Source organism: Legionella tucsonensis (assembly GCF_001468035.1).
Lineage (GTDB): Bacteria > Pseudomonadota > Gammaproteobacteria > Legionellales > Legionellaceae > Legionella > Legionella tucsonensis.
In genome coordinates this window covers 765,020-822,690 of the sequence record NZ_LNZA01000001.1, presented here as the reverse complement: position 1 = coordinate 822,690, position 57,671 = coordinate 765,020, and the positions used below count along the sequence as shown (strand labels likewise).

Below are 57,671 nucleotides of genomic sequence, written 5' to 3'. Positions count from 1 at the left end.
GTAATTATAAACAAACCTGAGATGTTACCTCTTGAATCGCTTAAGGGTAGTAATGCTGAATATCAAATTGGCTTTGCAAGAAAGCCTGGGCTTCCTATGCCTCATTTCCCTATTAGCCACTCTGCTATTTGTTTTTATGAACCACAACAAAAAAAATTCATTGTGCTAGGAAGACAAAGTCCTTTTGCGCTAAATGTTAGGAATTGGAATCTGACTACTCGAATTGACGATGAAGCAAATTATTTAACATGTGGCTATAATTTTGATGCAATTATGACCCATGCGAAATTTAGTGGGCAAGAAATTTCGCAAATGATAAAAGAAGCGAATCAAAACATTAATAGTGCACAACTTTGCGATATGAAACATTCAAATTGTTATTCAAATTCAGTTTATATGATGGCGTCTGCTTTAGAGCGAATGGCTGAGCGTAAAGCACCGCCTTCAGAGAAGGAGTTACAGAGTATGATGAAAACTATTTCAATAGCCGCTCAGGATCATTTATCTGTTGGTGTTTTAAATAATGAAATAGTAATTGATAAAGTGATTAGTGCTTTTGAAAAAGCCAAAAAATTATGCGACACAGATCAATCATTTATCGATGAATGTATTGCAAGTTTGCATTACATTAAGCCATCTATAGAGTAACAGCTCGATAAAACAATCTAGGTCATTTTACCAATCTATAGCAGGCCTAGAAAAAACTAGGCTATTATAACTGAGGATATCTCAGGCTTAACATCCCGGTCTACCCAAATAATCTATAACATCATTAGGACAATAACCGAGAGATTACGCAAGGTCAACTTGTCTATCATAAATGGATAAAAAGGCACCGTCAAGTCAATAAAATCAGAGTGAAAAATAGTAATTTCTCGAATTTTAGACACAAAGAAACCCAAGATCGGCTTATTTTTTTACTTGCTGATGATAATATTTTCTTAATGTTTGTTTGATACACTATAAAATAAGAACATTTTACTTTTGGAAAAAATTGGAAACATCACGAAACTAATGCTTGATTAATGCATAGGAGATTCTAATGAAGAATACAGCTGGGGTTTTAATTGATGAAAATATTATGAAAGCGCTGGGAGCCCATACTGCAAAAGCAATTAGAGTAAAGAGCGCACAAATGGAGGCTGCAATTGCGGCAAAATTGGAGGAGCTCGAGTTCTTAGTAGCAGAAGGATTTTCAACTGACAAGCTTGTTAAAGCGAAGGTTGGCGGCAATCATCAAGTATTAGAGCTTAGCTTTGATCCTTCCTATACAGATTGGAATGATCAGACAAGAACTTCTGCATTGATAGTAGAAGCTATTAATAATGGACTTTTTCAAATCGATGATGCTATAGAAACTGAAATTTCCACCATTAAGTACGAATACGTTGGTGAAGTCATTCGTTCCATGCAAGAGAAAAAAGATTAATTCATTAATCCACGCCCCTAGTTGTTTCCACTCAGGACTCAGAATTGACTTAAATAATAATTTTATTTTCTGGGTTTGCATACTAGGATTGTGTGGCGTGAGCATCGATAAATTATGCGAAGAAACGACAATGCCCTTGGCTCAGGATGACGGCTCAACGATAAACCAAACTTTTCAACAAAGTATCTTCACCAAGCAAGCGGATCCATGGCCAGATAAACATACCTACCAAGGCGCTGGCTGCAGGTGCAAATAAGCTGTAATTGAACCCAAGCAGAGCAGCAATTAAAGAAATAATCGATTGATATAAAAAACAGAAGAATCCGATTAAAAAAATTTGCTGCATCATGGAAAAAAATTGAAATCGTCTTGATTTGCTGGAGGCAATCCAAGTAACTAAAAGGAAGGCAAATGAATGTTCTCCAATTATCGTTGCGAGTAATACATCCAATAATAATCCCACAAACAGCAATGTAGTCAGTCTGAAGTTTCCTGGTAAAAAATATTCTATATAAAGCACAAGCAATAATACCCAGGGAGGACGAAACGCAGAGATAAACTCAGGCATAGGTAATATAGATAAAAGAAGAGCCACAATAAAACCAAGGTACAAACGTACACGAAGATTTATTATCATATCGTCTCCTTGGCATTTAAACGCTCATTAATTTGCGCATTCAATTGCTCTTGCTCGGCATCGGGCCATATGAGTAATACCAACCGGTTACGATTGAGCAATGCAACTGGTTTCACTTTCACTTTAACAAAGTCTTCACCAGGAATACTATTTACTTCTTCCACAAATCCTACGGGATAACCTTCAGGATAGTGTCTGTCCAAACCTGAAGTGACTAATACATCGCCAGGATGAATGGATGAAGTTTTTGGCAAATTAATTAAAGATAATTGTTCTATATCGTTGGTTCCAATAAGAATTGCCCGCTCTCCTGTACGATTATTACGTACAGGCACAGCACTCTTGGAGTCCGAAATAAGTAAAACTGTGCTGGTTATAGGACCTATATCGACAATTTGTCCCATAACTCCTTTTGCATCCAAAACAGGTTGTCCTACATAAGCACCATCACGTTTTCCCTTATTTAAAACAACCACCTGACGAGAGTTGCTGGTATCCACAGCAAGAATTTGTGCGGCCATTGCACTCATATTTGCTTGTGATGAGGTGAGGAGCAACTCTTTTAATTGTAAGTTTTCTTTTTGAATAATGATTAATTTTTGTAATTCCGCTTCCAGCATGGTTTGCTGATAACGTAATTGCATGTTTTCTGCAATTAAAGCTTTTTTTGCACTAACGAGCGACTGTACCCAGCCAATAACGCGGACAGGATAATCTACTGCATATTGCAAAGGAGCCACAACTAAGGAAAAGCCACTACGAACATTATCCAAATAACGATAATGATAATCAGAAAACATTAGAAAAACAGAAAAAGCAAGGGCGAGCACAAATCCTATAGAACTGTACCCGCTCCTGCTAAATAATCTGTTATGTTTATTATTCTGTTGAGAGGAAATCACCGCCGCGTAAATCCATGGTTTCTAAAGCCTTACCACCACCACGTGCTACACAGGTCAGCGGATCTTCAGCAATTAATACAGGTAAGCCAGTTTCTTCCATGAGTAAAGTATCAATATTTTTCAATAAAGCACCGCCTCCAGTAAGAACCATGCCACGTTCAGCAATATCAGCTGCCAATTCAGGAGGAGCTAATTCCAAAGCAGCTCGCACAGCGCCAACAATACCTGATAAAGGTTCTTGAAGTGCTTCTAAAATTTCTGCACTCGTCAGAATGAAACTACGAGGAACACCTTCAGCAAGGTTTCTTCCGCGAACCTCTATTTCAAATAAATCACGGCTCGGGAAAGCAGAACCAATTTCATGTTTAATACGTTCTGCAGTAGTTTCACCAATTAGTGTACCGTAATTACGACGCACATAAGATACAATAGCATCATCAAACTTATCGCCGCCTATACGAACAGATTGATGATAAACAATACCGCTTAATGAAATAATCGCAACTTCAGTGGTACCACCACCTATATCTACGACCATAGAGCCACTAGCTTCTTCTACTGGCATTCCAGATCCTAAAGCAGCTGCCATAGGTTCTTCAATAAGAAATACTTCACGAGCCCCTGCACCCATTGCGGATTCGCGAATCGCGCGGCGCTCTACTTGCGTAGAGCCACAAGGAACACAAACCAAAACACGTGGACTTGGTCGTAAAAATTTATTTTCATGAACTTTATGTATGAAATGCTGCAGCATTTTCTCTGTAACAAAAAAGTCAGCAATCACGCCATCTTTCATTGGTCTAATGGCATTGATGTTACCCGGAGTTCTTCCCAGCATTCGCTTCGCTTCAAGGCCCACAGCTGCAACCCGTTTTTGTCCTGATTCATTACGTAGAGCAACTACGGAAGGTTCATTTAGAACAATCCCTTTATCTCTTACATAAATCAATGTATTAGCTGTTCCCAAATCAATCGACAAATCGTTGGAAAACACGCCCCTTAATTTTCTGAACATAAGCAGCACTATCCCGTTCTTTTTTTTGTGCGCTACTTTATCCTAAATTTGGATAAAAATCGACAGTTCTTGCATAACAATTTAAAATTAAAAGTTGAATTGTAACATCAAAGAGAGTTTTCAATTCCCCAGACTTACCTTATCGCACCGCAATTAATTAAAAAATATAATTTGTACTCAATCTGAGTATATTATATACTGCTCATCTTCTTGTCCTTGATTTTACTTTTAAGGTTATAAATATTATGCCCAGTAGTTTAAAAGCAACCGAATTATCGCAATGGACCCATGGCAATCCGGATTTAATAGCTAAACTTCTTTTCAATCTTTTTTCTTTTTTAGAATTAGAGACAAATAAGGGAAAAAATTCTGACTCTACCTATCGAAAAGTCGCGGAAAATATTGGAAATTTTATAAGCTTATTAGGAGAACATCGCCTACATATTCCTCAACCAGGAAAAGCATCAATTGATGGCTCTGCCTTATTAGGTGCTTATTTACGCTTAGGAGTAACACTTAACGACAAACCGATTGTTGGACTAAGTGACGAGCAAATCGAAGCAGTGCATACTTTTGTTAAACCTTTAATCCCTGAAGGTTTTACACCAAAACAATTTTTTGATGGTCTCGAAGGATCTCCATCTAAAAAACATGCGGCAATATTAAAACTTCTAATATTTAAAGACATTTCTCCTGAACATAAAGAGAAGATGTTCAAAAGTAAGTATACAGCAAAAGTAAATAACCTCCTTGATTCAATCCTTAACTTGGTTGACTTCATGCGTACTCCTTTTAACGTCTTAGTCTTAGAGGAAAAAGCGGCTGTAGCTGCAGCAAAGAAAGCGAAGAAAGAGAATGCCCCGACCTCTGGAATAGACTTACAATGGACTTCAATGTACAAAGCCATTGAGCAAAGCCTGCAAGACATTATTCATTTAAAAAAAGGAAGTGCGGAAAAAGCAGATAAGTTTCTTCAAGAAATAAGGCCATCTTTGACTCAATGTCAACAATGCTTTGGAATCGCCAATACTCGTTATGAAGTACAAAAAGAATTTACCGCAGCAACCCAAAAACGTGATGAAGAATTCAATGAGATCTTTAGAGCACTCGGTTTTCCTGAAGGAAATCTTGAGAAAATCGCTCACTATATTAGTGAATTTAGAGAAAATCTTATTCAAAATGAACTTGAAAAAGCTGAAGCAATAAAAATCATGACGCTTACTCAACTTATCAATACTTATGCTGCTCAATGGCAAACAGCTTTAGATAAGATAAAAAAAGAATTAGCTTCCTCTAAAGAAGAATTACAAAAGACTAAGGATACCTTAGAACAAAAAGAGTCTGTTTTAGTTGAATCCGATATACAGCTACAAAGTGTCCGGAAACAATATGAAATGCTTCAACGTGTATCAGATGAAACGGGTAGAAAACTTGAGCAACAACGTTTAGAGCTTGATCGATTACAGCAAATTGAATCCACTTCTAAAGATACAATCGACCAACTACAGAGAGACATTGAAAAAACTCGTGAAGATGTTCAACAAAAAAGTACCGATTTAGAAAGGTTGGGTGAGCAACTACAGGAAGTCAAAAGGGAAAATGAACAGTTAAGAAGTGAACTAAGTTCTGCACAAAAATACGAACAAACTATTCTTGAACTTCAACAGCAATTAGACGTCTTACGACAAGAAAAAAGCTTTTTACAACAACAATTACTTGAAGTAGAAAAACAAACTCCAAAATCTTCAAGTGGAGCCACATCTGAAGTGTCTCAGCTTGGATTACACTTAGAGGCTTTGCAACAAGAAAATGAATTATTGCGCCAACCTCGCGTAGTTGAAAAGCAAGCAATGAGATCATCAAGTGAAATTACACCCGAAGTAGCTCAACTTAGATCTCAGTTGGAATCATTACAACAAGAGAATATTCAACTTAAAGAAGCATTGAATAAACCACAACATATAAAGCCTGAGAAACAAGCCGTATTAGCTGATTTCAGTGATGAAAAAGCTGATTTATTAATTGCTCTCGGATCGTTGCGTTTAAATCGTACCGATATGGTTAAAATAAGAAAAAAAATAATTGTTGGCTCCGATAAACAATTATCAGAAATAAACACTGAAATTAAACGATTGCAGAAGATTAACGAATTTATCGAAACAATTAATAAAGGAATTTTGGAGCGAGCTGGATTTTTCTCTTCTGATCCCCATAAGAAAACGAAAGCAATTGAAACAGCTTTCCAAGAGTTGTCTGTTGAGGATAAATATAAACTAGCTACATTATCTGAAGAAAACATCAATGAGGAATTAAGCAAGGAAAATGGAGAGGAAACTGATATTGGAAAATTCCTTAAAGCCATTCATCATAAAAGAGGGTTTATCGCGATTCATCAAGCAACAAGTTTTACCTTTTTTAAGAGTAAAATTAGCGATCTAGATCAGGAGTTAAAGCAAATTAATTCGCCAATACAGGTACTATAAATAATCTGATTTACCACTGCTGTAATAATTAATACTTACAGCAGTGACATAAAAAATAAGCCGCTAATTGGTTATTCTATCTTATTAATAACAAACACTTGATTCAATTTATCTCGATTCGCGGTCACAAAATGTTGCCCAAGCCCTTTCACTTCAGCAAGTTCTTCCAAAGATTTAAAACCGTGATGGCTTTTTCGATATGCAATAATTGCTTCAGCACGTTTTTTTCCTATGCCTTTTACTGAACCAGTAAGCATTGATAAATCAGCGGTGTTAAGATCAATTTTATGAATTACTACAGGAGGCTTTGTTTTAATTGAATTTTCTTTAGAGTTGACCGCATGAGCAGATAAGGTAATTACAGATAATGACAATACAACAGCAATAAATTTTGCTTTCATAATTTTCTCCTAATTGTTGGACTATATGGCTCGTTCCAGAGCCGAGCAAAAGTATCCCAAGATTTGAGTTCACTGTCGAGAGGTTTTCAATTTTTTTATCATATTTTTTAAAGCATGAGGCTTGTTTTTTATGGAGTGATTAAGAAAGACATACTGACCTTTAAAGCCAGGCTGGAAAGCCCAGCTTAATTTTATGAGCGAGAGCGGATCAAATATTCTGATGTCTTATATATTGAAACATTAAGATGCATGATAAAGTACATAGGCAACACTTGCAGTTAATTTTTTTACCATATCTAAATGCAAGAACTCATTAGGACCATGCGCATTAGACTGAGGTCCCAAAACACCGGTAATCATAAATTGTGCATTAGGAAATTTCTTTCCTAACATTCCCATAAAAGGAATAGTTCCACCTTCTCCCCAATAGGCAGCGGGCTTACCATAGTAGGTCATTGATGCCGCATCAGCAGCTCTTTCCAGCCAGGAAGCAAGCTTAGGCGCATTCCATCCTTGCGAGCCATCACCTATCTTAAAACTCACCTTGGCATGATAAGGAGTATCTTCAGTTAATGCATGATACATCGCTGTTGCAGCAATCTCAGGATCTACCAAAGGCGGCAACCGCATGGATAATTTTAATGCAGTTTGCGGCCGCAAAACATTTCCTGCATCCTCTATGGCAGGGAACCCATTGGCTCCAGTAACTGTCAATGCGGGTATCCAGGTTCGATTCAGAATCAATTGTTTCCTATCTATTACTACGGGTTTAACTCCTTTATGAAACGGAAACTCTGTGTAAACAGAATCTCCTAACACCTGGGCACACTGTTCTGCCTGACTCGTTCTTTCTTCAGGAATATCACAATGCAACTCAGGTAATTTCACCTCCCCTGAAACTTCATCTTCAATACGACTAATTAATTGTCGAGCAACTCGGAAACTATCGGCAACGATACCACTCGCCGCACCCGAATGAACACCCTCGCGAATCAGCTCAACGGTTAACTCGCCCACTAAATTGCCGCGCAAGGAAGTAGTCATCCATAGTTGCTCATAATTGCCTGCACCAGAATCAAGACAAATAACTAACTTGGGTTTTCCAATCCTGTCATTTAGTAGTTCAATGTAATAAGGCAGATCATAACTGCCACTTTCTTCACATGCTTCAATAATCAAAACACAACGAGGAAAAGGTAGCCCTTGCTTCTGTAATGCGCTAATCGCAGTTAATGAAGCATAGGCGGCATAACCGTCATCTGCAGCACCGCGTCCATACAAACGTCCGTTTTTTAACACAGGTTTCCATGGATGCAAATCTTCATTCCATCCGGACATTTCGGGCTGTTTATCAAGATGCCCATACAACAAGACAGTTTCATCAATTTCGCCAGGAACTTCAATGAAAATTAATGGGGTACGATCTTTTAGTCTCATAATTTCCAGCATCATACCTTTAGGCGCATTTACCTTGCACCAATTAGCAATATGGGAAACAGCCTGCTCCATTAATCCATGCTCCTGCCATTTAGCATCAAAATGAGGTGATTTATTAGGAATTTTTATATAGTCACATAAACTGGGAATAATTTTCTCTTCCCACTGACGACAAACAAAGTCATACAGTACTTGCGGATTGAACATGAACTTGCTCCTCAATAATAGATACAATGTGATCCGTAGCGGACTTAATATTCAGTGCATCGATTTTATTTCTAATATCCTCTTTATTATTGTCCAGTTCATATAATGTTTTCAGTAAAGTATTGGCATTCAAAGATCGATCTTCAATTACGAGACTAATGCCTAATTTTTGAAAATATCTGGCATTTTGGATTTGATCCCCTCGACTTACCTCTGCCGATAAAGGAATTAAAATATGAGGTTTACCTAAGGCTAAGATTTCATATAGAGAATTAGCTCCAGCTCGTGAAACAACTACAGATGCCGCGGCAAACAAATGAGTTAATTCTTCGTTAACATATTCAAACTGTTTGTACCCTTTTTGATCACCCAAGGAAGGCTCTAATTTTCCTTTTCCACATATGTGAATGACTTGATATTCTTTTGTTAATTGAGGTAAAGCCTCGCGAATGCTGCGATTGATAGAGCCAGCCCCTAAGCTACCGCCTATAGCTAAAAGGCAGGGTTTATCTGCATTAAATCCACACAATTCAAGTCCATGGTCACTGCTACCAGTAAATAATTGTTCACGAATAGGCGTACCGGTTATTTCTATTTTATCTTGTTTTTTAAAATGTTTTTTCCCCACTTCAAAAGTCAAACATATTTTATTGACAAAAGGAAAACAGAGGCGATTGGCAAGCCCCGGACTCATGTCAGATTCATGAGCAACAACCGGAATCCGATTTAACCAAGCACCCACTACCACTGGAAATGCAACAAATCCGCCTTTAGAAAAAATCACGTCAGGTTTTAATTTATTAAGAAAGAAAAAAGATTGCGCGATACCCAGAAGGATTTTAAATGGATCCAATAAGTTTTTAAAACTTAGATATCGACGTAATTTACCGCTGCTTATCCCGTAAAATGGGATTTTAAGCGGCTCTATCATCTGTTTTTCAATACCATGTGCAGATCCGATATAGGCAATTTCCCAACCTTTATGTCTAAATTCTTTTATCAACTCCATGTTAGGCGCCACATGCCCTGCTGTACCTCCTCCTGTAAAAACAATCATTGGCATCATAAAATCTTCCTAATTAGTAAACTTAAGTCTATAGCTTGAATTGATTTAGTAATCGCACCAACAGAAATGAAATCAACACCTAATTTGGCTATTGCAGCAATATTTTCCAGCGTAACGCCTCCAGAAACTTCTAAGGTACAATGTTTTGGTTGATTCATTCTAACCGCTTTTTCAAGCATGTCTTGAGTAAAATTATCCAGCATGACTCTATCAGGGTGAGCACAAATTGCTTCACGTAACTCATCCAGAGTTTCGACTTCTACTTCAACCAAAATATTTTTTTGGTTCTTTCTTGCCAAAACAACTGCCTTTGCTACTGAACCACAAGCTTTAATATGATTTTCTTTAATTAAAACAGCATCATAAAGCCCCATGCGATGATTAAAACCTCCTCCACACGTAACTGCATATTTTTGTGCAACTCTTAATCCAGGAAGCGTTTTACGCGTATCCAGTAATCGAGTGGACGTACCGCGAAGTTTTTCTACATAATGATGAGTTTGTGTTGCTGTAGCTGAAAGGGTTTGTAAAAAATTTAAGGCCGTGCGCTCGCCTGTTAAAATAGTTTTTGCTGAGCCATATAAGATACACAGAGTGGATGGGGCTGGTAACCATTCACCTTCAGCAACTAGCCATTCCACTTTGATTTGCTCATCAAGTTGTTTGAATACCTCATTAACCCAAGGTTGGCCACATACTACCATGGGCTCTCGAGAAATAATTGTTGCTTCAGCCTGAAGATGGGCGGATAACAAAGTTGCAGTCACATCACCATCACCTATATCCTCTTGTAATGCACGTGTTATGTCAGCTTCTATTTGCAAAAGAGTTTTATGCATATGTTATTTCCTATCCTTCCTCGCATAGCGTGCTTTTAATAAAAGAGGCGCAATAAAAGTGGTAACCATAACCATTAAAACTATTGCAGCAAATAAATCATCTGACATAACCCCCAGAGTTCGACCAATAGAAGCGAAAACCAATCCCACTTCACCACGTGGTAACATCCCGATACCAATCAGCAATCGATCATTTGAAGTACGTGCCCCATAACCACTGAGCAATTTGCCAATCACTGCTGCGATGATTAAACCACTCGCTAAAAGGATTACATTCCAATGATAAAAGCTTTCTAATTTAACTTGAATACCAATCACAACAAAAAACATAGGTGCCAAGATTGATTCTAATGGCGATAATAAATGATAAATACTGCGATTTTCGTGTTGACTCAGAGGTAAACCATCAAAATAATCATCATGAAGAATTATCCCTGCAGTAAATGCACCAATAATTGTTGCAAGTTGAAGCACTGAAGCTAACCAAGAAAGAGTCATGATGAATAGAAAAGAAATAAACAATTTTGCTTCCCAAGGCTCTAGAAAACGAAAAAAGTGAATTGCTTTACGTAAAACGATTGGGCCTAAAAATAAAGTACCGGCAAAAAATAATATTGCACTCACAATAATACGCAGCACAACCATTATATCTACTGCACCGCTAATCACCAGTGAACTGACTACGGCTAATATGATCAAGCCCAAAACATCATCTAACATCGCTGCACCCAAAATAGTTCTTGCTTCTTTAGTGCGTAATTTTTTCATTTCGGAAAGCACTCGGGCAGTAATTCCTATGCTGGTTGCGCTCAAGGTCGCTGCAATAAATAAATCAGCTTGATAAGATCCATTAGGAATCAATACATACGCTACACCATACCCTAGCAACATGGGCGCAACCACACCGATCAAAGCGACAAAAAATGAGTCGCGACCTGTATGTTTCATTTCCTCTACTGAACTTTCCAACCCGACCATAAAGAGAAGAAAAATAACCCCATACCGCGAGAAAGTATCAACGATATAAGTGATTTTTAGAAAATCGGCACCGTGAGGACCGCTTAAAGCACCAATAACTTGCTGTGCATAATTTGCATTAGGAATAACAGAAGTAACCGCTTGATTTAAAGGTACTCCTTCAAGTATTTGCCTCACTGCATCAAAAATCGAAGAGCCTTCCCGTAACAAAATAGCCAAGGGGAATCCGTAATAATAGAATAAATTGCCAATAAGAATCCCTATTACCAATTCCCCAAGAACGCTGGGTTGATGTATGCGTCTTGCTGTATAACGACCAATAATTGCAAAGAAAAAAATAGTAGTCACGCCAAGTAATACAAACGCAACCGGATCAGTATGATCCGGTTGCGTTGATGCAAAAGCTAGCGCAGGACAGATTCCCGCAATAAAAAGCCACCATTTTAAACGCTGCATTACTCTTTTATATCCTCGCAAAAATACCTACTTAGCATTTGGTTCTTGAGCAAAACCGTAAACAGACCCTATTGTTTTGCCAAAAATAAACACGTTTCCAAAACAGAGTCCGGATTAAGTGAAACGCTTTCTATCCCCTCTTTCATTAACCATTGGGCAAAGTCTTGATGATCCGAAGGCCCTTGACCGCAGATACCTATATATTTATTGGCTTTTTTACAAGCAGAAATTGCCATATGCAATAAAATTTTCACTGCATCATCGCGTTCATCAAATTGATCTGCTATCAAACCAGAATCTCTATCTAAACCTAATGTCAATTGAGTTAAGTCATTAGAACCAATAGAAAAACCATCAAAATACTCTAGAAATTCTTTGGCTAACAATGCATTAGAAGGTAATTCACACATCATAATCACACGCAACCCATGTTTACCTCGCTCAAGTCCCTGTTGCTTTAAAACCTGAATTACATTACTTGCTTCAGTAAGCGTTCTAACGAAGGGGATCATTATTTCTACATTCGTCAGACCCATTTCTTCACGAACTCGTCGCACTGCTTTACACTCCAAAGCAAAGCACTCTGCAAATGACTCAGAAACATAACGTGACGCTCCCCTAAAACCCAACATTGGGTTTTCTTCATGTGGCTCATACAAATTACCGCCAATAAGATTTGCATATTCATTTGATTTAAAATCGGACAATCGTACAATTACGGGTTTAGGGTAAAATGCGGCAGCTATTGTTGCAATTCCTTCTTTTAATCGCTCAATATAATACTCAACAGGAGAAGTATAGGCCGCTGTTTTTTCAGTAATAAATTGTTTTAATTCCTTATCTTTTAAGCGATCAAAATCAAGCAATGCGCGCGGATGAATACCAATTGTATTGGAAATTAAAAATTCAAGGCGAGCCAAACCCACTCCTGAGTTGGGGATGGATTGAAATGTAAAGGCGCGTTCCGGATTACCCACATTTAACATAACTTTCATCGGCAACTCAGGCATGGTTTCTACATCAAGATGTACTTGCTCGTAAGGCAGCAAGCCTGCGTAAACATAGCCGTTATCCCCTTCAGCGCAACTAACGGTTACCTCATCACCATCACGTATGGTTTTTGTGGCATCACCACATCCTACTACAGCGGGAATACCTAATTCACGAGCAATAATAGCCGCATGACATGTTCTGCCGCCACGATTAGTAACAATAGCTGAAGCACGTTTCATTACAGGTTCCCAATCAGGATCAGTCATATCTGAGATCAATACATCACCAGGCTGGACACGATCCATTTCACTTACATCTTTAATAATCCTTGCCTTACCTTGCCCTATACGTTGCCCTATACTGCGTCCTTCGGCCAATATCTGACTTTTTTGTTGCAAGGTATAGCGTTCCAATATTTGCTTATTGTCACGGCTTTTTACTGTTTCAGGACGAGCTTGTAAAATATATAATTGACCGTTTAGACCATCTTTTGCCCATTCTATATCCATTGGTCGACCATAGTGCTTTTCGATAATTATTGCTTGACGAGCCAAGCTTTCCACTTCACTCGGAGTTAAAGAAAAGAGCAACCGATCTTTTGCATCAACCTCAACAGTTTTGACTCGTTGCTGCTTGCTAGGATCATCGCAATAAACCATTTTCAAAGCTTTACTTCCTAGATTTCTGCGAATAACTGCAGGTCTACCTGCTTGAATTCCAGGCTTATGCACATAATACTCATCTGGATTGACTGCTCCCTGCACAATCATCTCGCCCAAACCATAAGATGAAGTGATGAATACTACTTGGTCAAACCCCGACTCAGTATCCATGGTAAACATCACACCGCTCACGGCCAAATCACTACGAACCATCTGTTGGATACCTGCAGATAAGGCTACTTCATGGTGGGCAAACTGATGATGGGTACGATAAGTGATTGCTCTGTCATTGAACAATGAGGCAAAAACATGTTTGATGGAGAGCAAAACTTCATCAATTCCTTTTACATTTAAAAAAGTTTCTTGTTGACCTGCAAATGATGCATCCGGCAAATCCTCTGCTGTTGCTGAGGAACGAACTGCTACACTAAAATTATCATGGCCTATAGAGCGGGACATCTGTTCATATGCAGCTCGCACTGCATGTTCAAATTCAGGAGTAAATGGCGTGTTGACGATCATTTCTCTGATTTCTTTCCCAACCACAGTCAATTGCTGCACATTATCTGAATCTAAGGCAGCTAACTTTTCATAGATTTTCTTATCTAAATCATTTTGAGACAAAAACTCTCTGAATGAATCCGCTGTCGTTGCAAATCCGCCAGGAACAGACACTCCTGCTGAGGATAAATGACCGATCATCTCTCCAAGAGAAGCATTTTTTCCGCCAACCTGTTCCAGATCATGCATGCCAAGATGTGCTAAATCGATAATATGTGTTTTGACCGTCATAACTACCCCAAGTCCATAAAATGATAGTCATTTTACTGAAAATGTGGGGCTATGGGAATTAGAAACTTTATTTGTCAGCCAACATTTGTTTTTATCCCATCAATCAACTCATTTAATCTATAAGGCTGACACCCAATTTAGCAGTCAGATTATGCATTGCATGCAACTAAGGCTTGGGAAAACTCCTTATGGAAATTCTTCTCTCCTAAAAGTTTAACAATTCCGCTCTTACGCAGTTTTTTTTCTAATCGTATGTTGGCTCCACTTAAAATCACTCTCACCTTACGTTCCTGTAAATTCTCAATAATTTCTTCCAAAGTTTGCAAGCCAGTAACATCCATAAATGGTACCCAACGCATTCTAATGATTAATGTTTGAGGATCGGTATGGGTTACTGCTAAAGCATGTTGAAAAGTCTCTGCTGCGCCAAAGAAAAAAGGTCCGTCTACAGCATAGACTAATACTCCCTCAGGTAAGGTTTCTATATTTTGTCGTGCCAATTCATATGTCAATTCTTCTTGAGTCATTTGCTGCGCTTCAACACTGGAAGACATACCTCGTATAAAATTCAGTACAGCAATAATTACACCTATATTTACTGCGACCACCAAGTCAACAAACACAGTAAGGAAAAAAGTTACTAATAAAATCACAACATCAGCTTTTGGGGCACGTTGTATTAATTTAATGAAATGTTTTACTTCACTCATATTCCAAGCGACAACAAACAAAATTGCAGCAAGCACTGTAAGTGGTATATTCACTGCCAAAGGCGCTAAGAAAAGAATAATTAAAACTAAAGTCAGCACATGAATTACACCTGCTAACGGACTATTAGCACCATTACGAATATTTGTCGCCGTACGTGCGATGGCTCCTGTTGCTGCAAACCCTCCAAATAATGGCGTAAAAATGTTAGCTATTCCTTGACCAATCAGTTCCTGATTGGAATTATGTTTCGTTCCTGCCATTCCATCAGCAACAACTGCAGATAAAAGTGATTCTATAGCACCGAGCATCGCAATCGTAAAAGCTGGTCCTATCAATTCAATCACTCTATCTATTGTGAGATCGGGCAATTTAAACTCCGGTAAGCCTTGAGGTATTCCACCAAACAAGGAACCTATAGTCGCGATCCCGGAAAAATGATAGATTGACTGCAATCCTGTTACAACCAATAAAGCCACAAGCGGCCCTGGAATACGCTTTAATCCCGGAGCTCTATTTGAAAAAATAACTAAAAACAGTGAAAAAAAGCCTAAAAGGGTTGTAGGTATATTGAGCTGTGGAAAAGATTGTAGTAAATGCCATAATTTTTCATGAAAATGCCCGCTTCCGCCAGAGGGGAGACCAAAAAAGTAGTGCCATTGCCCTACCCAAATTACCACCCCAATTCCTGCAGTAAAACCAATAATCACCGGGGCAGGTATAAATTTAATAATGCCTCCTAAACGGGCAAGACCAAAAAATAAGAGCATGCCCCCCGCAAGTAGCGTTGAAATTTGTAACCCAGAAACTCCATATTTAGCTGTAATCCCTGAAAGCACTACAATAAAAGCACCAGTAGGACCTGCAATTTGTAACCGACTGCCTCCCATAACTGAAACAATCAAGCCTGCAATAATCGCTGTATAAATACCTTGTTCTGGTCGTACACCTGACGCAATGGCAAAAGCCATTGCCAAGGGCAAGGCAACAACACCCACGATAATTCCTGAGATAACATTTTGTAGCCAATATTTCTTGTGGAACAGACCTGCTTGATATGATTCAATGATGGTTTTCATAAAATCCTATGACTCATTTTCAAAAATGAAATCATTATACACAATCATATTAAAAAAATATCAGTTTTCTGATAAAATTCCTCACTTTATTCACATCTGGACGCGCATCTAATATTATATGTGCTTTATTATTAAGGCTAGCTACTTATGACTCTTACTGCTTTAAATGCGATCTCCCCTATCGACGGGCGTTATGTTAATAAAACAAGGGCTTTAAGTCCTTATTTTAGTGAGTTCGCCTTAATTTACTATCGCCTGACTGTAGAAATTCGCTGGCTTGAATCTTTAGCAGCCAATAATGCAATTTCTGAGGTCCCTCAATTAGATCAGAAGGCTAAGGATTTTCTTGATGATCTTATTGCCAATTTTGATGAAGAAGAGGCCATCAAAATTAAAGAATTTGAGAAACAAACAAATCACGATGTTAAAGCAATAGAATATTATCTAAAAGATAAATTCCAGCAGAATGCCAGTTTGAAAGCAATTACTGCTTTTATTCATTTCGCTTGTACCTCAGAAGATATCAACAATTTAGCTTATGCATTAATGGTCAAACAGGCAATTGCTCAGGTTATTCAACCCACACTTGCTGAAATTATGGGGGGCATTACTCTGCTTGGAAAACAGCATGGCGATGTACCTATGTTATCCAGAACACATGGTCAACCAGCAACACCTACAACCATGGGGAAAGAGTTAGTCAATTTTGTTGCCCGCCTCAAAAGACCACAGCAGCAATTATGTGAAGTCCTGATTCCTGGTAAATTCAATGGTGCCGTTGGTAATTATAACGCTCATACTGTGGCTTATCCCAAAGTTGACTGGCGCAAGCACTGCGCTAATTTTGTTACATCCCTCGGTTTATCTTTTAATGCCTATACCACACAAATCGAGCCACATGATGGATTAGCAGAAGTATCACAAATTATGGTACGTATTAACAATATCCTGCTCGATTACACTCAAGATATTTGGAGCTATATTTCTCTTGGTTACTTTAAACAAAAAACTGTAGCAGAAGAAGTTGGTTCATCCACTATGCCCCATAAGGTGAATCCCATTGATTTTGAAAATGCCGAGGGGAATTTAGGAATGGCGAATGCCCTCTTCATTCATTTTGCAAATAAACTTACTCAATCACGACTGCAGCGAGATTTATCTGATTCTACCGTATTGCGTAATGTAGGTATGGCATTTTCTTACAGTCTTATTGCCTATCTGTCCCTGGCCAAAGGTAATGACAAATTACAGATCAATAAACGTCCTTTACAAGAGGATTTAAAATCAAACTGGGAAGTATTGGCCGAAGCGGTACAAACCATGATGCGTCGTTATAATGTGCCTAATGCCTATGAACAATTAAAAACTATAACCCGCGGACAAGGAATTGATGAACAAAGTCTCAAGCAATTCATCAAGGGGCTCTCAATACCTGAGGAAGCTAAAGAGCAATTAATTAAACTCACACCAGAAAACTATACGGGCCTTGCAACCCAGTTAGTAAAGGCCTTTTTATGAGTGAAACACTCTCGCAACAAGGACAGACCTTTGAGTTTGATGTCCTTGTTTTGGGTACAGGGCTGGCAGGATTACAATATTGCTTACAGCTGATTCAGCTGCAACCCCGGTTAAAAATTGCTTTAATCTGCAAGGCAGAAGCTATTGAATGCAATAGCCGTTATGCCCAAGGTGGAATCGCTGCTGTTTTATCAGCAGAAGACTCTCTGGAATCGCATATTTCCGATACCCTGATTGCCGGAGATGGGCTATGTTATCCACCGGCCGTTGAATTTATTATTCGACAAGGCCCTGAGATGATAAAACAACTGAGTCAATATAATGTTCACTTTAAGCAAGATAGCAAAGGAAATTTTCATCTGGCTCAAGAAGGAGGACATTCCCATCGACGTATTTTTAACTGTGGTGATCAAACCGGCTTATCGATTATCCTAACAATGAACCAACTCGCCCAACAGCAGCACCAAATTCATTTTTTTGAACACCATGTAGCAGTAAATCTAATCACTCATTACCATCCTCATCGTACCGATATTCAAGGAGAGGTGTTAGGGGCTTATATTCTAGATTGTACTGCAAATCGAATTCATACTTTTCTAGCGAACTGTGTGGTATTAGCTACTGGAGGCGCGGGAAAGACATATCGATATACAACAAATCCCATGGTTGCTACCGGAGATGGGGTTGCCATGGCTTATCGTGCTGGCGCAAGAATTGGCAATATGGAGTTCTACCAATTCCATCCTACCCTGCTGCATCATCATTCTTTGAATAATTTCCTCATCTCAGAAGCTGTGCGTGGCGAAGGGGCTTTACTCAGAAACCCTGAAACAGGGGCGCGATTTATGAAACATTACTCCCCTGAGCAAATGGAGTTAGCAACACGTGATGTAGTTGCGCGTGCCATTTTTAGTGAAATTGAACACAGTCAAATGGGATATGTTTATTTAGATATTACCCATCAATCCAAAGAGTTTCTGAAAAAACGTTTCCCGCAAATTTATACGACTTTATTATCCATTGACATTGATATGAGCCAAGATATGATTCCTGTCGTGCCAGCAGCACATTATCAGTGTGGAGGCGTTCTTACGGACATTGATGGCCGCACCGACTTAAAACGACTCTATGCCATAGGAGAAGTCGCTTTTACCGGTTTACATGGTGCCAATCGTCTAGCAAGTAACTCATTGCTTGAAGCTTTAGTCATGGGTTCCAATGCAGCTCGATGTACTTTAAAAGATATTTCTGCTCCGTGGAAATACACCGCACCTATTTCTAACTGGAGTGCACCTAGTGAAGTCAATGCCCGACGCGCCAGCCAAATTAATGCTCAATGGCGTGGCTTAAGAGGAGAAATGACATCTTACGCAGGTATAGTGCGAACTGAAGCAGGACTTGAAGATCTACTACAATTAATAATGAAGCGTAAAAAAATAATTGAAGAATATTATTGGAAGCACAGTATCACCCGAGATTTTATTGAGTTAAGGAACATTATTCTTAATGCCGAACTCATTGTAAGAGCGGCTTTGGCAAGACGAGAATCACGTGGTGGTCATTATCGTGAAGATTACCCTAATAAGAAAGCCGAGGCGCAAGAAAGCATTGCCAAACTTGGATTAATGGATAATTCACCTGAATAATAAGATTATTGCACCCTATAATACCTAAGCGATACATTAAATGATTTTGAGGCAAAATTGATGTTTAAAAACTCCACTCTTTATAAACCTGAAGCCACCTTAATGCATATCAGAAATGATATGAGTATTTGTCAAAGCGACTATCCAATCGACTGGTATCAAGAAGAATTCACTCCCTATGCCCAAGAATACCAGGCATTACCCGATCGCAAACTTACAACAGTTTTAGCCTGGATGACTCCTTATCTTAAAAAAGCTCAAGACCATTTTGGTGAGCGATTATTACTTTTGGCTCATTATTACATGGGTGGCGATATTGTCCGTTTAGTGGAGCAATTTGGAGGACTTATCGGTGACTCCTACCAATTGGCCTTGATGGCAGCGGAACATCCTGAAAAATCTATTATTATTGAATCTGCAGTGCACTTTATGGCGGAATCCATTAGTATTTTAGCGAATTCAAATCAACAGGTTTATATTACTAATCCTAAATCAGGTTGCACCATGGAGATGCTCGCCAAGGACTTCATGGTTGAGCCTGCTTTTCTTGATTTGAATGAACGTTATGGTGCCGAGAATATTTTGCCAGTTTGCTATATGAATACGTCAGGTCGAGTCAAAGCATTAACTGGCGCCCAAGGTGGGGCTGTTTGTACCAGTTCTAATGTGAAAAAAATATTCCAATGGGCGCTAAAACAAAATAAAAAGATCCTTTTTATTCCCGATCAACATATGGGAGAAAACGTAGCTTATTGGTTAGGAATAAAAAATCTTGCCTATTGGCCAGGTGGAACAGCAGGAGCTCAATATTCACTTACAACTCAAGATTCAAAAACTCTAAAACAATTTGATGAGGCCCAATTAATATTATTTGCAAGTCAATGCGCCGTACATACACATTATCAGCCTGAAATGTGTGATTACTGGAATAATCAAGGGTACACTACCATCGTTCATCCAGAGTGCCGAAACTCAGTCATTAAAATAGCACAACACTCAGGTTCTACAGCTTTTATCTGGGACTATGTAGTCCATGATCGTGCTAAAACCAAACGTTATGCGATTGGCACTGAAAATCATATGGTAGAAAATCTAAAACAGCATTGTAAAAGCTTAAATATAGAAGTAATCAATTTGGCTGAAGCACCTAAAAAAGAAAATGAAAAAGGTATAAGCTGCGGTTGTGCTACCATGTCACGAAATGATCCCCCTCATCTAGTCGCACTCGTAGATTTACTAAGGCAAGGAAAAACCATGTCTTATAATGAAGTTAAAGCAGGAGATGTGGTCAATGAATTCACGGGAAGCAGACACAGATTATCGGAGTATGATCAGCAATGGGTTATCGATAATGCAAAAAAATCCTTACAAATGATGATAGATATAACGGAAAACCGCATTTAGACCCTTTCCACATACAAAATAAAAAGTCCGGTTGCTTGTAATCTGGGTTAGCGCAATAAGATTGTTTTGAGATCTCTTGGAAAAAATTCGCAACAGTATTGAAATTTTTGTACTCTTTAATGAACTTTTAATAATAAAAATAATAAGAAGAGTACAATCAAGAATGTTATCTATAATTGTAAGACATTAACAAAGAATTATATAGCGTTACCCACTAAGCTTTAGACAAGGCGCAAGTGAATGAGACGAAGGAGTTTATGTATAATAATATATGACTGAAACCGAGTGAGCTTGCAACGCAGTATAAGGTTTGGCGGGGAAGGCTATAGATAATAAGGATGTTATCTCATGAAAAAAATTATAGTGTGTGGAGCATTATTTAATCTAATCTGTATTCAAGTACATGCTGTACAAACACCTGGTACAATTTCTGAAAAAAAATCTAGCGCCAAATCTTATATTACAACAAAAAAGCCGCAATCAATCGAAATCAATTGTGATTATAGGATTTCTGCTGAAACTCAGAAAATTGATAAAACTTTAGTGGTAAGCTGGGCAAAATATGCTGTACTCCATTCTTTTGATTTTAATTTTCTGTCTTTTGATTCTCAATTGAAGAATTTAAAAGTATGTTATACCCAAAATGGATGGATTAGCTTCATGAATGCATTAAAAGATTCAGGAAATATTAATTCAATTAAAACCCAAAATCTAATGGTGAGCAGTATATTAGATGGAGAAGTTCAATTTATTGAGGATCAGGAAAATCAATGGAAAATGAATGTACCCATTAAAGTTTTTTATAAAAACGATAAAGAAGAGGAGACACATTTTCTCAATGTTTACATAACAATCAGCTGGAGAAACGCATTTAAACTTGGAATAGCTCAAATAATCGCAACACCACGTTTTCCTCCATTATCTCAAAAAACAATAACAATAAGAGAGGCGATAAAAAGTGCTTCTTTGAGCGTGACTCATCAAATAAATAATATGGAGAACCTGAAAAAATTGACCACTTCGTTTCTGACTTCTTTATTCGTTATTACTCCAAGATCATCCTTAGTTCCAAGTCACCCAGAGTTGTGCCTAAAACTAGATCATGAAAATACACACCCGCTCCAACAACTTATTGAAGGACAAAAATATCAAAGTCTAGATACTCCAATCTTAACGTCAGATGATCATAAAAATCCTGTGGAAAGTGTAGGGATAGAAAAATATTTTAACGCGGATGAATTTGAGTGGACTAAAAATCAATTTCTTGCTTTTCAATCGGACATCTTAGTCACTAAATTGCCTAAGTTACTATCCTATTTTAAAGAAAAAGGAACCATTGGATTTAATTCCGCACTACACAATTTAGATACAATAAAAGAGCAGTCTAAAAAACAGTTTCTTGATATTAAATCAGATATCTTAGCCACTAAATTGCCTAAATTACTAACCTATTTTAAAGAAAAAGGAACCATTGGATTTAATTCTGCACTACACAATTTAGATAAAACAAAAGCGATTAAAAATCAAAATCCAAACAGTCAGCACAGAAATATAGAATCACAACTTATCGAAAATAAAAACAATCAGTGGAATGTTACCTTGCCAATGCAAGTAATCTATCAAAATGATAAAAATCAAATTACCCAACTAGTGAATGTTAATTTAACTATAGGCAGGAAAGCAGATGGGGAGCTCGCCATTTTACAAATGAATGCCATTCCGCGTGCAAGTTCTTCATCTTCCAAGAGTGAGATTTCGCAATCTACTCAAGTTCCGAAAATTATTTTTAATACATCTCCTGAACAACCCAAGAGACCAGAGCTAATTAATTGTGATTACAAAACTCCTGACGCAATGACAAAGATTGATGAAAACCTGGTTATAAAATGGGCAGAACAAGCCGCAACTCAATCTTTTAATTTTAATTCTGTATCCGTTGAGACTCAGTTACAGAAATTGGAGTCTTGTTATACTGCAAAAGGTTGGGAGAGCTTTAAGAATGCTTTAGATAAATCGGGAAACATCGCAGCAATTAAATCACAAAAACTTATTATGAGCAGTAAAGTGATCGGTCAAGCAAAACTAACTGCAACTACAAATAATCAATGGAGCATAGCACTGCCTTTACAAGTTGTTTATCAAAACAATCAAGTCAAAATAACTCAATTTCTGAAAGTTCATTTAACTATGGAACGTACACTTACAGGTGAGTTTGGAATTACGCAAATTATTGCTTCACTTAATAATTCAGATAACACAAACACAGCAGCAACTAATTTATTTAATCAGCGCATCGATTCGGTGCAAAAAACACAACAAAGCAATAGTGTGCATAACCAGCTTCCAGTAACACAGTCTACTGAGCAAGCATTACAAAATACGCAACAATCCACGGTAGAGCAACAAAAAGAAAGCAGACCTTACCACAATTTAGATTATAAAATTCCTATTTAGCAGCAAATAGCCTAGGTGCAACGCAGTGGAGCCACAGTTTATTTGAAATAATCTCTCGGTTCTGCACTGCGCCCAGGCACTACCGTTAGTAGTTGGATTGTAAATAAAATAATTTTAATGGCAAGTACAGTCAGGCGATTGCGTACCATCCTTACACATTTGATAGCCAGTAGTTTTATTACAAGAAGCAACCCCACCATGACCTGAACAACATGCCGCATATGCTCCAGCTAATGGACTGCTCAATAAAAAAAGAACTGTAATAAGCTGGTTTCTCCATCTAGAAACCCAATTAGTATTTTTCATTTGAAACTCCATTTCCGTCTATGACATTAATACAGATCAAAAACGCATAATTTATTTTAGTACAAAACCAAACCAATTATGTTTCTCCTTAGATTGAATTGCTGCGGTATAAAACTGACACTGGTCCAGTCCTTGAGTACAAACAAAACCACCCAATGTATCAACCCAATTGTAATCAAGGCGTGATGGAACTTTAGTAAGTGCTTGCCACCAAATAGAATATTCACCTACCGAATTCTTATAGGTACAAACTACTCCTTGCCCATAACCAGCAACTAAAATATTCGCCCGCACAAAACGGGTATTCTCATCTCCTTGTGGAAGATTAGGAGAATAAGGATTCACTATCCACGGAGCTGGTGGAATGCCCCATTTTAAAGAAGTAGTTTGAGGATCAGGACAATTTGTTGTATGCCCCATCTCCGTAAATTGTGCAAGAAAAAAACTAAAAATAAGAATATGACATTTTCTCATAAACCCCTCTTAAGTAATGAGCTATTTTTAAATAATAATATACTAAAACCCATTGTGAGAATTTATTTCTTTGTTATAATGGCCGCTCAAATGCCTGGGTGGCGGAATTGGTAGACGCGCCGGATTCAAAATCCGGTGGTGGTGACACCGTGTGGGTTCGAGTCCCACCCTAGGTACCATAAATAGTTTCAGAATACCGGGTAACTCGAATAGAAGTGCTTTAAACCGCTATTTTATTTCTCAATTTAATAAGGCAGTCAACTGCATTTAATGCAGAAGGATAAGCTGAAAGGCACGGATTTGAACTACGAAGCTTCTCACTTAATTCTTCAATGGTTGATCCGCTAATAATTCCATTGCCAACTACTATATCATTTAGAGCAAATTGAGTGAAACAGTATCGAATATGAGACATAATGTTGTCATAATGATCAAGATTTGTTTTAAGGATTAAACCCAAAGCAATATAACCATCAAAAGGTTTATTTTGATGGTACGTATTAATTACAAACGGAATCTCATAAGCACCCGCTCGTAATAACTCAATTTGATAATCATAACCTGCATTTTTAACAAGCGTTAAACAGAAGTCAAGCTGTTCAGAGGCTAGTTGTTTATGTATTTCAGAAGAAATAATTAAAATTTTAGACATAAGTAATTTTATTTTTTATTATTTTTAAAGCGGATTAAATAATCAACAGCATTAACTGCTTCGTGTACTCTCTCTCCGTTTTCGACACGTTCCTGTAAAATATCCATACTTGGAGCAGAAATAATTCCATTGCCTAAAATCAGGCCATCTAAAGCAAATTTAATAAAACATTCTTTAATATGCTCCCAAATAAATTCATAATGATCAGTTTTACCTTTGAGTAACAAACTCAATGGTAAGTAACCATCAAAGGGATTAGCGCAATGATAATGTTGGATAACAGTTGGGATTTCATATGTACCTGCTTCAACGGTTTCAACCTGATAATTGTACTCATATTGTTTTAACTTGCTTAAACAAGTTTCCAGCTGTTTTTCAGCTAAACCTTTGTAATAATTAGACCAGACTATTAATATATTAGGTTTTGGCATTGCTTACTACTAAGTGAAAAATAATTTTTCATAATACATCATGTAGGGGCCAGTTTCTAGATAATAGAGTATAAACAATATACATAATAGAGAGTACTATGGTAGATATCATTAATCTTAATAAAAAAAGAAAGGCTAAAATTCGCTTGGTAAAAGAAAAAAAGGCTTCTGAAAATCGCATTAAATTCGGAAGAACAAACAAAGAAAAACAGATAGGAAAACAAGATAATGAACGCAATGAACGACATCTAGATGGTCATAAGCTGGAAAAAAAAGAAGAAAAATAAAGACGACAGTCTTTTGATAATAGAATTATTTTTACTTGTGAAGGCATGCAACCTACGCGGAAACAAGTGGAACCCAAAGAGCCTTTGTCAATACAAGAATATTATCGTTATATTTTCTCGCTTCTTTATAAGATGAAAGACCGGCACTGCCCACACCAATAATTGCTATATGACTTTTCTATCCATGAATAGAAGATCTTATTTTGATAATGTATTTTAAAAATTAGCAACGATATGAGTTAGTTGTAAATATTTTTTATTTTCATATCAATTGTAAATGTAAAAAAGCTAACATTGCCAAAGCATAATAGGTAGGCTAGATTTAAAAATTATCGTTAGGAAAATTAAAATGGACTTAGATATACAACATGATAAAAAGAATCAAAGATTCTACGTTGAGATAGATAACAAAGAAAGTAATTTAAAATATAAAAAAATCGATAAACAGACGTTGGATTTTTTCACAACCTTTGTCCCGAAAGAGCAAAGAGGCCAAGGGATTGCCGCCAAGATTACTAATTTTGCTTTGCAATACGCTAAAAAAAATGATTATAAAATTATACCAAGTTGTCCATTTGTTAAAAGCTATATTGATGATAATTCAGAATATAAGGATTTAGTAGTAGGAAAATAAGAATCAGAGGAAAAGGATGATAAATCATTAAAAAAACACTTGCCTCACCATTAAAACGTTGGCCCAAGCGTTTTTTTTCAAGCATTTACGATTGTCTATTTTAAAACCATAAAAAATAAAAATCTGCCTATACTATAAGGATGCACAACATGCGCTTTACGCAACTTAAGGAATTAAGATGTCGACTAAGTGGATAAAAAGTCATTTGACTTTGGTGGCCGGACTGTCATTGCCAATACTGCTCATGCTTGTTTTCGTTATTTCAAACATCCCTTTTTTTAAAACAGATCCTCCACGTTATAGTCTCCTATTTTCTATCTTGGATTCTTCCACTTCCTCCTTTCCTGTGCAAGTCAACTTTACAGTTAAAAATGATAGGTTGACAGCTCAATATTCAAAAGTTCAAAACAATTATTGGGGAATTAAAAAACTCTATTTTTTTGACGCAAAAACACAAAAGGTGCAAGAACTTCCTTTAAATTTTCCACACTTTAACAACAACGCAAATTTCAAGGAAGAGGTGGTGCAAGCAACCAAACAATTTAAAGTGGATACCTCACTGGAATCTCCTGACGGTTATGTCCTGTACACAAATGACAATAATTTAAGTACAGGATTACTTTCAAACCTTTTTCTAGGCAGTCATTATCGAAATAACACGATCTGTCTCAAAAAGAACTCCACCTGCGTCAAATTATATAATTTAGGCACACGCTATTTTACTACGAATAATGTCCAATTTATTGGCTGGGTTAAACCATGAATAAAGAAGAGGCGTTAGAAAAAATCGTTGGACTGGCCAAACGCTACCAAATCGACATTAGGGAAATAGCCTCGGCATTAAAGCCCGTTCAAGCTAACCCTACAGATCAAACAAATTGGTTAAATAAACTATATAGCTATATAGGAGGGATACTTATTTTTGCGGGTATTTGCGCACTGATTGCCATGAAATGGCAAGACTTTAATATCTATGAACGTGTTACCTTAACACTAGGTTTTGGTTTTTGCTCATTTATTTTGGCATTTCTATGTCTAAAATACCCCCCTTACCAAAAAGCGTCGACACCTTTATTTTTAATTGCCCTATTCCTTGAACCCGCAGGACTTGTCATTTTGCTGCAGGAATACGATTTAATGCTGCCAATATGGTGGATATTAATCATAGCTATTATCTATTTCACGCATCAACGTTTTGCCATTTTGTCGGATAAACCACTCATTCTCGCAATCACAACCATTATATTTGGATGGATTCTTTTTGACTACACAGAGGATAATAGCCGTATTATTTTAAACTTAGGTTTTGGCTTTTTAATATTCCTCCTAGGTCTTTATTACCAAGAGAAACAATATAAAATCACAGCTCCTTTGTTTCTTGTTGCCGCGATCCTTGAAGCCAGTGGATTACTTACTTTCTTATCACAATACACTTCCATCTTGATGCCTACCTGGGGGGTACTCATAGTAAGCTTCATCCTCTTTTTGCAACACAGTATTGCATTTATTAGCACCAGACTGACAGTATTGGCCTTTATTACCTTGATTTTCCTTTACTCTTTTTTCCTGGCTGCATTCGAATTACTCGATGTGTCAGAGCGATTAAAATGGTTTATTCTCAGTGCATCCTTATTAGCTGTCAGTTCGTTTATAAATCATTCAAAATATCAAAGTATTTCAGGATTTCTCTTTTTTATATCATCATTGGCACTACTATTAGTAACCTTCGACATCGTTAAAAATAAACCTTATGAAATACTTTATTTGGGATTAGCTTGCGGCTTAATTTATATGGCCATTATAGAAAGCAGCAGAATCTTACTCATAACTGCAAGCGTGTCAACACTGGGCTTCATTTTATATTTTTCAAGCCAGCATTTCCCTCATACTATAGGTTGGCCAATTACCTTGATTTTAATTGGATTACTCTTAGTTGGTGTCAGTGGTATTGTCATGAAGCTAAGTAAAAAATATATGTAGTTAGTAAGGTCCTACTGTACAGGATTCAATTCACCCTCATTCTCCACTTCCTCTAGGTCTTGTTGATTTTCTTTAGTTTGATCTCTTATCAAGATTAAAAAAGGGATAAATGCTAAAGCAAGTAAAATGGAGAGTTGATACAAACCAACCCATCCTATAGCCATTTGTATGCTTGCAGCGACAGGTCCAGAAATAATACGAGGTATTGTCGATAAAGCCACAAGTATAGAAAACTGAGTTCCAGTATATTGTTTATTTACCAAACGCATGAATAAAGCCACCAGTGCTGTAGAACCCATACCTGCTGCAAAGTTGTCAAAAAAAACTGAGATTGCCAATAAGCTAACGTCCTTTCCCACTATTGCCAAAAAAACAAATAAAACATTGGTTAATGCTTGCAGTAAACCAAAAAAAAGCAACGCGCGATACAAAGAAAAACGTATCAATAAAAATCCTGCGCACAAGCCTCCAAGTAAGATGGAGCCAACTCCCAGCATTTTATTGATGTAGCCAATTGTCTCTAAAGAAAAACCAAGTCCTTGGATTAAAAAAGGCATGACAATTCCGCTGGTAGTCGTTGTAAATGCTTCCCCTAGCTTATAACAAAAAATAAAGAGTAAAAGAGGAATAATTCCAGGACGAAATATCAACTCTTTGATGGGATCTATAAAAGATAAAACAAAATTACTTTTTCCTTTATTTACAACACTGGGCTCTTGACTAAAAAAAACAGCAAACATGCCGGCAATCATCATAAGTCCCATAAAGCGATAGGTAAAAGCCCAACCCAATTTTTGCGCCATAACTAAAGCCAAGCCACCCGATAATAATAAAGCAATCCGGTAACCTAAGACGGCTAAAGAAGCGCCTAAAGCATGTTCACTAATTGGCAAATATTCTGCTCTATGAGCATCAATTGCTATATCCTGAGTGGCAGAAAAACAAGCTATAATCAAAGCCAGAAAAGCTATCAATTTAGGATATTGTTCTGGAGTAAACCAAGCCAGTAAATTAAATCCAAGAAGCAATAGGCATTGCATACTTAAAATCCAACTTCGTCGCTTACCCATACTGAATAAGGAGTAACGATCCAAAATAGGCCCCCAAAAAATGCGATAAGCATAGGGCAAACTAATTAAACTTAATGTCCCTGTAGCAAAGACAGACATCCCGCTGTATGCAAACCATGCCTGCAGGGTACTGCTGATTAACGCCATGGGCAAGCCAGAGGAAAAACCTAAAATGAAAACAATAAGTAGACGTTTGTTCATTTTGCGGCTCTCTTTAAGACAGGATAAAGTGTTCTCTAAAAGAAAATCTCACTTTTGTTTTCAAAAGTGAGATCCGATAAGGAAGGAAACCCCTCCTTATTGATTAGGCAGATTTTTTCACAGAGATCAAATGAATTTTGAAAATCAAAGTTTCATTTGGACCTATAGGACCACCTACACTACGTGGGCCATAAGCTAAGTCTGAAGGTACATAAATTTCCCAAGTAGAACCGGCAGGCATTAATTGTAATGCTTCAGTCCAACCAGGAATCACTTGTGATACTTGGAATGTAGCTGGCTTACCTGCTTTTTCAGTGCTATCAAATACAGTACCATCAATTAAAGTACCAGTGTATTCAACAGTTACTGTGTCCGATTTTCCTGGTTTATTTCCAGTACCTGCTTCAATAATTTTATATTGCAAACCACTTGGCAATACAACTACGCCGGATTTTGATTTGTTAGTTGATAAAAAGGTTTCACCTTTAGATTTGTTTTCTTCAGCCTTTTTATTAAACTCAGCGCTGCGCTTCGCCATCAACTCTTTTTGGAATTTATTCAGAACATCTTTCATTTGTTGTTCAGTCAAAATCAATTGGGCACCAGACATCCCATCTTGCATTCCTTTAGCTAATGCGTCCGGATTAATATCAATACCTTGATTTTTGAAGTTTTTTCCTAAATCAGCACCAATACTATAAGATAATTTATCCTTATCCGTAACAAGCGATGTAGCATCAGTAGCAGCAATTACAGTAGACATTGCCAGCCCCATGACGGCCGCAGTGACCAATTTCATCTTCATAAAGAATCCCCTTGTAGTCTTTCTATTGTGAATATCTTTCCAATTTTTGATAGAGAAAGATATTACATTTTAAAATGCAACATAATTCTGCCTAAATTCATATAAAATTACCAGTATTTAAGCTCAATTAATTGTAACTATATTATAAAGCTCATTGCATTAAGGATATACTTAATGCGTATCAATTTATAGACCAATTCAGGAAAAGATGCACGACAAATTATAAAAGTAAATAGTTCACTATAATTAAAATAGACAAATAATTAATAGTTCTCTACACTTTGCACTAATTGTAACAAGAGATTATCCCACATGAACATCAGTGTATTTGATTTATTTTCCATTGGAATTGGGCCATCAAGCTCACATACTGTAGGGCCGATGCTTGCCGCTAATGCCTTCTTAAAATTACTCGAAGATAAACAACTTATGGATCAAGTTCAACGAGTTAGAACTGAACTTTATGGTTCGCTGGCTTTAACCGGAAAAGGGCATGGAACCGATAAAGCCATTTTAAATGGACTGGAAAATAAAGCACCTGAAACTGTTGAACCTGAGTCTATGGTGCCTCGCATGCATGAAATCATTGACTCCCATATGTTAAACTTAGCAGGTAAGAAAAATATTAACTTTAATGAAGCAACTGATTTTCTTTTTTTACAAAAAGAACTGTTACCTAAACATTCTAATGGAATGCGTTTTTCTGCTTTTGATAGCCAAAGCAATTTATTAATTGCGCAAGTTTATTACTCAATTGGAGGTGGTTTTATTACTACTGAAGAAGATTTTTCCAAAGCCACTGAAGATACAAACCCTCCTCCATATCCATTTTCAACAGCAACTCAACTCCTGGAACTGTGTCAGAAAAATAATTTAAGCATTGCAGAATTAATGTTAATTAACGAAAAAACCTGGCGTAGTACAGAAGAAATCCATAAAAGCATTTTGGCAATTGCCAAGGTCATGGATGATTGTATTGCCAATGGGTGCAAACACGATGGCATTTTGCCAGGAGGGCTTAATTTAAAAAGACGCGCTCCAGATTTATATAATAAACTCATGAATGCAAAAGGAGTAAAAAGCATTTTTGAGCAATCCGATATTATGAATTGGTTAAATCTTTATGCCATGGCAGTCAATGAGGAAAATGCAGCTGGTGGACGCATCGTTACCGCGCCGACCAATGGTGCTGCAGGCATTATTCCAGCGGTACTAAAATATTGCCGACATGCACACGATAAAATGAGTAATGAAGACATTTACACCTATTTCCTTACTGCCGCTGCTATAGGCATACTTTATAAAAAAGGAGCCTCCATTTCTGGCGCCGAAGTAGGATGCCAAGGCGAAGTTGGTGTTGCCTCCTCTATGGCTGCAGCAGGTCTTACAGCGGTTCTTGGGGGAACGGTAGCTCAGGTGGAAAATGCTGCAGAAATTGCTATGGAACATCATTTGGGTATGACCTGTGATCCAGTTTTAGGTTTGGTACAAATACCTTGTATTGAACGCAATGCTATGGGCGCAGTAAAAGCAGTGAATGCAACACGAATGGCACTTATTGGCGATGGTCAACACCAAATTTCTCTAGATAAAGTAATCAAGACCATGAAACAAACAGGAATGGACATGCAAAGTATTTATAAAGAAACATCGATGGGGGGATTGGCTGTTAATTTACCTGAATGCTAAGAACGGATAATTGCCCCTCCTATTCACAATTTTTCTTCTAAGTTCATTTTCCAAATCAGATACAAACTGAACATGAATTAAAAGGAACAATTAACAAAAACCCAAGCATCAGGACATTCTTTAGTAAAAAATAAATCACTCATTGCATAACCAACTACGGCTGCGAGTTTATCATTGAAATAAATCAAAGGAACTCGCTCTCTTAACCAAGGAGGAACCCCCCATTCTTGGAACAATTTTTTTAAACGTTTAGTCTGTCCATTCAAAAAAAACTCTTCTCCACCTTGTCTAAATCGGACAAATATTTTTGAATTAGCAGGAATAATTAACCCCTGATTGGCTTTTTGTGTCAATAAATTAACGTTTGCATCAGGAATTACTAAGGGCAAAGGAAATGTAGACCACTCAATAGACCTCGTTCGAAACTCTACTGAAGAAAAGACCTGCTTCGTCGATACAGATCTCGGATACTCATGTGACTTCGTTTGCACCTCGATTCTACGCTCCATGCCTCCACACACCTCTCGCTCTGCAGCAAGTTTGGCTAGAGGTCTAGTGCAAAATGGGAAATTATTTGCATTTTTTTTATCTAAATATAAGTGCTTTTGATAACGACGCACAGTTACCTCGCCCCAACTCACTACCGGAGTTGCATCTGGACTAGCAAAGATCACTTCATCAATCAAACGCCAAAATGTCACAGTTGAGGGCAATTGGATTTGATTGTTTTTCAACCAGACTCTGAGCACATTTGCTATACGATCTCGACTAAGTGCTTTTAATGGTGTAATCAATAAAGAATTGTTTGTTAATTTTTCAAGGTTTTCCAATGTCACATCTTGAACTGCCAACATATCCAGGTTTCTTTTCGCCTGTTGGCAATGAAGTGCTGTTCTTGCGATATTACCCGCAACCCCAGGCCATTTTCTTTTCAGTAAAGGCATAATGTGTTGGCGTAAATAATTTCGCGAATAGTTGATATCCTGATTGCTCTCATCTTCTATCCAGCTCAATTGATGAATGACAGCGTAATGTTCTAATTGCTCTCGGGAATGAGTTAAAAAAGGCCTGGCAATTTTTCCCGGTTCCAATTGGCCAAAATCGGGCATAGCAGCCAAACCATCCACACCAGAACCTCGAAATAGTTGCAATAGAACTGTTTCTGCTTGATCGTTTAAATGATGCCCTAAAATCAAGCAGTCCCGTTCTGTAAGCAAAGAAGAAAAAACTGCATACCGGGCAATACGTGCTCTCTCTTCAATATTGGCTGAACAATCAAATTGCACAGACTGGGTAATTAAAGGAATACCTAAATTCTGACAAAACTGTTGGCAATGTAATTGCCAACGAGAGGCATTCGCGCTAATCCCATGATTTACATGCACTGCGATTAATTTAGCAAGCAAGGTGTGGTGGGAGGCAAGGACATGCAAAAGAACTGTTGAGTCAAGTCCACCACTAAAACCTATAATTAATTTATTAAAATGACTTAGGCGAGAAAACCACTCGGTGCTCAATAAAGGTTTAATCACTTGCTCCCATAGCCATAAATTTTTGATATCTGTCTTCGACCAACTGCCCCAAAGATAATTTCTTTAAGGAACTTAATTCGCTAACTAAAATTTCCTTTAAACGCGCGGCCATTTCATCGACATTACGATGAGCCCCTCCTAACGGTTCAGGAATAACCATATCAATTAACTTATTTTCCAGAATCTTATCTGCGGTAATCCTCATGGCGCGAGCAGCTTCACTTGCTTTGGACGCATCTTTCCAAAGAATCGAAGCACAACCTTCAGGAGAAATTACCGAATAAATACCAAATTGGAGCATTAACACACGGTCACCAACGCCAATTGCCAATGCGCCACCAGATCCTGCTTCTCCTGTTACCACACAAATAATTGGCGTTTTAAGACGTGACATCACGAAAAGATTGCGGGCAATTGCTTCAGATTGATTGCGCTCTTCAGCACCAATTCCGGGATATGCTCCTGCCGTATCAATAAAAGTAAAAATAGGTAATTTGAATTTCTCTGCCATATTCATCAAGCGTAAGGCTTTTCGATACTCCTCCGGACGAGCCATACCAAAATTACGATATACCTTTTCTTTGGTTCGTTTACCTTTCTGATGACCGAGTACCATAACAGGCTCACCATTCAAACGCGCCAAGCCACCAATAATTGCAGGGGCTGAAGAGCAACTTCTGTCACCATGCAGTTCCTGGAAATCAGTAAAAATACGTTCAATATAATCTGTAGTCTGTGGTCTAAGCGGATGTCTTGCCATTTGTGCAATTTGCCAAGGCTCCAAGTTTGAAAAAACTTGAGAGGTTAGCTCAGAACATTTGGTTTGAAGTCGTGCTATTTCGTCACTTAAATTCACTTCGTTATCATGATCTATCATGCGAAGTGCTTCAATTTTCTGATTCAACTCTTCGATGGGTTGCTCAAAATCCAAAAATTGTCTGCTCATTGAATACTCTTTGGTGAATTAAATATCATGGTATATGATAACCTTAACCGACAATTGATGCCAGATTCAAGCAAGCATATGATCATTACCGAATTCAACCCTTTAAATACGGAAAACTGCATCTTAAATGAAGCTCGAATTGATCTTTGGCAATTTTCTTTAGCGCATGAATTAGAAAATGCATATGAACTATTAAATTCTGAAGAGCAAGCGCGTGCAGAACGATTTTATTTCAGTAGACACAAACGCCGTTTCTCTACTGCCCGAGCAATTATGAGGATCATCTTAGCAAGCTATCTTAATATACCAGCAAAACAATTGGAATTTGCTTATAATAACCATGGTAAACCGGAAGTCATTAATGCAGCAAAGTTGCAATTTAATATAAGTCATACTGGTGACTTGGCACTCCTTGCAGTCGGAAGAAGCTTTCCTATAGGTGTAGATATAGAAAAGTATTCTGCTCGACCTTATGAAGGGATTGCAAAAAATTTATTTTCTGACCAAGAATATGAAGAGTTTATTAAAGTCCCTCTTGCTCTAAAACCAGCCATTTTCTTTCATGTTTGGGCCCAAAAAGAAGCCTTTATCAAAGCATGCGGTTTAGGTCTTTCTTACCCAACCAAAAATTTTAGTGTCCCTATATCTATGCCAACCAAACAATTGGTAAATGACCCATTACACAATATGACTTGGCAATTGCGGTCTTTTATGCCAGAAGTAGCCTGCAGCGGTGCTTTATGTCATCATCCTACTGTAAGGGAAATTAGACATGGGTTTATTAATATGCAGCAAAATACTCAATTGATTTTTTAGGTCTATGTCAATGCACTTTACACCTGCACAACTTACATTATTACAATTACTTGGCGATGGTGACTGCCATAGTGGCTCTGAATTGGGGGCAACGTTGGGTATCACTCGATCGGCGATTTGGAAACAAATCAATCATTTAATTGAATCAGGGATCCCTATAAAGCGAATAAGACATCAAGGTTATCAGCTTCCCAATCAATTGATTCTATTAAATAAGCAACAAATTATGAATCATCTTGTTCCACAAAAACAATCGAGTCCCTTCAATCTACACCTATTCACTTCCATTGATTCAACAAATCGTTATCTTAAAGATTTACCTCCCTCAAATACCGTTGATATTTGTTGTGTTGAAATTCAAACTCAGGGCAGAGGTCGATTTGGCAGATACTGGCACTCACCCTTTGGTGAAAATCTTTATTGTTCCAGTCGTTGGAATCTTAACTATGATCTTACCAAGCTTTCGGGATTAAGTTTGGTTACCAGTTTGGCTGTCTTAGCAACTTTAAATGAATTTGACATCTCATCTAATATCAAAATTAAATGGCCCAATGATATTTTATGGACTCACAAAAAACTATGCGGTAGTTTGATTGAAATATTGGCTGAATCTAATGGCAATGTTCAAGTCATCATAGGTATTGGTTTAAACGTAAATACTGATACAAAAAAGAATCCTCTTCCAGATAAGCCTTGGTGCTCCTTATATGAAATAACCAAACAGCGTTTTGATCGTAATTTCCTTATTGCGAGGCTGATTACCAATTTGGAACGCTATCTAATCAAATTTATTCACCATGATCTTAACTTCTTTATGGATGAATGGAATAAATCGGATTATCTGTTTGGAAAACACATCAAAGTGACTCAGTCTTTAAGTACTTTATCTGGGATTGCTTGTGGAATTAATCAGCTCGGACAATTAATACTGCAAGACAAATCAGGTACAAAGCACTTTCTCTCATCAGGAGATACGTCACTTCATGAAAGAGGGTAAAGAATTACAAGATATGGTGAGCACATAGGACAATTAAAATTTGTCCCGAGCATTTTTAAGTACTCGGAACTGGATGAACTGCGAGGAAATCGATTTATACTGCTTCTTCAGATTCGTCTGATTGTTTTTCTTGTTGTATGCGCAAATAAATTTCTTCACGATGGACAGATACATCTTTAGGTGCATTAATACCTAGGCGAACTTGATTACCTTTTACACCTAATACGGTAATATTAACATCATCACCTATAATTAAGGTTTCACCGATACGCCGAGTCAAAATTAACATAAAAATCTCCCTAACAAAGCAGCTACCTATTCCTCCACAGAACGCTATCCATGGTATTCTTGATAGCCAAAAAACGGTCTAAAAACAAACTAATATTTAGTTATACGAGTTTAATTTTACACTCTGATTATTAACAGAGTATTAAGAAAACCAGGAAATATACCCCTTTTTACCTGTTTTGGACAAAAATTTGTGAATTATTTCATTTATAAAATCAATTTGGCCTCTAACAGACAGTTAATGAGACCATATTTCAGACTAGACTTGAAGCAAATAGCACTATTTATTATCCAATACTTCAATTGACTGTTTTTAGGCTAACTTACATAAGAAATACGATTCATAAGCCAGGTATTAATCAAGTATTAAATCAATAAAATGAATTAAATAATTTTTCCTTACTCAGCAGTCGCAAATACCCTTCATTTAGAGATATACTTACCAAACCGTTTTGAACAGGAAATTTTGCATGTCCTTGAAGGCCATGTACAACAACATCGCTGAAGCCAATCGTTTTGGTGCGATTAGTCAGAGTCATCAAATAGCAATTGAACAAATGAAGCACTTTCACTTGGGAATGAAACCACATTATAAAGTTCTTGATTTGGGCGTTGGTGATGGTGCATTTTTAAAAAAACTGCAACAAATTATGCCAAAAGCAGAATTTACTGGAATTGATGTTTCTTCAGAAATGTTAAAACATGCCCGTGAAACGTTACCGCTGATCACTATAGAAGGCAGTGCCACAAAAGCGAGTAAGTTCTTGCCGCCTCACAGCCAGGATTTAATCCTGGCACATTTTATTAATGCCTATATTCCAATTAAGGTTTTATTTCATGAGGCCAAATTACTGACCCGTGCAAATGGTCATTTTTCAATGATTACTACAACTTATGATTCCTTTCCGGTAGCGCAACAATGTTTAGCTGAATTTATTACAGAAGATTCAATTTTAAGTAGTGTAGTTGGCCATTATTATAAATCCATTGTAAAAAATACTACAGTTGTTGCAAATGACAATGAATTGATGCAGGCGTTCGAACAAAATCAATTCGAAGTCATCGCACATCAACGTTTAGAAATACCCATTACCCTAAATACTATTGATGAATTGGCACTTTTTGGTATTGAAGGAACCTGGTTTCTCAATACTTTATCCATTAGGATGTTGCCAAAAATATTTTTGATCCAAAGGATTAAGCGTCTTTTTAGTAAAATCTTTACTTTTCCCTATCATGATACTCATATAATTGATGTCGTTCTTGCCAGGAAATGATAGTCTGCTAATTATCTTTAGGTGGCGAGATACGAAAAATGATTTCTCAAGAAGTGAAAAATTATTTGCCTGAATTAGCTCTTCGACAAAGACAAGCCAATAACATCATATTTATTACTTTTTGGAGCCAATTCTCAGTATACGCACTCAATACCATATTGGTTTTATTTTTAACTCGTCCCGTATGGTCTCAAGGGTTGGGTTACAGTCAAGCCAAAGCATACGCTTTTATTGGAGTAGCTCATGCAATGGGTTATCTCATGCCCATGCTTGGTGGATATATGGCTGATACTGTAGTGGGGATTAGAAGATCTATTCTTCTTGGGAGTATTCTATTGGCCTGCTCTTATTTGCTCCTTATGATCAGTGGGTATACAGTAAGTTCTCTAGGAGATACGTTTTTCATTGCTGCTTATGCATTTATACCTGCCACCAACTCCCTTTTAATGGGAACCTCTTCAAGTATGGTATCACATATTTATTCGGATGATGCCGTCAAAGCAAAATCGGCTATGACCTATTATTACATCGCAATAAATGTCGGTGCATTATTAGCCACCTTAATTGCTCCGCTGCTTTTTGAAAGCCGTTATGGTCCGCTTTCTATCCTTACATTGACCTTTGTAGGTAAATCAATTGCAGCTTTAAATTTTGCAAAACGCTACTCTATTTATGAAAATGTCATTTGGGGTAAAGATCAATCCAAACTCTCTAAATCAGGTATACTTCGTTTAATTACCTATATAATCACTATTTATGTACTGACCTTATTTGCCTACTCTCATGTTTATATTGCCAGCACAATCATCGCATCAGGTTGTTGCACAGGAATTATGTGGTTTTTAAGAAAAACACTAACACTTAAGGGTATTGTACGCGACAAACAAATGATTGCATTGTTGCTCATTGTCGAAGCAGTAGTTTTTTTTGTTATCTATAACCAAATGAATAGCACATTAATTTTATTTGCTGAAAATAATTCAGATCATAATTTATTTGGTTTAACTGTTTCACCAGCTCATTATCAAATATTAAATCCACTACTCATCTTAGCTATTGGCAGCCAGCTGCCTCGTTTTTATAAGGTATTTCCACGCTTCACTATCCCCTATCAATTTGCCGCAGGTACCGCGCTTGCGGGTATTGCTCTTTTGGTAATGGCATTCGCTGCTACAACTACTATTAATGGAATAATTAATGGCAACTACATCGCTTTAACCTATATCCTCATTTCTATTGCAGAATTATGGGTCAGTGCCATTGGCTTAAGTATGGTAGGCCTATATTGTGACAAAAACTCGATTGCCTTTGCTATGGGTGTATGGTATCTCGCAAGCTCTCTGGCACATGCCATATCCGGAAGAGTTGCTGCTTGGGTTGCTATTCCTAGCACGATTAACTCGCCCATAGATAGCCTTCCTTATTATTTAAACTATTATTTAGTATTGGGGGTAAGTGCCATGCTAGTAGGTATAATCATGTATTTTTTCGCCTATTTTTTACAAAAAATAATGAGAAAAAGAGGCGTTATTTTAGGTTAAATTTTAAAAATTGACGCCAATAATAGACCTCTTTCCAAAATCGCTAAGAGAGTGAAGTGCGAGAAGATGCGAAGTACCGAACCGGAGTATACACACGCCAGTACATGAGAATTCAAGCACCACATCGATGAAGCAATTCGCCTCCTCATGAGAGCTTGGAGAGGCCTAGTAAATAAAACTGCAAGAGCTCTAAAAATACCCCTAAAGCTTGGCATTGAGGATTGAGATAAAAAATTTCGTGACCAATTCTTGTTAAGCCCACAAAAAGATCTTTAATTTATCAATTATTTTTATTTTTGATCATGAAGGCATTAGTAGTTACATATGGCATTATTTTTTAATAAGAAATATGCTTGCTTGTTAGGTACCTAATTCGTACTATCTATACTTTTTTGACCAGAGTGTATTTCATATGAAGATTTATTTTCCAAATATTACATTTCAAGGCAGCCCATTTATTTGGGAGTTAGATGAAAAATCTCATCAAGCTACGTGCTTATTGTATTGCATTAAAAAAGAAACTCATGTGCAATTTGAACCCCCAGTATCCCCTGATATGTTTAAAAAATTTCCTGGTGTAATTATTGATAATGAAGCAGTTATCATTAAAGACATCAGAACCTTTAATGCAACATACAAAAATTTAGACCAGCTGAATGAGCCAAAAAGCAAAATTACTCAACCTGGTACTCTTCTAAAACAAAAGTCTTCCTTTTTTGGTTCACAAAAAGATAAAATCCCAGGAGGGGGCACTTCGTCTTCAAAGCTCCAGAAACGCAGTTTAAGCTATAGTTCTCTTCCTCTTTATAGCCGCATCATTTTGGATGAATTAATCAAAAATGATCATGCGAACTCTTCTTTATGGGGTGATACAGTTGCATATGAAACCTATTTTGAAGAAAAAACAAGTAATGACTCAAAAACACGTGGGGCTATATTTTTAAAGTCCTTGATGTCGTTTAATGTTATGGTGCAATATGAAAAAAATCGTCGACTTTACCCTTTAAAATCAAAGTTAATTAAAGAAATTCGCGGATTATTAGACGTACTTGATCCAATCTATATGAGTTGGATTGTTCAAGAAGAAAACACCCGGTTCTCCAGAAAATCGATTTTTCGTTATTTTCAAAACGCCGTATTGGAAGCCATGCTCAATGGTACTCTTAACAACAAACCGACAGAATTTGAAGTAGAATCATCCAAGTTAACTCCAGCACTACAAAAATATGCAATAAATAAAGCACGAGCTCTACGTGCTGAGTTAATGTTAATGAAATTCAATGTATTAATTAATCAGGAACTACCTCTTGAGCTTTCACTTAGCGAAAAGAAAGCAAAAAAATTTTTATCAGAGCTCGCATCTTTGCGTGAGCATATACTCGTACAACCTAAAGATGTCCTTGATGATATAAAAGTACGATTAGAAAGGATTGCTGAATTGATTATTAAATCCGGAATTATTGAAGAATCTAATAAGCAGTTAAGTATGCAATTAAATCATGAGTTCAGTATTAAAGCACCTGTGATCATGGGTTTTCATTCATTCCAAGCACTGTTGCAAACTTTATTAGAGAACCAATTAACGGATAATAAAAAAGGGTTAATCCCTGATATTGTTATTAAAGTAACAAAAGAAACAATAACTCAAATAGATAAAACGTTTGCAATGGAGCATACTCAATATTTTGCCCGATTATCCACCTTAATAGACAGTAATTTTTATTTGCATCAGGAATGGGCAAATCAGTTAGCGATTGAATTAGCGGCAATTAAACTCAAGCATCCCAAAGATGAGAAAAAAGTAACTGCTTACAGTCAACTAATTGCTGAGAAAGTAGTCGATTTCTTGCATCATCAATTGCATGAATATGCCCCTACTCAAGATGGAGTTGCAACGACAAATTCCATGTTCATCATGTAAAGAAATATCTTTTAATTCAACAATGTAGCCCAGGAAATTATTCCTGGGTTGCTACACTTCACCCAGGCTACAAAAATATGATTAAGTGTTCAACCCCGGCCGTATTCGTCACATTTTGCGAGAAATCAGCAAACATTAACATGAGGAGCCATGAAGCTTTACAAATAGATATTAATTATCCAAGCCTAAATTGTCTTGTTTAAATATCCGGTCAGCACGATAGCTTGAGCGCACTAAAGGACCAGAAGCTACTTCAAAAAATCCCTTTTTTAATCCGATTTGTCTTAGTTCGGCAAAGGTCTCAGGAGTCACATAACGCTCAATAGGCAAATGGTTTTTTGTTGGTTGTAAGTACTGTCCTAGAGTAAGAATATCTACATTATGCCGACGCAAATCATCCATTGTTTGAATAATTTCTTCATCTGTTTCGCCTAAACCTAACATCAAACTGGTTTTAGTAAGTACATCAGGTCTATAACGTTTTGCAAATGCTAGGACGTTTAATGTTTGTGTATAACCTGCCCTATTGTCACGTACTGGATGAGTCAAACGTTCTACCGTTTCTACATTTTGCGCAAATACATCAACACCACTATCCAATAATATTGCTACATCTCGTTCTACACCTTGAAAATCAGGCGTTAGTGCCTCCACTTTGGTTTTGGGAGAACGTTGTTTAATCGCACAAATGGTTTGTGCATAATGATTTGCGCCACCATCTGGTAAATCATCTCTGTTTACCGAGGTTAACACAACGTAGTCCAGGTTCATTAATGCTACTGTATTTGCTGTATTTTCGGGTTCTTGCGGGTCCAACCAGCCATGAGGATTTCCTGTATCTACTGCACAAAAACGACATGCACGTGTACATATCGCACCCATTAACATAATTGTTGCAGTACCGTGTGACCAGCATTCAGAAATATTAGGGCATTTTGCTTCTTCACAAACAGTAGCCAAACGGTGTTTTTGTACTTGTTCTTTTACTTGGTGATACTCAGGGGTAGTATGATTTACCACACGCAACCATTTAGGCTTAGGTAAACGCTCATAAACTTGCCCAGTTGGTTTTACTCCATCTTTAATTGCTGTTACACCATGAGATGTTCTATATTTTTTTCCGCTCTCTACAACAACGGGAATATTAATGGGCTTGCTCATGTTATCACCTGAAAAACAAAGAAAGATGATAATCCCAAATCGTCAAAATAAGATCAAGTCAAATTTAAAAAGCAACCAATAACTATCAAGACAAATAAAAGCACTAGCGATAATCCAAAGTAAGATAATGCGAATGGGTAGACGATTAAACTTACAGCGATAGCAAGTAGGAACAATAAACCAATAGTGGCTAATTTTGTTTTCAATGCAGCAAAACGTTCAAATTTGAGCAAAATAAAATAAACAAACAAAATCAAAAGCAAGGGAAGTATGTACACTCCCTGATAAAGAAGTTGATAGAAGCTTTCCTGCTGACTAGTTAATTTTTGGTCACCCAACCATTGTTCAAAAATTGCAGACCAATTCATCACACAGGTTTGTTGATACATTGTAGTGATCAATCCTAATAAAAAAGCCAATGAAAAATACAAAACCATAGGAGTCTGTTTTTTATAATATTGCGTCACAAAATAAATAGTCATTAAACCTAATGATACAGCCGGAATACGCATCCAAGGCAACAATTCAAAAAAGGTATTGGTGTAAACCTGTTGAAAATAATGCACAATTACCACAGAAGTAATAAATAAGAGGCTTGCGATAAGCTGTTTTTTCTTCTGTGTTTCGATTAAAAGAAAAGCAAGGAACCCCGCAAAACAAAAAAACGCACAAGGACTCAAGGAGTCCATAAATGCAATAGTAGTTGTAAAACGTAACCTCGAAGGTTTTTCTACCAATCCAGTAATAAATCGATTTGCATTTGCCGAATGGCGCAATGCATTCACTGTTTCTTCGGTTAATTTACCTTTATTTCCAATTTGTTTCTTACAATAATTAATTGCTTTTAATAAATCCTTTCCAGTGGTTTCTGCAGAAGTAAATCCAACCCAACGTGAATTACAAATATAAATTGATGGAACAGCAAAATCATCCATTTGCTGCGCACTCAATAGTTGATAAAAACGACTCAAGGCATCTTTGTCCTGATTAATATAATACCGTTGAACATTAAGATCAGGATTTTTTGCTTCTAATTCCTGAAAAAATGCATCAGCTTTTTGACAATGAGAGCAAGTAGACGACAGAAACATATCTATATTGAGAACCACTATGTTATCTGTTTTGGAATACCATGTAGGCGATAATTCAGCAGCCCACACAGGAGCATGAACTATTAAAAAAATTAGAAGCAATCTGCAGACTGTTTTCATATAAGTTATAAGTGCATTAAAAAAGACACTATATCATCCCCCCAAGCTCTGTTAATAGGTATGAATGTAATTTTCTAATTGCTCTATAACTCGAGCCTTATCTTCCAATAAATGGTAAAGTAAATCACCTATGGATAAAATAGCCACAAATTCATTATTTTCATCACGAACTAATACATGTCTCCTTTTGGTTGCAGTCATAGCTTGCATTGCTTTTTCTACAACATCATTAGGGCTAAGAATAGTAACATCCTTATGCACCACATCTGAAACCTTTCCTGTTTCCAGATTAATGCACTTGTGCAAACAAGAGCGCACTATATCCCGTTCGCTTACTATACCTACTAATTGATTGTTGTTATCTACTACAACTAATGCACCTATATCATATTCCGTCATCATATCAATGCTTTTTTTCACAGAATCATCAGAATGGATATAAACAATTTTTCGTTTAGACGTTGGCAAGGCATTATGAATTAGGTCAGCCATTTTTATTCTCCATTTGAATATACTTAACCTCCTTTATAAATATAGTACAAATGAAGAATATTAAAATCTATTGTCGAATAATTATGTGATTTTCTACAGAACGCACACCGGGAACCTGACGAGCTATCTGTTCCGCAATATCACTAAGCCGAATTTTTTTAACATATCCTGTCAGAATCACAACATCTTGGCTTGTTTGAACATGCACTTGTGATACAGCAAGATCATCATTGCGCATTAAAGCCTCTTGTACTGTTTGCGCCAAACTTGCACTCGGAGTAGACAAAGGAGTAAATGAACTAAATAAACCAGAGCTCGTCTTATTCGACTGACAACCAACTAATAAAAATAGAAAAAAAATAACAAGAGCATTAAGTAGGTACTTTTGCATAAAGGTCTCCGATATAAATTTCAACAATCCTGCCATACTTGGTGTAATTGTAAATATTATTTTTTCATTCTACTGCCCTAAGATGAGGAAGAAACTGCAGCTAAAATGAGCTAAACTCAAAGTGGCATAGTATGTACTTTAACTGATTAATATACAAATAAATATCCAAGAGACTATACTATTTCATAATAATAACTGTGATAAGACTTAAACCATGAAAAAAATGGCCAAAGTTGTTTTAAAAGAAAAGAGGTTATCAGAAAAATAAAAGAAAGTTAGTGAACCAGGACATCCCGGATGCAGTTATTGGTTTGTGAGCAAAAAAGGAAGAAACATATATTTCGCCCCAATATTGGTTAGAAATTGCGAAACGAAAAAGAGATCATGGTGGATTGCTTGGCATGACTGGTTAGTGAGACAATCAACCCAATGGCATGAATTTACCACCTAAAATTGATAGAAATTTACCTGATGCATCGGGAAAATTTGTGTTACAAAAATAAGACTCTAATAAAAAAATGATCTCTAAATTGAGTATAAAAATATGGACAAAGACTATTACAAAATAATGGGAGTAAGCGAGGACGCCTCTGATAAAGACATTAAGTTGGCATATCGAAAACTGGCTAGGAAATACCATCCTGATATAAGCAAAGAATCCCATGCAGAAGAACGCTTCAAAGAAATGGGTGAAGCCTATGAAGTTTTAAGAGATCCTGTAAAACGTGCAGAATATGATAATTATCGGAAAAATAAATCATTTTATCAAAAAGAAGCCCATGCTCATTGGGGTCCTGAACAATCTGAACGCTTTTATAGTAATCAATTTAATGAGGATTTATTTGAAACATTATTTGGTCATTCCCGCTATCATCAGCAACCAACGGCCGGACAAGACTATCATGGAAAAATTAATATCAGCTTGGAAGAAGCATTTACAGGAACAGTGAAAAACATCCAGGTCCCAATCGAACAAGAATCAAAAGTCACTATGCAAACCCTGAAAGTGAAAATACCAGCGGGTGTAAAATCAGGTCAACAAATTCGCCTTGCCGGACAAGGAGCTCCAGGAATACACGGAGGCACCCGCGGGGATATTTATTTAACGGTACATGTTGCTAAACACGCTTTTTTTGATGTAATAGATGGCGATATCTACCTCACCCTGCCTGTTACTCCATGGGAAGCTGCTTTAGGTGCAACAATAGTAGTCCCTACTCTGGGAGGAAAAATTGACTTAAAAATTCCTCCCGGTTCTCAAGGAGGGCAAAAATTAAGACTTAAAAATCGTGGTTTGCCTGGAGAAATACCCGGACACCAATACGTACTTTTGAAAATGATTACCCCACCGCCAACGACTGAAGAAGCAATAGAGTTCTACAAAAAAATGGCGCAAGTAATGCCTTTTAATCCACGTGACAAGATGGGGATCTAATCATGAAGCAAGACAATACACTAGTTGGCGTACTTATTGAAGAAACAACAACAATCTCATTCAGTGAAGTATGTCAAAAATATCATATACCTAAAAAATTATTACTTGAAATGGCAGAATATGGCTTATTTTCTTGCCAAACAATGAAAGCAGAGCATCTAAAATTAAATCAAAACGATTTACGTAAGATTGAATCCGCCTTCCGCTTACATCAAGATTTAGGAATTAATCTTCCAGGAGTAGCACTTGCATTAGAATTATTGGAAAAAATAGATCAATTAAATGAGGAACTTAATATTTTACGTAAACACTTTTGATTTATCCATCTTGACCTAAAGCCTGATCCTGCGGACAACCGCAGGACGGCAAGTAAGCAAAAAGCTACCTTCTTATGATCGAAAATTAGAAGCTTACTTTAGCGGAATTCAGATTATTCTATAAGGTGTCTTGTTTCGCAAGCTACAAAATCTGGAAATCATGTAAAAATTACTCAAGCAGATATTGATACATATTGTGATATGGTAATAAAATAGTACAAGGATACCTTTAAATTAAGTAAAACCTATGCGCCCTGTGTTTATAATTTTGATAGTCTCCTTGGTTGTTTTACAACATAAGCTATGGCTGGGCGATGGAAATTTAATTCAGTGGCATAATCTTGAAAAAAAATTGACAGCTCACGAACAAGAAAATAATAAGCTAGCAACACGTAATCGAACACTTGAAGCGGATATTAGAGAGTTAAAAAATGGTGATCAGGCTCTGGAAGAGCAAGCACGCTATGAATTTGGGATGATCAAAGGAACTGAAGTCTTTTATCAATTTATAGACTAGAAATAACAAACCACGAAGGAAGTATTGATCTTGGTCGAACGGACATAGGGGATGGTCATTACGATTAAAACAATCCCTATTACGCATTCAATAGTTCGAGATGCTCTGGGGGTCGCTTGTCCCAAAGGCTCAGTACAAATCCTCCTCCTCCGGAACCAGTAGGTTTTACAGCCAAGGCACCTTCTGCGATTAATCGATGCATATGTTGCTGCAAACTCTCGCTGATCAGTTTCCATTGATAAAAACAATCAGCAGCTTTATTAATTGCTTGCGCCAAAAAGGAAATTGCATCCACCCCTCCCTTCTCCAAAGCATTTCGAGCTTCTTCAACAGCCATAACCATTTGCTTATCAATTTGTTCGGCTAATACAAGATTTTTAGTCCATAAACTTTGTACCTGGTGAATACAATGAGAAGTAATTCCAATTTGTTTACATGAAGATAAAAAAAACTGAGGGTGAATTTTTTGTTGTAATGGAATAATTGTTCCTTCCCTAAAATAAAGCCCAACTTCCGTAGCAACACCTGCAACATCAAGTCCACTGCTTTTTCCGTGAAATAAATGCTCTAACTCCTTGGCAAAATCATTGCATTGACTCAGGTCTACCATGTTCTGCGCACAAAACCAACGACTCATCGCTACACAGAGTGCTGCTGAAGCACCCATCCCTACCCCCACAGGAATTGTGCTGTGTAAATGAAAATAACCACCTAATTCATTTAAAGAGCGCCCCAGTAATTGCATACCACGCTCCAACACACTCCAAAATAGAAGCTGCATATCGGCGCCACTGCTTCCCGTATAATTTGCTCCCAAAGAAGACGCACCAGCAGAATAACTTAAAGTTAATTTTTTTTCCTTGATTGGAAATACCAGAGCTGGATGCCCTCGTACTACAGCATGCTCACCTGCTAAAATCCATTTGCCAAAAGTTGTGGTTTCAAAATCAAAGAACATCATAATTGCCCAATAAATAATCACGTTTGAATTCACGTGCCAATTCTTCTTGGTCGGAACGATACAACAAATGGATGTTTGGTCCAGCATCCATAGTCACTATAGGACCATCATTTTTTTTATTCCAAAAGCTCTCTAGATTGTGTAGCAGATCAATACAGCTTTCTGTCATATATGAAAAAGGTTGTTCACAAGTACTAAACAAGCGATGCATATCTTGAAATTCACGCCAGCAGATTTGATAAGCTGCAGTCCAGTCTTTGCTCATGAATGCATCTAATAATAGTTTTAAGTTTTCCTTTGCCCTTTGGCTACGGGTTCCGTAAAAGGGACTACTTTTTACTCGTTGATGTGCTTCGCTTGAAGGAACTTCTTTCTTTTTATTACTAATCACAACACCTTGATAGATTAACTCCTCATAGGGTAAATCTACTCCTTTAACTTCATTTTCATCCCATAAAGCCCATGGAGAATAAAAAGACCTGCACGATGATCCTGATCCCAGACGGCTTAACTGTGCCTGCTCCTCAACAGAAGGCATGGGTTTATTTGTTAATTCACTCAAAGCAATTACAGCGCATCGAGTTAATGCAGCGAAACTTGATGCAGAACTAGCCATCCCACTACTGTGAGGAAAATTATTACAGGACTGCACTAAAAAACCACCCTCATACCCAAAATATGTTTTTACTCGGGAGAGATGGTTCAGAAATCTTTTTTGCGCTTCGGAAGAAAGAACAAAATTTTCGATTCCGGCAGGTACAATAAGCGGCTCCCAAATATCTTTTTTTGAACTCATTTTTTCCAGTCTTACTGTACTTTTAAGCTCATTTAAAGTATAGGATAACGAAGGGTTATCAGGACTATTTGAGTTATCATCCTTTTTCCCCATATATTTGATCAAAGCAATATTAGCTGGGGCATGGGCTAGCCAATACATAATTTCTCCTTGGGATCCATAAGTTATTTCAATGTCGCCTGGCTAAACAAAACCCCGAGGATTCCATCATAGGTTTCCCAGTTTACGTTTTCTTCCTGGGCTACTTTTCTTATAAATTTCGGAGCTACGTATAAAAATTTATTAATTATTATATTGTACGTAATTTTGAATTAGCCAATTGAGCCGTAGGTGTACCAGGATAAGCTCTCTCCACTTGTTGCAGGAATTTCCTGGCCTCCTGCTTATCACCTTGTGCAGCATAAGCATAGCCAACCTTTAACATGCTTGCAGCAGATTTACTTGAGGTGGGAAATTGTTGTAAAACCACATTAAAATGCTCTATAGATTTTGGATAATCTTTTTTGACCAAATAAAGCTCACCTAGCCAATATTGTGCATTAGCAGTATAACCACCCGTGGGATATTTTTGAACAAATACATTCATCGCATTTAAAGCATCATCATACCGTTTGCTTTTTACTAATTCATAAGCGGCTAAATAGCTAATTTGCTCATCTGCAGGATTTACTCTAGAGGTAGTAGTTGTTGATACTGGAACTGGTGTAGGAATAACCGATTTACTTGCCTGAACATTAGATGCAGGTACATTTGCTTTAGTTGAAGTTTCTTTTGAACCAGCAGAAAGATCTAAAGCAGGGTTACTGGGTGAAGATTTAGCAGAATTACTTCCACTTAAGCGTGCATCTAAGTCTTTATAAAAAGCAACTTGTTGTTGCTGTAATAACTTTAAATCATGGGCTTGTACTTCTAATTGACCACGCAACTCTTGTATTTCTTGTTGCAAGCTTTGGATTTTGTCAATCAGCTTGGCATTATCGGTAATGTTATTACTTGAACTATTTGCTTGATCATCTTTAGCAAGCGCGGGCTCATCATCGATTTGGAAATTATCAATTGTATAACTCTCGTTTCGAGCTACATCAAACTGACCACTTTCAATTTTTGGTTCATTGTACTTAGGGCCATAAGCAGGTGTTTCATACGCCTGCTGGCCCTCAATGATTGCAAAATTATCACTATCATCAACAACAGGTGCTTCTGACCAACAGGCCAGAGGAAGCATCAATATAAAACCTGTAGCGATAATGTGTTTTTTGCAATTTATCATCTTGTTGCCTCATAAGTAAATTCTACACGTCGATTTTGTGCATGTGACGCTTGATCATGTCCTAAATTAATTGGACGCTCTTTACCATAGCTTACAACACGGATTTGTTGTCTGTTAACACCAGCCATACGTAAAATATCAGCTACAGTATTTGCACGTCGCTCGCCAAGAGCTACGTTGTATTCACGGCTACCACGCTCATCTGTATGTCCTGCTAATAACACACGCGCACCAGGATGCGTCTTTAAGTATTCTGCCTGAGCATTAACCGATGGTAAATATTTGGGAGCCAAATTACTATCATCGTAAGAGAACAAATACAATTGATTATGAGGTGCCTTGGTTGTATAAGACTCACCTGGTTCTTGACCAGAAAAATGAGTGAATTGTCCTAGGCCTTGGGCCTCAGCTTCACTCACGCCTACCCCTCCTTCAGCACTACCTGGTGTCTTAGAACAAGCTACAACGAAAACAGCACCCGCCACAAGCAGACCTAATTTACCTAATGATCCGGCTTTCATCCTCAATCTCCTTTGTACTTTTTATTATTAATAAACTTCGAAATACCCATGTAGGGTTCATGGGGGCACATTGTACAATTCTTTTTATTTTTTGGCTACAGTACTATTAATCGTCGCAAGTCCTCAAATCAAAGATCGGGGCCAAGCTGTTTATAAGTTTTCTTGGTCCCATTTTATTGCACGTAAAGCTTCGTTTTAATTAAGTCAATTCACAGGAAGACATCCTCTAGTGTTCGATATGAGATACCATAAAATGAGTCAGGTTCGCAGTAAACTGTTGAGCCGCTTTATTTGCAGCGATCACTCCCCCATAGGGTGTATCACTGGGACACGGGATCCGTAAATTAATAATTTTTGAAGCTAAGACGTTATTATCACTAACATGAGTTAAAACAACTTTGGCTGAAAACTCAAGAACGCTTGGTTTTTTAAGAAAGTTTTGTTGCAGAGAAAGTAATTGAGTATCTAATCGATAAGTTGCACCTAAGGTATACGCATTAGAAGTAACCGCTTCAAAAAGATTTGTCCGTTGTAAGCTTTGCAGAATTAAAGGGTAAAGCATATCTGCAGGTGGATTTGTCCATGCATTTTTTGCAAAAGGCTCCAGCGCATATGGTTTTTTAATATAAAGCATTTGTTCTGTTTGATACCCCGCAGCAGCATCAGGTGTCGTAACCAACAAAGTAATGGGCATCGGTTTTTTAGCCAACTGTTTTATACTGTATGCACTGAGTTGATATTGATTTTTTACAGAAATTTTAACTGGCGAGCATGCACAAAGTATTGCTGTGCTTAAACTCGCAAGAAATGCAGTCAACTTACTCATCTTTTATTCTCCAGGCCCAGGTTTTGGTGGCTTAGTTCCACGAATAACCACAGCAGGGTTTTGACGCATTTCACTACTCACCTTTTCCAAATTTGCAGAAATTGTGTTCAATCGTCGTAATAAGATTACAGCAGGTGGCAGCGCCTCCTCGGAAATTTTATCAATCGCATTTTTCCCTGTACCCATAGTTTTTGATACACTGCTCCCGGCTTTACTCAAACTTTCCGCCATAGTATTAAATTTAGATATCCCCACTCGTAATTCCTCAAGCATGTGCGGGAAATCACGACTTGTCTTGGCAAGATTATCCATTAAAATATTAAGATTCTTGCCATTACGTGCAAGATCTTTAGAAAAATGATCAACATTAGTTAAGATATGGCGTATATGTTTCGCATTTTTCTCATTAAATATACGTTTTGCTTCATCACTTACAACACCTATATCTTCAGAAACCTTTTTTAGAATACTATCCAATTGATTAAATACAGAAGGTTTTGAAGGAATAACAGGATATGGCTCATCCGGCATTTGAGGAATTGGGGTCAGATCAGAAGTACTTGCGCTCAAACCAATATAAGTGATACCAGTAATTCCTTGTGAATTTAATGTGGCATAAGTACTGGTTGTAACAGGTGTTCCCTCTTCGATATTCAACAAAATTTCAACTTGTCTCGGATCATTTTGATTCAATTTTATTTCTTTTACATAACCAACTTGTACACCATTATATTTCACAGGAGCGTCCTGAGTCAGACCAGTTGCCGCTTCATGCATATAAACGGTGTATGTAATGTATTTTTTTTGATTAAAACCAACAGACAACCACAACATTGTAGCTACCAATCCTACCAGTAATATAAGTACGACTACACCTACTATGGTGTAATTGGTTTTAGCTTCCAAGTATTCTGTCTCCAGTTACATTTTACTAAAATAACCCGCAATTATGTTATTCTTATTCTTCATTAAATCATCAATCGGCTCGACACTTAAGATTTTTCCGTCACCGATAAAGGCTACTCGATCTGTAGTTCGTTTTAAAGATTCTATATCATGACTCACCATAACTATAGTGAGCTTTAAAGAATCTCTTAAAAAAACAATCAGCTCATCAAAAAGTCTTGCACTTAGTGGATCTAAACCTGTAGTTGGCTCATCTAAAAATAACAACTCCGGATCCATTGCAATTGCACGTGCTGCAGCGGCCCTTCTTTGCATTCCACCACTCAATTCTGAGGGTAATTTACCTGCAGCTTCTTTGGGTAAGCCAACTAAAACGACTTTGAGCAAGGCCAGTTCATACATAAACTCATGATCCAGATTAGTAAATTCTCGCATAGGAAACATGATATTTTCCAATACATTCATTGATGAAAATAATGCACTATGCTGAAAAAGCATTCCCCATCGCCGACGAAGCAAAAACGATTGCTCTGCATCAAGATTACTAATGTTTTGGCCAAATATTTTAATACAACCTGCCGTAGGCTTTAGTAACATCAGTAAACTACGTAATATCGTTGTTTTTCCACTCCCTGAGCCACCAATAATAGCTAAAATTTCCCCTTTTTCTACGGTCAAATTCACATCACTATGCACCCATTGACCTCCAAGACAATTCTTTAGCCCTTTAATTTCGATAATGGGTTCGCTCATCTATAAATGCATCCGACTATAAATGACTGAATAAATTGCATCAGCAATAATAATTAGAAATAGTGCTTGTACTACACTTCTGGTAGTTTGGCTGCCAATATTTTTTTCCGTACCTGCTTCTACTCTAAACCCCTGATAACAACCAACCAAGCTTATTAACAATGCAAACGCGGGTGCTTTATAAAGACCTAAATTTAACTGCGGGATCCCAACAGAGTCTCTTAATCGTTGTAAAAAATCAACAAAACTAATTCCCAGCATGTTATTGGACATGATCATTGCGCCTAAAATACTAAAAACATCAGACCAAAAAATCAATAAAGGAAACGAAATCAATAGCCCTAGAACTTTAGGGAGCACTAATAATTCAGTAGGAGAAAGCCCCATCGTCAATAACGCATCAACTTCTTCATTTAGTTTCATACTGCCAATTTGTGCGGTAAATGCGGAACTAGTACGTCCAGCAACAATAACTGCTGTCATTAACGGTGCAAATTCACGAAAAATAGCCATACCTGATAAATAGGCAATAAAGCTGTTGGCACCATATGTTTGCAATTGCAATCCCATTTGATAAGCCAAAACCACCCCAATTAGAAAAGAAAGCAAAGCAAGAATAGGTAATGCGGTCACGCCTGTAGCGTGAATATTTGAAATGATACTGGGTATTTGAAAGCGGCGCCAATTACCAAATGCATTAAATATTTTAGTGGTCAAATCACCAACTAAAGCAAGAAGGCCATCTACTTGACGAAATTTGCTCTCTGATTCCTTCCCCAATTGATAAAATACATTTTCTTTAGGAGGAGAAGGAATTTGATAACCTAATATGTCTTTTTTTGATTTAATTAAATTGACAAGTTGCTGTTGTGTTTCGGTAAAATCAGACAGTTCTACCTGATTTTTTCGTTGTTCCAGCATGTCAATATATTTAATGAGAGCCAACGCTCCTGCACTATCAAAATAACTGACACCTTCGCCGCTAATAATCACTTTTTGGGTTTTGGGCAGTTCATCCACATTCAACCGAACTAATAAATTTTCAATTTTTAAAACAGACCAGGCACCTGTACAGTGAAATCTGGCAAGTTCCTTATCGTAAGTGATTTGCGCGCTATTTTGTACCATAGTCTTGTGTATTGAAAAATAACCTCCAGAATAATATTAATATTCTGGAAGAAGAACAAAAACAATAGAATATGGTAACACAATAACAAGATATTCGGATAGAGTAAAAAAATAGTCTGAGTACAAACAAACCTCAAACTATTTATTTCTTGTAAACGATTAAATAGTTGCTTTTACGGAACCAATTGCATTACTTAGGTCGTTAATTTTGTGTCCTCCGTCAGTTGTTGCAGGTTTAAACATCGATAATTCATGCACACGGAGCGAGGAACCCGCGCGATCAAGTCCGGAATTTATAAGTTCAACCAGATCGTCTAAGAATTTCTCCCACCAACCACGGTATGCCCGTAATGTTTTTATACTGTCATTATCGTCATTTAGAATTTTTTGGCTATTTAATTTAAAAGTATCTAATTGTCCATCCCGAATGTACTGATTAACCAATAGCGCTATCTGAGTATGAATGTTTGCGGCAGCTTTTGCAGCTTCTCGATATTTCGCCTCTCCTTCTTGATTCTTCTTCTTATGATACTCTTTAGCTTTCGTGTCATATTTTGTGTACTTTGTATGAAGTGTTCTTAATTTTTCCTTAACCTCAGTGAGCTGAGAATTTCTCTGTCTTCTACTTTTCTGATCAACATGCTTATCGTGATACTGCATTTCCATATCCTGCTTTTTACTCCCAGTGACATGCATGGGTTTTGGTTTATCAAAGGATAAACTTTGTTTTGTTACTGGCTGAAATAATCCCTCACTCCTAAGTTTAGTTTGAGTAAGAAGAGTACTTTTCGTAACAGAAAGCTCATCTAAAACACATTCTTCTGGTAATAACTCACTAGTGTCCTTTTTTTCTGGTTCATGAACTCTTGGCGATGATTCAATTGGAGTTACTGGAAAAAATCGTGCATTCAATTCTTCCGTTAATTCCCGAATCTGTAAATCTAACCCACTAATAGCTTTGCTATGATATGGCGTTAAATTAGTAGCAGACTGAGGAACTCGCTTTTTTTTCTCTTCATATCTTCTTGAAATTTGTGTTAACTCTATAGCATTTTTACATTTTTTCAATTGTTCAATGTATGTATTTCTCATGCCCAAGGCAGCTTCATAAGCTTTTTTTTCTTTAGCATTTTTTCCCATGACACCTCCTTACAAATAAAATCCAAATTATATCGCTCTCAATTTACACTTCATGCCAAAAAAATACCAGGAAATTTAAATTAAAAAACAATATTCTGTACAAAAAAAACTATTCGATTACCAATAAATCATAAAAAACAAACCATTATTGCGTAACAAATGAAATGGCTTTAGCCACATTAACGATTTATAAATTTATAAATAAAGCGGATAAAGAAATTGATGATGATGAATTTAACATCATTTATTGGATTGAATATTCCTATACAGATAACCTACGCACTTTAATCATGCAGAGACGTCTCATACAAATAAAATAAAATTCATATAATACCTATGATTTTCAGGTAGTTTGCTTCTCTATTTTATGATAAAATTGTTTTCATTTTTTTCAAGAAACTAAAAATCAGGTATGCAAGAAAATTACAGCCAATTTGAACAACGCAAACATGGCATTACAAAACTTGCGTCAATGCCGGCTACTCAAAGGAGAAAGCATGCCTTTATCTTCTAACACTGATGAGCTATTCCGTGGATTTTCCAAGCTCTCTCGTGAAGAACGCTTTAACCGCTTGTTAGCTCTAGGAGCAATAACTCCTGAGGATATTTCTTTTCTTAAAAACGGCGGCATAAAAGATTTAAATTTAGCTGATAAACTGATTGAAAACGTAATCGGTTATTTTCAGCTTCCTTTAGGTGTAGCAACCAATTTCAATATTAATGGCCAAGACTATGTTATTCCAATGGCTGTTGAAGAAACATCCATCATTGCAGCCTTATCCAAATCTGCTAAATGGATTAGACAATGCGGTGAAATAAAGACCTGGGTTCAGGGCGAATGCATTTTAGGTCAAATTCAATTGGCAAAAGTAAAAGATTTCTCTAAATTTTCTCAGATTTTTCATGAAAACCGAACCCATCTGATTAATAGAGCCAATAAAGATGTTGCAGATAACATGGTAAAACGCGGCGGCGGCGTCATGGATTTGCAATTAAGACAGCTCAAAAGAGAAGATAGTCAAGACATGGCCGTGATTCATTTGACCATGAATAGCTGTGACGCCATGGGAGCCAATATTATTAATCAGGTTCTTGAATACTTAAAAACACCTATAGAGCAGTTAACTGGTGAAGAAGTAACCATGTGTATTTTGTCGAATCTAAATGATCAAAAGCTAACAACAGCACGAGTTATAATACATACGATTGATCCTGAGCTTGGCCAAAAACTACAAGAAGCATCACTCTTTGCCGAAATGGATCCTTATCGAGCCGCTACTCATAACAAAGGGGTAATGAATGGCATTGATCCTGTTTTAATCGCTACTGGAAATGACTGGCGCGCAGTTGAAGCAGGGGTACATGCCTATGCCGCCCGCGATGGAAAGTATCAAGCAATAACACGTTGGCGCTATCACGATGGAATACTCACAGGACAACTTACTGCTCCAATTATTGTAGGAACTATAGGTGGTGTTACCTCATTGCACCCTACTGCAAAAATGTGTTTACGGATGATGAATATTACTTCAGCGAATCAATTAGCTCAAGTCATTGCTGCAGTGGGCTTGGTGCAAAATTTGGGTGCAATTAAAGCATTATGTACCGAAGGCATTATTCAGGGCCATATGAAATTACATATTGATAATCTTCTTTTGGCAGCAGGCGCCAATGAAAATGAAATACCGGTACTTAAAGAGCATTTGCAAAAATGGTTGGATTTACATAAAAGAATTAGTCTTAATAATGCTCATGATTTATTAGCTAAAATCAGACAAACACCGATTGCTGTATGAAATGGTCAATACCGGCAAAAACCTTTTTACTGGGTGAGTACGCTGCTTTAGCTGAGGCTTCTGCACTTCTTCTCATAACTGCTCCCTGTTTTGAGCTTACATTAACAACACAAGAAAAGTTAGCTGAAATCCACCCTGAATCTCCCGCTGGACTTTGGTGGCTGCAACAAAACTCAAAGCAAGGTCTTTTATGGCATGATCCATATGCAGGCCGAGGAGGATTAGGGGCCTCCAGTGCACAATTCTTGGCAAGCTATTTAGCGGGTTGTTTCATAAATAACACTACGCCTGATTTAAATAAAATGCTAAGCGCTTATTATGAATCATCATGGTTTGGAAAAGGTTTGAGGCCTAGTGGATATGATATAATAGCACAGTCACAGCAAGGATGTGTGTACATTAATAAACAACAAAAAATGATAAAGTCTTATATTTGGCCTTTTCAAGATTTATCGTTTTTTCTCATCCATACAGGGATGAAACTTGCCACACACCATCATTTACTAGACTCCACCCTTCCTGATCAGATTGATTATTTATCCTTTTTAGTAGATGAAGCAAAACAAGCATTCGAGCAGATTGACTCTCAAAAATTGATTACAGCCATAAATAGCTATCATCAAAAATTAACCGAGTTAAATTTGGTAGCAGAACACAGTTTAAAATTTATTAGTGAGTTTAAAAAATATCCAGAAATATTGGCAATAAAAGGTTGCGGTGCTTTAGGTGCAGATGTTTTACTGCTTGTCACTTCAGCAGAAAAAGCTCAAATCCTCGCTGATAAACTAAAAATACAGAACTGGACTATTCTGGCTACAGAAAAAAATATTTATTTTCAAACCCAATTAACTCTGGAATCTTCTTTTTTATAGAGCATCAATTTGTACAAAAAAATATTTATGTCCTTAAAAATAGCAAAAATAGTAGAAACATCATAAAAAGACTTGAAATTCTGTGCTAATCCGGTATTATTCCAGCCTCTTTAGGGCCGTTAGCTCAGGTGGTAGAGCAGGAGGCTTTTAACCTCTGTGTCATAGGTTCGAATCCTATACGGCCCACCAGTTTTAGAGTACACTTTTAAAAAATATTTTGTCTGC

Annotated in this window: 54 protein-coding genes and 2 tRNA genes (1 of these 56 cut by a window edge); 24 read left to right on the top strand and 32 right to left on the bottom strand. The window is 37.2% G+C overall.

Annotation, left to right across the window (positions count from 1 at the left end; genetic code table 11):
• Together Ltuc_RS03540 and Ltuc_RS03535 are read left to right on the top strand one after the other, a co-directional pair.
• On the top strand, window positions 1–648 hold the 3' portion of the coding sequence (locus Ltuc_RS03540) for a hypothetical protein (RefSeq protein ID WP_058519956.1). The gene continues 159 nt to the left of window position 1, outside the view; 648 of the gene's 807 nt are visible here — the last part of the coding sequence; its start codon lies off the left edge, out of view; the stop codon is at window positions 646–648.
• 394 nt (window positions 649–1,042) lie between these two features.
• Entirely contained in the window at window positions 1,043–1,429 is a 387-nt protein-coding gene (locus Ltuc_RS03535; RefSeq protein ID WP_058519955.1) for a YbaB/EbfC family nucleoid-associated protein, read from the top strand.
• A gap of 154 nt (window positions 1,430–1,583) precedes the next feature.
• Here Ltuc_RS03535 and mreD read toward each other — a convergent pair whose 3' ends face one another.
• From mreD to Ltuc_RS03520, 3 genes are read right to left on the bottom strand one after another with little or no spacing between them, the layout of a single operon-like run.
• Window positions 1,584–2,066, bottom strand: coding sequence for a rod shape-determining protein MreD (gene mreD, locus Ltuc_RS03530; protein ID WP_420798241.1), 483 nt, complete (start codon window positions 2,064–2,066; stop codon window positions 1,584–1,586).
• Window positions 2,063–2,968 (bottom strand): rod shape-determining protein MreC, encoded by a 906-nt coding sequence (gene mreC, locus Ltuc_RS03525; protein ID WP_058519954.1) that lies wholly within the window; start codon window positions 2,966–2,968, stop codon window positions 2,063–2,065. Before mreC ends, mreD begins: the two co-directional genes overlap by 4 nt.
• Window positions 2,946–3,983 carry a rod shape-determining protein gene (locus tag Ltuc_RS03520; protein ID WP_003636696.1) on the bottom strand — a complete coding sequence of 346 codons (1,038 nt, stop codon included), beginning with the start codon at window positions 3,981–3,983 and terminating at the stop codon, window positions 2,946–2,948. Before Ltuc_RS03520 ends, mreC begins: the two co-directional genes overlap by 23 nt.
• Window positions 3,984–4,228: 245 nt before the next feature.
• Here Ltuc_RS03520 and Ltuc_RS03515 point away from each other — a divergent pair, with 245 nt between their 5' ends.
• The gene (locus Ltuc_RS03515) at window positions 4,229–6,466 is read left to right on the top strand and encodes a coiled-coil domain-containing protein (protein ID WP_058519953.1); all 2,238 of its coding nucleotides are present in this window, start codon (window positions 4,229–4,231) and stop codon (window positions 6,464–6,466) included.
• A 71-nt stretch (window positions 6,467–6,537) separates the two neighbouring features.
• Here Ltuc_RS03515 and Ltuc_RS03510 read toward each other — a convergent pair whose 3' ends face one another.
• From Ltuc_RS03510 to Ltuc_RS03480, 7 genes are all read right to left on the bottom strand, one after another.
• The gene (locus Ltuc_RS03510) at window positions 6,538–6,867 is read right to left on the bottom strand and encodes a ComEA family DNA-binding protein (RefSeq protein WP_058519952.1); all 330 of its coding nucleotides are present in this window, start codon (window positions 6,865–6,867) and stop codon (window positions 6,538–6,540) included.
• Window positions 6,868–7,107: 240 nt separating this feature from the next.
• On the bottom strand, window positions 7,108–8,511 hold the full coding sequence (locus Ltuc_RS03505) for a M20 family metallopeptidase (RefSeq protein ID WP_058519951.1): 1,404 nt from the start codon (window positions 8,509–8,511) through the stop codon (window positions 7,108–7,110).
• Window positions 8,486–9,577 (bottom strand): undecaprenyldiphospho-muramoylpentapeptide beta-N-acetylglucosaminyltransferase, encoded by a 1,092-nt coding sequence (locus tag Ltuc_RS03500; RefSeq protein ID WP_058519950.1) that lies wholly within the window; start codon window positions 9,575–9,577, stop codon window positions 8,486–8,488. The genes Ltuc_RS03505 and Ltuc_RS03500 overlap by 26 nt, the downstream gene beginning before the upstream one ends.
• Entirely contained in the window at window positions 9,574–10,416 is an 843-nt protein-coding gene (gene nadC, locus Ltuc_RS03495) for a carboxylating nicotinate-nucleotide diphosphorylase (RefSeq protein ID WP_058519949.1), read from the bottom strand. The genes Ltuc_RS03500 and nadC overlap by 4 nt, the downstream gene beginning before the upstream one ends.
• A 3-nt stretch (window positions 10,417–10,419) precedes the next feature.
• Window positions 10,420–11,850 (bottom strand): cation:proton antiporter, encoded by a 1,431-nt coding sequence (locus Ltuc_RS03490; RefSeq protein WP_058519948.1) that lies wholly within the window; start codon window positions 11,848–11,850, stop codon window positions 10,420–10,422.
• 68 nt (window positions 11,851–11,918) lie between these two features.
• The gene (gene ppsA / locus Ltuc_RS03485) at window positions 11,919–14,297 is read right to left on the bottom strand and encodes a phosphoenolpyruvate synthase (protein WP_058519947.1); all 2,379 of its coding nucleotides are present in this window, start codon (window positions 14,295–14,297) and stop codon (window positions 11,919–11,921) included.
• A gap of 149 nt (window positions 14,298–14,446) precedes the next feature.
• Window positions 14,447–16,084 (bottom strand): SulP family inorganic anion transporter, encoded by a 1,638-nt coding sequence (locus Ltuc_RS03480; RefSeq protein ID WP_058519946.1) that lies wholly within the window; start codon window positions 16,082–16,084, stop codon window positions 14,447–14,449.
• A 147-nt stretch (window positions 16,085–16,231) separates the two neighbouring features.
• Between Ltuc_RS03480 and purB the strand changes: the two genes are divergently transcribed.
• The 4 genes from purB (at window position 16,232) to Ltuc_RS03460 (ending at window position 23,106) form a co-directional block, all read left to right on the top strand.
• Window positions 16,232–17,602 (top strand): adenylosuccinate lyase, encoded by a 1,371-nt coding sequence (gene purB, locus Ltuc_RS03475; protein ID WP_058519945.1) that lies wholly within the window; start codon window positions 16,232–16,234, stop codon window positions 17,600–17,602.
• Window positions 17,599–19,248: an L-aspartate oxidase gene (gene nadB / locus Ltuc_RS03470; protein WP_058519944.1), complete on the top strand. Its 1,650-nt coding sequence runs from the start codon at window positions 17,599–17,601 to the stop codon at window positions 19,246–19,248. The genes purB and nadB overlap by 4 nt, the downstream gene beginning before the upstream one ends.
• A 60-nt stretch (window positions 19,249–19,308) precedes the next feature.
• Window positions 19,309–20,652: a quinolinate synthase NadA gene (gene nadA / locus Ltuc_RS03465; RefSeq protein WP_058519943.1), complete on the top strand. Its 1,344-nt coding sequence runs from the start codon at window positions 19,309–19,311 to the stop codon at window positions 20,650–20,652.
• A gap of 348 nt (window positions 20,653–21,000) precedes the next feature.
• Window positions 21,001–23,106: a DotI/IcmL family type IV secretion protein gene (locus Ltuc_RS03460; RefSeq protein WP_058519942.1), complete on the top strand. Its 2,106-nt coding sequence runs from the start codon at window positions 21,001–21,003 to the stop codon at window positions 23,104–23,106.
• Window positions 23,107–23,220: 114 nt separating this feature from the next.
• Here Ltuc_RS03460 and Ltuc_RS03455 read toward each other — a convergent pair whose 3' ends face one another.
• Window positions 23,221–23,412, bottom strand: a complete 192-nt coding sequence (locus Ltuc_RS03455) for a hypothetical protein (RefSeq protein ID WP_058519941.1) — start codon at window positions 23,410–23,412, stop codon at window positions 23,221–23,223.
• A 51-nt stretch (window positions 23,413–23,463) separates the two neighbouring features.
• Entirely contained in the window at window positions 23,464–23,832 is a 369-nt protein-coding gene (locus tag Ltuc_RS03450; protein ID WP_238584131.1) for a DUF3757 domain-containing protein, read from the bottom strand.
• A gap of 146 nt (window positions 23,833–23,978) precedes the next feature.
• Here Ltuc_RS03450 and Ltuc_RS03445 point away from each other — a divergent pair.
• Window positions 23,979–24,065: transfer RNA gene (locus Ltuc_RS03445), tRNA-Leu, on the top strand.
• Window positions 24,066–24,106: 41 nt separating this feature from the next.
• On the opposite strand, the gene Ltuc_RS03440 is transcribed toward Ltuc_RS03445, so the two are convergent.
• Both Ltuc_RS03440 and Ltuc_RS03435 read right to left on the bottom strand, forming a co-directional pair.
• The gene (locus tag Ltuc_RS03440) at window positions 24,107–24,538 is read right to left on the bottom strand and encodes a 6,7-dimethyl-8-ribityllumazine synthase (protein ID WP_058519939.1); all 432 of its coding nucleotides are present in this window, start codon (window positions 24,536–24,538) and stop codon (window positions 24,107–24,109) included.
• Window positions 24,539–24,546: 8 nt separating this feature from the next.
• Complete coding sequence (locus Ltuc_RS03435) at window positions 24,547–24,969, bottom strand: 6,7-dimethyl-8-ribityllumazine synthase (RefSeq protein ID WP_058519938.1); 423 nt, start codon at window positions 24,967–24,969, stop codon at window positions 24,547–24,549.
• A 98-nt stretch (window positions 24,970–25,067) separates the two neighbouring features.
• Here Ltuc_RS03435 and Ltuc_RS03430 point away from each other — a divergent pair, with 98 nt between their 5' ends.
• The 4 genes from Ltuc_RS03430 to Ltuc_RS03415 all read left to right on the top strand — a co-directional run bounded on the left by Ltuc_RS03430 (window position 25,068) and on the right by Ltuc_RS03415 (window position 27,870).
• Complete coding sequence (locus tag Ltuc_RS03430) at window positions 25,068–25,256, top strand: DUF4169 family protein (RefSeq protein ID WP_058519937.1); 189 nt, start codon at window positions 25,068–25,070, stop codon at window positions 25,254–25,256.
• Between the two features lie 349 nt (window positions 25,257–25,605).
• Window positions 25,606–25,890 (top strand): GNAT family N-acetyltransferase, encoded by a 285-nt coding sequence (locus Ltuc_RS03425; RefSeq protein WP_058519936.1) that lies wholly within the window; start codon window positions 25,606–25,608, stop codon window positions 25,888–25,890.
• 178 nt (window positions 25,891–26,068) lie between these two features.
• A complete protein-coding gene (locus Ltuc_RS03420; protein ID WP_058519935.1) occupies window positions 26,069–26,653 on the top strand; it encodes a hypothetical protein in 585 nt (194 codons plus the stop codon).
• Entirely contained in the window at window positions 26,650–27,870 is a 1,221-nt protein-coding gene (locus tag Ltuc_RS03415) for a hypothetical protein (protein ID WP_058519934.1), read from the top strand. Before Ltuc_RS03420 ends, Ltuc_RS03415 begins: the two co-directional genes overlap by 4 nt.
• An 11-nt stretch (window positions 27,871–27,881) precedes the next feature.
• On the opposite strand, the gene Ltuc_RS03410 is transcribed toward Ltuc_RS03415, so the two are convergent.
• Together Ltuc_RS03410 and Ltuc_RS03405 are read right to left on the bottom strand one after the other, a co-directional pair.
• A complete protein-coding gene (locus Ltuc_RS03410) occupies window positions 27,882–29,141 on the bottom strand; it encodes an AmpG family muropeptide MFS transporter (protein WP_058519933.1) in 1,260 nt (419 codons plus the stop codon).
• 103 nt (window positions 29,142–29,244) lie between these two features.
• Window positions 29,245–29,946, bottom strand: coding sequence for a BamJ family beta-barrel-assembly machinery protein (locus Ltuc_RS03405; RefSeq protein WP_058519932.1), 702 nt, complete (start codon window positions 29,944–29,946; stop codon window positions 29,245–29,247).
• A gap of 312 nt (window positions 29,947–30,258) precedes the next feature.
• Here Ltuc_RS03405 and Ltuc_RS03400 point away from each other — a divergent pair, with 312 nt between their 5' ends.
• Window positions 30,259–31,635: an L-serine ammonia-lyase gene (locus Ltuc_RS03400; RefSeq protein WP_058519931.1), complete on the top strand. Its 1,377-nt coding sequence runs from the start codon at window positions 30,259–30,261 to the stop codon at window positions 31,633–31,635.
• Between the two features lie 77 nt (window positions 31,636–31,712).
• On the opposite strand, the gene tilS is transcribed toward Ltuc_RS03400, so the two are convergent.
• Both tilS and Ltuc_RS03390 read right to left on the bottom strand, forming a co-directional pair.
• Entirely contained in the window at window positions 31,713–33,167 is a 1,455-nt protein-coding gene (tilS, locus tag Ltuc_RS03395) for a tRNA lysidine(34) synthetase TilS (protein WP_058519930.1), read from the bottom strand.
• Entirely contained in the window at window positions 33,160–34,113 is a 954-nt protein-coding gene (locus Ltuc_RS03390; RefSeq protein WP_058519929.1) for an acetyl-CoA carboxylase carboxyltransferase subunit alpha, read from the bottom strand. The genes tilS and Ltuc_RS03390 overlap by 8 nt, the downstream gene beginning before the upstream one ends.
• A gap of 78 nt (window positions 34,114–34,191) precedes the next feature.
• Here Ltuc_RS03390 and Ltuc_RS03385 point away from each other — a divergent pair, with 78 nt between their 5' ends.
• Window positions 34,192–34,929: a 4'-phosphopantetheinyl transferase family protein gene (locus tag Ltuc_RS03385; protein ID WP_058521588.1), complete on the top strand. Its 738-nt coding sequence runs from the start codon at window positions 34,192–34,194 to the stop codon at window positions 34,927–34,929.
• A gap of 10 nt (window positions 34,930–34,939) precedes the next feature.
• The gene (locus Ltuc_RS03380; protein WP_058521587.1) at window positions 34,940–35,926 is read left to right on the top strand and encodes a biotin--[acetyl-CoA-carboxylase] ligase; all 987 of its coding nucleotides are present in this window, start codon (window positions 34,940–34,942) and stop codon (window positions 35,924–35,926) included.
• A 94-nt stretch (window positions 35,927–36,020) separates the two neighbouring features.
• Here Ltuc_RS03380 and csrA read toward each other — a convergent pair whose 3' ends face one another.
• The gene (gene csrA, locus Ltuc_RS03375) at window positions 36,021–36,215 is read right to left on the bottom strand and encodes a carbon storage regulator CsrA (RefSeq protein WP_010654169.1); all 195 of its coding nucleotides are present in this window, start codon (window positions 36,213–36,215) and stop codon (window positions 36,021–36,023) included.
• A gap of 469 nt (window positions 36,216–36,684) precedes the next feature.
• Here csrA and Ltuc_RS03370 point away from each other — a divergent pair, with 469 nt between their 5' ends.
• The 3 genes from Ltuc_RS03370 (at window position 36,685) to Ltuc_RS03360 (ending at window position 40,953) form a co-directional block, all read left to right on the top strand.
• Window positions 36,685–37,491, top strand: coding sequence for a class I SAM-dependent methyltransferase (locus tag Ltuc_RS03370; protein ID WP_058519928.1), 807 nt, complete (start codon window positions 36,685–36,687; stop codon window positions 37,489–37,491).
• A gap of 38 nt (window positions 37,492–37,529) precedes the next feature.
• Window positions 37,530–39,032 (top strand): peptide MFS transporter, encoded by a 1,503-nt coding sequence (locus Ltuc_RS03365; protein ID WP_058519927.1) that lies wholly within the window; start codon window positions 37,530–37,532, stop codon window positions 39,030–39,032.
• Window positions 39,033–39,444: 412 nt separating this feature from the next.
• Entirely contained in the window at window positions 39,445–40,953 is a 1,509-nt protein-coding gene (locus tag Ltuc_RS03360) for a hypothetical protein (protein ID WP_058519926.1), read from the top strand.
• Window positions 40,954–41,124: 171 nt separating this feature from the next.
• Here Ltuc_RS03360 and lipA read toward each other — a convergent pair whose 3' ends face one another.
• From lipA to Ltuc_RS03340, 4 genes are all read right to left on the bottom strand, one after another.
• Window positions 41,125–42,114, bottom strand: a complete 990-nt coding sequence (lipA, locus tag Ltuc_RS03355; RefSeq protein ID WP_058519925.1) for a lipoyl synthase — start codon at window positions 42,112–42,114, stop codon at window positions 41,125–41,127.
• Between the two features lie 53 nt (window positions 42,115–42,167).
• A complete protein-coding gene (locus Ltuc_RS03350; protein ID WP_058519924.1) occupies window positions 42,168–43,325 on the bottom strand; it encodes a thioredoxin domain-containing protein in 1,158 nt (385 codons plus the stop codon).
• 51 nt (window positions 43,326–43,376) lie between these two features.
• A complete protein-coding gene (locus Ltuc_RS03345) occupies window positions 43,377–43,817 on the bottom strand; it encodes a CBS domain-containing protein (protein ID WP_058519923.1) in 441 nt (146 codons plus the stop codon).
• Window positions 43,818–43,884: 67 nt separating this feature from the next.
• Window positions 43,885–44,208 carry a BON domain-containing protein gene (locus tag Ltuc_RS03340; protein ID WP_058519922.1) on the bottom strand — a complete coding sequence of 108 codons (324 nt, stop codon included), beginning with the start codon at window positions 44,206–44,208 and terminating at the stop codon, window positions 43,885–43,887.
• A 544-nt stretch (window positions 44,209–44,752) separates the two neighbouring features.
• Between Ltuc_RS03340 and Ltuc_RS03335 the strand changes: the two genes are divergently transcribed.
• The 3 genes from Ltuc_RS03335 to ftsB all read left to right on the top strand — a co-directional run bounded on the left by Ltuc_RS03335 (window position 44,753) and on the right by ftsB (window position 46,477).
• The gene (locus Ltuc_RS03335) at window positions 44,753–45,643 is read left to right on the top strand and encodes a DnaJ C-terminal domain-containing protein (RefSeq protein WP_058519921.1); all 891 of its coding nucleotides are present in this window, start codon (window positions 44,753–44,755) and stop codon (window positions 45,641–45,643) included.
• A 2-nt stretch (window positions 45,644–45,645) separates the two neighbouring features.
• Window positions 45,646–45,960, top strand: coding sequence for a chaperone modulator CbpM (locus Ltuc_RS03330; RefSeq protein ID WP_058519920.1), 315 nt, complete (start codon window positions 45,646–45,648; stop codon window positions 45,958–45,960).
• Window positions 45,961–46,207: 247 nt separating this feature from the next.
• Entirely contained in the window at window positions 46,208–46,477 is a 270-nt protein-coding gene (gene ftsB / locus Ltuc_RS03325) for a cell division protein FtsB (protein WP_058519919.1), read from the top strand.
• Window positions 46,478–46,556: 79 nt separating this feature from the next.
• Here ftsB and Ltuc_RS03320 read toward each other — a convergent pair whose 3' ends face one another.
• The 9 genes from Ltuc_RS03320 to Ltuc_RS03280 form a co-directional block, all read right to left on the bottom strand.
• Window positions 46,557–47,435 (bottom strand): mevalonate kinase family protein, encoded by an 879-nt coding sequence (locus Ltuc_RS03320; RefSeq protein ID WP_058521586.1) that lies wholly within the window; start codon window positions 47,433–47,435, stop codon window positions 46,557–46,559.
• Entirely contained in the window at window positions 47,425–48,375 is a 951-nt protein-coding gene (locus Ltuc_RS03315) for a diphosphomevalonate decarboxylase (RefSeq protein ID WP_058519918.1), read from the bottom strand. Before Ltuc_RS03315 ends, Ltuc_RS03320 begins: the two co-directional genes overlap by 11 nt.
• A gap of 148 nt (window positions 48,376–48,523) precedes the next feature.
• Window positions 48,524–49,504 (bottom strand): tol-pal system protein YbgF, encoded by a 981-nt coding sequence (ybgF, locus tag Ltuc_RS03310; protein WP_058519917.1) that lies wholly within the window; start codon window positions 49,502–49,504, stop codon window positions 48,524–48,526.
• Complete coding sequence (pal, locus tag Ltuc_RS03305; RefSeq protein WP_058519916.1) at window positions 49,501–50,025, bottom strand: peptidoglycan-associated lipoprotein Pal; 525 nt, start codon at window positions 50,023–50,025, stop codon at window positions 49,501–49,503. Before pal ends, ybgF begins: the two co-directional genes overlap by 4 nt.
• A 226-nt stretch (window positions 50,026–50,251) precedes the next feature.
• A complete protein-coding gene (locus Ltuc_RS03300) occupies window positions 50,252–50,851 on the bottom strand; it encodes an ABC-type transport auxiliary lipoprotein family protein (protein WP_058519915.1) in 600 nt (199 codons plus the stop codon).
• Window positions 50,852–50,854: 3 nt separating this feature from the next.
• Window positions 50,855–51,757: an MlaD family protein gene (locus Ltuc_RS03295; RefSeq protein WP_193786838.1), complete on the bottom strand. Its 903-nt coding sequence runs from the start codon at window positions 51,755–51,757 to the stop codon at window positions 50,855–50,857.
• A gap of 15 nt (window positions 51,758–51,772) precedes the next feature.
• Window positions 51,773–52,510 carry an ABC transporter ATP-binding protein gene (locus Ltuc_RS03290; protein ID WP_058519914.1) on the bottom strand — a complete coding sequence of 246 codons (738 nt, stop codon included), beginning with the start codon at window positions 52,508–52,510 and terminating at the stop codon, window positions 51,773–51,775.
• Complete coding sequence (locus Ltuc_RS03285) at window positions 52,511–53,638, bottom strand: MlaE family ABC transporter permease (protein WP_058519913.1); 1,128 nt, start codon at window positions 53,636–53,638, stop codon at window positions 52,511–52,513.
• A 159-nt stretch (window positions 53,639–53,797) separates the two neighbouring features.
• A complete protein-coding gene (locus tag Ltuc_RS03280) occupies window positions 53,798–54,778 on the bottom strand; it encodes a hypothetical protein (protein ID WP_058519912.1) in 981 nt (326 codons plus the stop codon).
• Between the two features lie 497 nt (window positions 54,779–55,275).
• Between Ltuc_RS03280 and Ltuc_RS03275 the strand changes: the two genes are divergently transcribed.
• From Ltuc_RS03275 to Ltuc_RS03265, 3 genes are all read left to right on the top strand, one after another.
• Window positions 55,276–56,574, top strand: a complete 1,299-nt coding sequence (locus Ltuc_RS03275) for a hydroxymethylglutaryl-CoA reductase, degradative (RefSeq protein WP_058519911.1) — start codon at window positions 55,276–55,278, stop codon at window positions 56,572–56,574.
• On the top strand, window positions 56,571–57,446 hold the full coding sequence (locus tag Ltuc_RS03270; RefSeq protein ID WP_058519910.1) for a hypothetical protein: 876 nt from the start codon (window positions 56,571–56,573) through the stop codon (window positions 57,444–57,446). Before Ltuc_RS03275 ends, Ltuc_RS03270 begins: the two co-directional genes overlap by 4 nt.
• 113 nt (window positions 57,447–57,559) lie before the next feature.
• A tRNA-Lys gene (locus tag Ltuc_RS03265) sits at window positions 57,560–57,635 on the top strand.
• The last annotated feature ends 36 nt before the right edge of the window (window positions 57,636–57,671 follow it).

Bases quoted from the DNA above. Each gene is read 5' to 3' on its own strand.
- Ltuc_RS03535 (WP_058519955.1), top strand. From the start codon at position 1,043: ATGAAGAATACAGCTGGGGTTTTAATTGATGAAAATATTATGAAAGCG.
- mreD (WP_420798241.1), bottom strand. From the start codon at position 2,066: ATGATAATAAATCTTCGTGTACGTTTGTACCTTGGTTTTATTGTGGCT.
- Ltuc_RS03520 (WP_003636696.1), bottom strand. From the start codon at position 3,983: ATGTTCAGAAAATTAAGGGGCGTGTTTTCCAACGATTTGTCGATTGAT.
- Ltuc_RS03515 (WP_058519953.1), top strand. From the start codon at position 4,229: ATGCCCAGTAGTTTAAAAGCAACCGAATTATCGCAATGGACCCATGGC.
- Ltuc_RS03510 (WP_058519952.1), bottom strand. From the start codon at position 6,867: ATGAAAGCAAAATTTATTGCTGTTGTATTGTCATTATCTGTAATTACC.
- Ltuc_RS03505 (WP_058519951.1), bottom strand. From the start codon at position 8,511: ATGTTCAATCCGCAAGTACTGTATGACTTTGTTTGTCGTCAGTGGGAA.
- Ltuc_RS03500 (WP_058519950.1), bottom strand. From the start codon at position 9,577: ATGATGCCAATGATTGTTTTTACAGGAGGAGGTACAGCAGGGCATGTG.
- nadC (WP_058519949.1), bottom strand. From the start codon at position 10,416: ATGCATAAAACTCTTTTGCAAATAGAAGCTGACATAACACGTGCATTA.
- Ltuc_RS03490 (WP_058519948.1), bottom strand. From the start codon at position 11,850: ATGCAGCGTTTAAAATGGTGGCTTTTTATTGCGGGAATCTGTCCTGCG.
- ppsA (WP_058519947.1), bottom strand. From the start codon at position 14,297: ATGACGGTCAAAACACATATTATCGATTTAGCACATCTTGGCATGCAT.
- Ltuc_RS03480 (WP_058519946.1), bottom strand. From the start codon at position 16,084: ATGAAAACCATCATTGAATCATATCAAGCAGGTCTGTTCCACAAGAAA.
- purB (WP_058519945.1), top strand. From the start codon at position 16,232: ATGACTCTTACTGCTTTAAATGCGATCTCCCCTATCGACGGGCGTTAT.
- nadB (WP_058519944.1), top strand. From the start codon at position 17,599: ATGAGTGAAACACTCTCGCAACAAGGACAGACCTTTGAGTTTGATGTC.
- nadA (WP_058519943.1), top strand. From the start codon at position 19,309: ATGTTTAAAAACTCCACTCTTTATAAACCTGAAGCCACCTTAATGCAT.
- Ltuc_RS03460 (WP_058519942.1), top strand. From the start codon at position 21,001: ATGAAAAAAATTATAGTGTGTGGAGCATTATTTAATCTAATCTGTATT.
- Ltuc_RS03455 (WP_058519941.1), bottom strand. From the start codon at position 23,412: ATGAAAAATACTAATTGGGTTTCTAGATGGAGAAACCAGCTTATTACA.
- Ltuc_RS03450 (WP_238584131.1), bottom strand. From the start codon at position 23,832: ATGGGGCATACAACAAATTGTCCTGATCCTCAAACTACTTCTTTAAAA.
- Ltuc_RS03440 (WP_058519939.1), bottom strand. From the start codon at position 24,538: ATGTCTAAAATTTTAATTATTTCTTCTGAAATACATAAACAACTAGCC.
- Ltuc_RS03435 (WP_058519938.1), bottom strand. From the start codon at position 24,969: ATGCCAAAACCTAATATATTAATAGTCTGGTCTAATTATTACAAAGGT.
- Ltuc_RS03430 (WP_058519937.1), top strand. From the start codon at position 25,068: ATGGTAGATATCATTAATCTTAATAAAAAAAGAAAGGCTAAAATTCGC.
- Ltuc_RS03425 (WP_058519936.1), top strand. From the start codon at position 25,606: ATGGACTTAGATATACAACATGATAAAAAGAATCAAAGATTCTACGTT.
- Ltuc_RS03420 (WP_058519935.1), top strand. From the start codon at position 26,069: ATGTCGACTAAGTGGATAAAAAGTCATTTGACTTTGGTGGCCGGACTG.
- Ltuc_RS03415 (WP_058519934.1), top strand. From the start codon at position 26,650: ATGAATAAAGAAGAGGCGTTAGAAAAAATCGTTGGACTGGCCAAACGC.
- Ltuc_RS03410 (WP_058519933.1), bottom strand. From the start codon at position 29,141: ATGAACAAACGTCTACTTATTGTTTTCATTTTAGGTTTTTCCTCTGGC.
- Ltuc_RS03405 (WP_058519932.1), bottom strand. From the start codon at position 29,946: ATGAAGATGAAATTGGTCACTGCGGCCGTCATGGGGCTGGCAATGTCT.
- Ltuc_RS03400 (WP_058519931.1), top strand. From the start codon at position 30,259: ATGAACATCAGTGTATTTGATTTATTTTCCATTGGAATTGGGCCATCA.
- Ltuc_RS03390 (WP_058519929.1), bottom strand. From the start codon at position 34,113: ATGAGCAGACAATTTTTGGATTTTGAGCAACCCATCGAAGAGTTGAAT.
- Ltuc_RS03385 (WP_058521588.1), top strand. From the start codon at position 34,192: ATGATCATTACCGAATTCAACCCTTTAAATACGGAAAACTGCATCTTA.
- Ltuc_RS03380 (WP_058521587.1), top strand. From the start codon at position 34,940: ATGCACTTTACACCTGCACAACTTACATTATTACAATTACTTGGCGAT.
- csrA (WP_010654169.1), bottom strand. From the start codon at position 36,215: ATGTTAATTTTGACTCGGCGTATCGGTGAAACCTTAATTATAGGTGAT.
- Ltuc_RS03370 (WP_058519928.1), top strand. From the start codon at position 36,685: ATGTCCTTGAAGGCCATGTACAACAACATCGCTGAAGCCAATCGTTTT.
- Ltuc_RS03365 (WP_058519927.1), top strand. From the start codon at position 37,530: ATGATTTCTCAAGAAGTGAAAAATTATTTGCCTGAATTAGCTCTTCGA.
- Ltuc_RS03360 (WP_058519926.1), top strand. From the start codon at position 39,445: ATGAAGATTTATTTTCCAAATATTACATTTCAAGGCAGCCCATTTATT.
- lipA (WP_058519925.1), bottom strand. From the start codon at position 42,114: ATGAGCAAGCCCATTAATATTCCCGTTGTTGTAGAGAGCGGAAAAAAA.
- Ltuc_RS03350 (WP_058519924.1), bottom strand. From the start codon at position 43,325: ATGAAAACAGTCTGCAGATTGCTTCTAATTTTTTTAATAGTTCATGCT.
- Ltuc_RS03345 (WP_058519923.1), bottom strand. From the start codon at position 43,817: ATGGCTGACCTAATTCATAATGCCTTGCCAACGTCTAAACGAAAAATT.
- Ltuc_RS03340 (WP_058519922.1), bottom strand. From the start codon at position 44,208: ATGCAAAAGTACCTACTTAATGCTCTTGTTATTTTTTTTCTATTTTTA.
- Ltuc_RS03335 (WP_058519921.1), top strand. From the start codon at position 44,753: ATGGACAAAGACTATTACAAAATAATGGGAGTAAGCGAGGACGCCTCT.
- Ltuc_RS03330 (WP_058519920.1), top strand. From the start codon at position 45,646: ATGAAGCAAGACAATACACTAGTTGGCGTACTTATTGAAGAAACAACA.
- ftsB (WP_058519919.1), top strand. From the start codon at position 46,208: ATGCGCCCTGTGTTTATAATTTTGATAGTCTCCTTGGTTGTTTTACAA.
- Ltuc_RS03320 (WP_058521586.1), bottom strand. From the start codon at position 47,435: ATGTTCTTTGATTTTGAAACCACAACTTTTGGCAAATGGATTTTAGCA.
- Ltuc_RS03315 (WP_058519918.1), bottom strand. From the start codon at position 48,375: ATGTATTGGCTAGCCCATGCCCCAGCTAATATTGCTTTGATCAAATAT.
- ybgF (WP_058519917.1), bottom strand. From the start codon at position 49,504: ATGATAAATTGCAAAAAACACATTATCGCTACAGGTTTTATATTGATG.
- pal (WP_058519916.1), bottom strand. From the start codon at position 50,025: ATGAAAGCCGGATCATTAGGTAAATTAGGTCTGCTTGTGGCGGGTGCT.
- Ltuc_RS03300 (WP_058519915.1), bottom strand. From the start codon at position 50,851: ATGAGTAAGTTGACTGCATTTCTTGCGAGTTTAAGCACAGCAATACTT.
- Ltuc_RS03290 (WP_058519914.1), bottom strand. From the start codon at position 52,510: ATGAGCGAACCCATTATCGAAATTAAAGGGCTAAAGAATTGTCTTGGA.
- Ltuc_RS03285 (WP_058519913.1), bottom strand. From the start codon at position 53,638: ATGGTACAAAATAGCGCGCAAATCACTTACGATAAGGAACTTGCCAGA.
- Ltuc_RS03280 (WP_058519912.1), bottom strand. From the start codon at position 54,778: ATGGGAAAAAATGCTAAAGAAAAAAAAGCTTATGAAGCTGCCTTGGGC.
- Ltuc_RS03275 (WP_058519911.1), top strand. From the start codon at position 55,276: ATGCCTTTATCTTCTAACACTGATGAGCTATTCCGTGGATTTTCCAAG.
- Ltuc_RS03270 (WP_058519910.1), top strand. From the start codon at position 56,571: ATGAAATGGTCAATACCGGCAAAAACCTTTTTACTGGGTGAGTACGCT.